The organism is Streptomyces finlayi, from assembly GCF_014216315.1.
Classification (GTDB): domain Bacteria; phylum Actinomycetota; class Actinomycetes; order Streptomycetales; family Streptomycetaceae; genus Streptomyces; species Streptomyces finlayi_A.
Genome location: NZ_CP045702.1, coordinates 5,544,394 through 5,602,064 on the forward strand (window position 1 = coordinate 5,544,394; position 57,671 = coordinate 5,602,064).

The following is a 57,671-nucleotide window of genomic DNA, read 5'->3' on the forward strand; positions in this document are numbered from 1 at the left end:
GCACGACCCGGGCGAACTTCCCGAGCGTGTACGCCTTCTCGTTGGTCAGCCCGCCCCCGCCGAACACACCGACGGCGTCGGCCCCGTGCGCCGCCCGGGTCCCGCGCAGCCCTTCGGCGATCCGCTCCAGCGCCTCGTCCCAGCCGGCCGGCTCCAGTTCGCCGCTCGCGGCGTTCCGTACGAGCGGCCCGGTCAGCCGTACCGCCGGGGAGAGCACGGCGGGCGCGGTCCGGCCCTTGCCGCACAGCGCTCCCCGGTTGACGGGGAAATCGGTACGCTCCACGACCTCGACCACCGCGCCATCGGTGACCGGTCGCAGATTCATCCCGCACTGCAGGGCGCAGTACGGGCAGTGGGTGGAAGTCTCGGTGCGGGCCATACGCCCAGCGTGTGAGCCGGGTATTACGAGGACCGCTGCTTCCGGTTACGCACCGGGTACACCCACCTCAGCCCGCCCGGGACCCGGCGGTGAGGTCGGGCCCGGGAGGGAGGTGGACGGTCATGATCAGGTGGCAGGTGCCGGTGCCGCGGTAGGCGTGGGGGCGTCGCCGTCGCACGCGGCGGTCTGGCCGGCCTCGGCCGCGTACTCGTCGCCGTCGACGACCAGGGTCATCCGCCCGGCGGTGACACCGACGGTTTCCACCACGCCGGCCTGGTGGGGGCGGCTGGGATACTCCTCGCCCGGTTCCGCTTCCGGTTTCCAGCGCCGGACCTCCGTGGCCGCCGGGCCCGCGGTCGTCAGCAGCGGCCGGGCCTCGCTCCCGCGTTCCCCCTTCCACAGCGGCATGACGGCATCGGCGGTCACGACACGGACGCGTTCGTCCGGGCGCCCTTCCATCAGGGCGGACACCGAGACGCGGCCTGCCCGGCCAGCCTCCCGTCGTCGTCCCCACCCACTTGACGCCGCACGCCGCCCGCGACGGCCATCACCTGGAGACCGCCGCACACGAACTCCGGAGCCTGCTCGCCACGCACGCCGACCGGACCACCGTCCACCACCTGGGCCGGGAACGCTGAGCACCCGGGACCGGGGGTGCGGGGGTGCGGGACGAGGGGGCCGGTCCGGATACGTCCCCGCACCCCCTTCAGTCCGCCGCCAGCGCCTCCGTGACGCCCTGCTCCCGGGGGCCCAGGAACTGAGGATCAGGCCGGAACACGACGTCCAGCGCCGCCTTCGCCGAGGCGAACAGCTCCCGCGTCCCGCCGTAGTACCAGGTCGCGTCGTGTACGGCGTCGACCCCGACCCCGTACGCGTCGATCCCGGCGGTGCGGCACAGCGCGATCGCCCGCCGGATGTGGAAGCCCTGGCTCACCAGGACCGCCCGGTCGACCCCGAAGATCTTCTTGGCCCGCACGCAGGAGTCCCAGGTGTCGAAGCCCGCGTAGTCGCTGACGATCCGCCCGTCCGGCACCCCGCGCCCGGTGAGATACGTCCGCATCGCGTCCGGCTCGTCGTACTCCACCCGGCTGTTGTCCCCGGTGACCAGCACGACCTTCACCCTGCCCGTCCGGTACAGCTCGGCGGCGGCGTCGAGCCGGTGGGCGAGATACGCCGACGGCCTCCCTCGCCACAGCCCGGCCCCGAAGACCACGGCGACCTGCTGCGCGGGCGCGTCGGCCGTCGTGCGCACCCGCGCGTCGGCCGTGGCGTGCATCCAGGTGGCGGGTGCGAGGCCCACCACACAGGCCACCATGAGCCCCTGCACGGCCAGCCGCCGGCCACGGCGGCCCCGCGGCAGCGACGGCCTCAGCCGTCCCGGCCACCGAAGCTGCCTCAGCCGTCCCACCCACCCGGGCATGCCCGGCCGTCTCCATCGTCCCTTGGGCACCCATGCCCCCCTGTCCCGTTGTCGTCATCGCGTCAGCGCTGCCCCCTATGACGGGACGAACGGCAGGCCGAAACAGTTCACTCGGCCGGGACATCGCTCGTGAGCCCACGGCAAACACCCGTCACCCTCACGCAACGGCACGGCAACGTCCGCGCGGCACCATCGGTTCATGACGGCGCCGGCACCGGAACATCCCCGTGAGCTCCTGCCCCTCGACAGCACCGCGCGACTCCTGACCCGCATCACCGACCAACTCGGAACCCAGCTCAGCCTCGTCTCCCTGAACGGAACCCGCAGGCCTATGCACCGCACCCGGCAGCACGCCCGACCGGCCCCCGTGGCCGGCGGCACACCCGCCCCCACGCTGGTCGCCGTCGCGCACGGCAGCCGGGACCCCCGGGCCCTGCGCACCGTCCTGGAACTCCTCGACCAGGTCAGAGAGCTCCGCCCCGGCCTCGACGTCCGCCTCGGCCACATCGAGCTGAACCAGCCCCTCCTGCCCGCGACCCTGGCCGCCGCGGGCGACGGCGACGCCGTCCTCGTACCGCTGCTCCTGAGCCGCGGCCACCACGTCAAACACGACCTGCCCGCCGCGGCCGCCGCCGCACCCGCCCTGCGGAGCCGGATCGCCGCACCGCTCGGCCCGCACCCCCTGCTCGTCGAGGCACTGCACGGGCGCCTCCTCGAAACCGGCTGGGACCCGGAGGGCGGGACGAGCCGCAGCACCGCGGTCGTCCTCGCCGCCGCCGGTTCGCGCGACCCCGACGCCGCCACCGACACCCGCCGCACCGCCCGGATGCTCAGCGACCGGCTCGGCGGCATACCCGTAGTGCCCGCCTACGCCTCGGCCGCCGCGCCCACCGTCCCGGCCGCCGTACGCGGCCTCGCCGCCCGGGGCCGCCACCGGATCGCCATCGCCTCGTACTTCACCGCACCCGGCCGCTTCGCCACCGCGGCGGCCGCCGTCGCACCGGGAGCCGCGGCCGCCCCGCTCGGCGCGCACCCGGCGATGGCACGGCTGCTCCTGCACCGGTACGACCAGGCGGCCGGACACGGATCCCCGGTGACCGAGCGGCTCCTCGCGTCCGCCTGACCCCGGTTCGCCGGCGCCGCCGATTACTGTCGGAACCATGGACGGTACGCACGGCAGCCACGACACACACACAGCCGGATACGGGACCCGGGACACCGAGCGCTGGGACACCGAGCCCGACAAACGGCCCGGACGCACCGCGTTCCAGCGCGACCGCGCCCGCGTGCTCCACTCGGCGGCCCTGCGCAGGCTCGCCGGCAAGACCCAGGTGGTCACCCCCGGCACCCGGAGCCGCGCCTGGGACGCCAGCCCCCGGACCCGGCTCACGCACTCCCTGGAGTGCGCCCAGGTCGGCCGGGAACTGGGCGCCGCGCTGGGCTGCGACCCCGATCTGGTGGAGACGGCGTGCCTCTCCCACGACATGGGCCACCCCCCGTTCGGACACAACGGGGAGCAGGCACTCAACGACTTCGCGTCGGACTGCGGCGGCTTCGAGGGCAACGCCCAGTCGCTGCGCCTGCTGACCCGCCTCGAACCCAAGCGCTTCGTACGCGACCCCCGCAGCGGCGAACTCGTCAGCGTCGGGCTCAATCTGACCCGTGCCGCCCTGGACGCCGCCACGAAGTACCCGTGGCCGCGCGGCGGCCACCCCACCGACCCCGGCTCCCCGAAATTCGGGGTGTACGAGGACGACCTCCCGGTCTTCCAGTGGGTCCGCGAGGACGCCCCGCGCGACCGGATCTGCTTCGAGGCCCAGGTCATGGACTGGGCCGACGACGTCGCCTACTCGGTGCACGACTTCGAGGACGGGCTGCACGCCGGACACATCGACCCGAACTGTCTCTTCGCCGAGCCGGAGCGCCGCGAGATCTGGGCCGTCGCCATCGGCCGGTACGTACCGGCCGACACCGACCCCCAAGAGCTCGCCGAGGCGCTCGACCGACTCGTCGACCAGGAGTGGTGGCCGCACGGCTACGACGGCTCGGCCGTCGCGCAGGCCCGGCTGAAGGACACGACGAGCCAGCTCATCGGCCGGTTCTGCCAGGCCGCCGAGACCGCCACGTTCGCGCACCACGGCCCCGGGCGGCTCAGCCGGTACGCGGCGGAGCTCGTCGTCCCCCGCGAGGCGCGCAACGAGTGCGCGGTGCTCAAGGCCGTCGCCGACCGTTATGTGATGCAGCGCGCCGAGCAGGAGGTCATCCGCGCCGAACAGCGCATCGTCATCGCGGAGCTGGCCGCCGCGCTCACCGCCCGAGCGCCGGAAGGACTCGAACCCCAGTTCCGCGCGCAGTACGAGACCGCGCCGGACGACCGCGCGCGCAAGAGGGTCCTGGTGGACCAGATCGCCGCCCTCACCGACGCCTCCGCCCTGTCCCTGCACATGACCCTGACCCCGCACCCGTCCTGACCCCGCACCACTCCTGAGGTCCGCGGGGCGCGGCGACGGCGGTCGGCCGGGCGGCGAATGGTGTGCTGGGGGCACATCACCGCCGCCGCGGACCCTGCTCCGCGCGCTGCCGGCCCCGGTCGGCAGACTTACCCCGTGACCACTGGGTGTGACCTGATCGGGACACACCCTCTTTCGTCATCACGCTGCGTGCGGGACGCTCGCAGCTGGCGGCGGAGCACAGCACCAGCACCGAGGAGGCACAAGTGGTCGACGCACATCGCACGTTCGTCATCGTCGGCGGAGGACTGGCCGGAGCGAAGGCAGCGGAAACGCTCCGTGCCGAGGGCTTCAGCGGCCGGGTGATCCTGGTCGGCGATGAGCGGGACCATCCGTACGAACGGCCTCCGCTCTCCAAGGGCTATCTGGCCGGCAAGAAGGAACGGGACAGCGCCTTCGTCCACGAGACGGCCTGGTACGCCGGGGCCGACGTCGAACTCCACCTCGGCCAGCCCGTCACGGCCATCGACCGTGCCGCCCGCTCCGTACAGCTCGGTGACAACACCGTCATCCACTACGACAAGCTGCTGCTCGCCACCGGCGCCGAACCCCGCAGGCTCGACATCCCCGGTACGGACCTCGTCGGCGTCCACCACCTGCGCCGCCTCGCCCACGCCGACCGGCTGCGCAACGTCCTGGCCGCCCTCGGCCGGGACAACGGCCACCTGGTCATCGCCGGAGCCGGCTGGATCGGCCTGGAGGTCGCCTCCGCGGCCCGCGGCTACGGCGCCGAGGTCACGGTCGTCGAGGCCGAGCAGACCCCGCTGCACCAGGTCATCGGCCCCGAGCTCGGCCAGCTCTTCACCGACCTGCACAGCGCGCACGGCGTCCGCTTCCACTTCGGCGCCCGCCTCACCGAGATCACCGGCCAGGACGGCCTCGTCCTCGCGGCGCGCACCGACGACGGCGAGGAGCACCCCGCCCACGACATCCTCGCCGCGATCGGCGCCGCACCGCGCTCCGCGCTCGCCGAGGCGGCCGGGCTCGCCATGGCGGACCGGGCCCACGGCGGCGGCATCGCCGTCGACGCGTCGCTGCGCACCTCGGACCCGCACATCTTCGCCGCGGGCGACGTGGCCGCCGTGCAGCACCCGCTGCTCGGCACCCGGCTGCGGGTGGAGCACTGGGCGAACGCCCTGAACGCAGGCCCGGCAGCGGCCCGCGCGATGCTGGGCCAGGAGGTCTCCTACGACCGGGTGCCGTACTTCTTCTCCGACCAGTACGACCTCGGCCTGGAGTACTCGGGCTGGGCGCCGCCGGGCAGCTACGACCAGGTCGTCATCCGGGGCGACACGGGCAAGCGCGAGTTCATCGCCTTCTGGCTGAAGGACCGCAAGGTCCTGGCCGGGATGAACGTCAACGTCTGGGACGTGACCGAGACCGTCCAGCAGCTGATCAGGACCGGCGCGCAGATCGACCCCGACGCGCTCGCCGATCCGTCGGTGCCGCTGGAGTCCCTGCTCTGACCCCGAGGGCGGCCGGCAGGAGTCTCCCGGCCGCCCCGCCCGTTCCACGGATCACACCGCCGTGCGGTCCGGGTGTCCTGGCCCACCCGTAGACTTCACGCGTGGCAGGCAGGATCAATGACGACGACGTGAAGGCGGTCCGGGACGCGGTCCCGATCGACGCCGTCGTTTCCGAGTACCTCCAGCTGCGCAACGCGGGCGGCGGAAACCTCAAAGGACTCTGCCCCTTCCACGACGAGAAGTCCCCCTCCTTCCAGGTCAGCCCCAGCAAGGGGCTCTTCCACTGCTTCGGCTGCCAGGAGGGCGGCGACACGATCGCCTTCGTGATGAAGATCGATCACCTCACGTTCTCCGAGACGGTCGAGCGCCTCGCCGCGAAGGCGGGCATCACCCTGCGGTACGAGGAGGGCGGCTACAACCCCTCCCACCAGCGCGGCGAACGCATCCGGCTGGTCGAGGCGCACAAGGCCGCCGCCCAGTTCTACACGGAGCAGCTCGACAGCCCCGAGGCCGAGATCGGCCGGAAGTTCCTCGCGGGACGCGGCTTCGACCAGGCGGCCGCCGCGCACTTCGGTGTCGGCTACAGCCCCGTCGGCTGGGACCACCTCACCCGCTATCTGCGCGGCCAGGGGTTCAGCGACAAGGAGCTGATCGCCTCCGGCCTCTCCCAGGACGGCCGCCGCGGCCCCATCGACCGCTTCCGCGGCCGCCTGATGTGGCCGATCAGCGACACCTCCGGAGAGATCGTCGGCTTCGGTGCGCGCAAGCTGCGCGACGACGACAACGGACCGAAGTACCTCAACACCCCGGAAACGTCGATCTACAAGAAGTCCCAGGTGCTGTACGGGATCGACCTGGCCAAGAAGGACATCGCCAAGGCCAGCCGCGCCGTCGTCGTCGAGGGCTACACCGACGTCATGGCCTGCCACCTCGCCGGGATCACCACCGCCATCGCCACCTGCGGCACGGCCTTCGGCAACGACCACATCAAGATCCTGCGCCGTCTCCTGATGGACAACGGCAGCGCCCGCGTGATCTTCACCTTCGACGGTGACGCGGCGGGCCAGAAGGCCGCGCTGCGTGCCTTCGAGGACGATCAGAAGTTCGCCGCCGAGACCTATATCGCGATCGCCCCGGACAACATGGATCCGTGCGATCTGCGCCTGGCCAAGGGTGACGACGCCGTCCGTGACCTGGTCGAACCCCGTACCCCGCTCTTCGAGTTCGCTTTGCGGCAGATCGTCGCCCGCTACGACCTGGAGACCCCGGCGGGCCGCGCCGCCGCGCTCGACGAGGCGGCGCAGGTCGTGGCGAAGATCAAGACGAGCAGTGTGCAGCGGGAGGTCGCCGTCCAGCTCGCGGGCTTCATCGGCATCCTCGACCAGGAGTTCGTGGTCCGCCGCGTCGCCCGGCTCGCCCAGTGGGCCCGCAACCGGGGCGACCGGGGTCCCGACCGGGGCCCGTCCCGGAACGGCGCCGAGCGCTCCGGGACGACCTCCGCCGCCCCGGCCGGCATCTCGGGTCCCGCGCTCAACCTCCGCAGCCCCGCCCACCGCACCGAGCGCGAACTGCTCAAGCTCGCCCTCCAGAAGCCCGCCCTGGTGTCCCCGGCCTTCGACGCCTACGGGGCCGACGAGTTCACCGCCCCGCCGTACGCGGCGGTGCGCCAGTGCATCGCGGAGGCGGGCGGAGCCGAGCAGGGCATGGCCGAGACCCGCGAATACCTGGTCAACGTGCTGGGCGCGGCCCCGGACGACACCGTGCGCAACCTCGTCACCGAGCTTGCCGTCGAGGTCTTCCACGGCAAGTCGATCGACGAGACGTACGCGGGCATGCAGCTCGTCCAGGTCCGGGTGCGCGCCGTCGACCGCCGTATCGACGATGTGCAGGGCAGTCTCGCCCGCCTCGGCAGCAATGTGGCCCCCGAGCACCTCGCGGCCGCGCAGAACGAGGTCTGGGTCCTCCAGCAGTACGCACAGTCCCTCCGCAGCAAGGGCGCCGACGCGCTCTGACGCGCCCGCCCGACACCGTGCGGCTGTGCGCTCCACCCCCGGGACCGTAACCCTCCGGTCACGCCCCGGACTCAGAAAGTCACCGCACGCCCCTCGTGGCGGCGATGTGTCATACCCCACACTGGGTGGCGGTGCCTGAGTCATCGGAGCGCGGTCGGTTCACCGAGGGCGGACCCACACCCGCCGCGGTCCGGCAGCGCGATCACCTGGAGGTCGCCCCCGTGCAGACCCGGACCGTGACGAGCCCGACCGAGCATGTCCCGGCGATCCCCGCGCAGAACCTGGCCGTGCGCCATCCGGAGGCCACAGCGGCCCCACCCGGGGAGGCGACGGACGCGGTGATGGAAGAAGAGCCGGAGCTGCCCGAGCCCCCGGAACGGCGGAGCCGCCCGGACACCGGCGGCACCTCGTCCGACCTCTTCCGCCAGTACCTGCGGGAGATCGGCAGGGTTCCGCTGCTCACCGCCGCCGAGGAGGTGGACCTCGCCCGCCGCGTCGAAGCGGGGCTCTTCGCGGAGGAACGGCTCGCCCGCACCCCCGACCCGGACTCCCGGCTCGCCGTCGACCTGGACCGGCTCGTGGTCATGGGGCGGATGGCGAAGCGCCGGCTCATCGAGGCCAACCTCCGCCTGGTCGTCTCCGTCGCCAAGCGGTACGTGGGCCGGGGGCTGACGATGCTCGATCTCGTCCAGGAGGGGAACCTCGGACTGATCAGGGCCGTCGAGAAGTTCGACTACGCCCGGGGCTACAAGTTCTCCACGTACGCGACCTGGTGGATACGCCAGGCCATGTCACGCGCGCTGGCCGACCAGGCCCGGACCATACGGGTCCCGGTCCACGTCGTCGAACTGATCAACCGGGTCGTACGGGTCCAGCGCCGCCTGCTCCAGGAGCGGGGCTACGAGCCGACGTTCGAAGAGGTCGCCGCCCAGCTCGACCTGACACCGGAACGGGTCGGCGAGGTACTGCGCCTCGCCCAGGAACCCGTCTCGCTGCACGCCCCCGTCGGCGAGGAGGACGACGTCTCCTTCGGCGACCTCATCGAGGACGGCGACGCCGCGTCCCCCGTGGAGTCCGCCGCGTTCCTGCTGCTGCGCGAACACCTGGAGGCGGTGCTCTCCACGCTCGGGGAGCGGGAGCGCAAGGTGGTCCAATTGCGTTACGGGCTGGCCGACGGGCGGCCCCGCACGCTCGAAGAGATAGGAAAGATCTTCGGCGTGACGCGCGAACGCATCCGCCAGATCGAGTCCAAGACCCTCAGCAAGCTGCGGGACCACGTCTTCGCGGACCAGCTGCGCGGCTATCTGGACTGAAGGCCGCCCGCCGCCAGGGCCTTTCGTTTGGATCATGCCGGGCTCGCGGAGGCCGGCACCCGCATCTGCGGCGTTGTCGTCAATCACCAACGCTCCGCGTTGCCTCAACCCTCCGCCTTGCAGCTGCACGCACCGGCCCCCGCTCCCTGATCTGGCCTGATCCGGCCTGATCCAAACGAAAGTCCCTAGTCGACCTCGGCGAGCGCCTGGGCGAACTGTGCCGCGTACAACCGGGCGTAGGCGCCCTTGGCCGCCAGCAGCCCGTCGTGGGTGCCCTGTTCCACGATCGAGCCGTCCTCCATCACCAGGATCACATCGGCGTCCCGGATCGTGGAGAGCCGGTGTGCGATCACGAAGCTGGTCCTGCCGTGCGCCAGGCGCGCCATCGCCTTCTGGATCAGCACCTCGGTACGGGTGTCCACCGAGCTGGTCGCCTCGTCGAGCACCAGGATCACCGGATCGGACAGGAACGCCCGCGCGATGGTGATGAGCTGCTTCTCGCCGGCGCTGACTCCGGAGCCCTCGTCGTCGATCACCGTGTCGTAACCGTCCGGCAGGGTGCGGACGAAGCGGTCGGCGTGGGCCGCCTTGGCCGCCTCCTCGATCTCTGCCCGGCTGACCTCGCGCGAAGCGCCGTACGCGATGTTGTCCGCGATCGATCCGCCGAACAGCCAGGTGTCCTGGAGGACCATGCCTATCTGGGACCGCAGTTCGTCCCGGGACATCGTCGACACGTCGGTGCCGTCCAGGACGATCCGGCCGCCCGTCACCTCGTAGAACCGCATCAGGAGGTTGACCAGCGTCGTCTTGCCTGCCCCGGTCGGGCCGACGATCGCGACGGTGTGGCCCGGCTCCACGCTCAGCGACAGGTCTTCGATGAGCGGCTTGTCGGGGTCGTAGCGGAAGGAGACCTTCTCCAGCGAGACACTGCCCAGCGGCTTGCCGGGACGCTCCCGCACCTCGGGGTCCGGGTCCGGGGCCTGCTCGTCGGCGTCCAGCAGCTCGAAGACCCGCTCGGCGGACGCGACACCCGACTGCACCAGGTTCGCCATCGAGGCGACCTGGGTCAGCGGCATCGAGAACTGCCGCGAGTACTGGATGAACGCCTGCACATCACCGATGGACAGCGCGCCCGATGCGACCCTCAGTCCACCCACGACCGCGACCAGCACGTAGTTCAGGTTCGACACGAACATCATCAGCGGCTGCATGATCCCGCTGTTGAACTGGGCCTTGAAGCCGGCCTCGTACAGCGCGTCGTTCTGCTCGGCGAAGTCCCGCGCGGACTCCTCCTGCCGGCCGAAGACCTTCACCAGGTTGTGGCCGGTGTACATCTCCTCGATGTGGGCGTTGAGCCGGCCCGTCACCTTCCACTGCTGCACGAACTGCGGCTGCGAACGCTTGCCCACCCGCGCGGCGACGAACACCGACACCGGGATCGTCACCAGGGCGACCAGCGCCAGCAGCGGCGAGATCCAGAACATCATGATCAGTACGCCGATGATGGTCAGCAGGGAGTTGATGAGCTGCCCCATCGTCTGCTGCATCGTCTGCGAGATGTTGTCGATGTCGTTCGTCGCACGGCTCAGGACCTCGCCGCGCTTCTGCCGGTCGAAGTACGACAGCGGCAGCCGGGCGAGCTTCGTCTGAAGGTCCTCGCGCAGCTGGAAGACGATCCGGTTGATCACCCGGATCGACAGCCGCGTGGACACGAGCATCAGCAGTCCGGCGACCAGATAGACGACCAGCGCCACGAGCAGGACGTTGCCCACCGCGCCGAAGTCGATGCCCTCACCAGGGGTGAAGTCCACGATGGAGAGCATGTCGGCGAGACCGCCGCTGCCCTTCTCCCGCAGGTCCTCGATGGCCTGCGCCTTCGTGGTCCCCTCCGGCATCTCCCGGCCGACGACCCCCGCGAAGATCAGGTCGGTCGCCTTGCCCAGGATCTTCGGGCCGACCACCGAGAGACCCACGCTCAGCGCCACCGCGACGAGCATCGCGTACAGCGAGGACTTCTCCTGGCTGAATCTCTTGAGCAGCCGCTTCCCCGACCCCTTGAAGTCCATGGACCGCTCGGTCGGAGCGCCGCCCGCCATCATGCGTCCGCCAGGCCCGGCCATTACGCGGCCTCCGCTTCCGTCAGCTGGGAGAGCACGATCTCCCGGTACGTTTCATTGCCGTCCATCAGCTCGTGATGGGTGCCGGTCCCGACGACCCGGCCCTCGTCCAGCACGAGAATCCGGTCGGCGTCACGGATGGTCGACACCCGCTGCGCCACGATCAGCACCGTCGCCCCGGCCGTCTCCCGCGCGAGAGCCCCGCGCAGCGCGGCGTCCGTCGCGTAGTCCAGTGCCGAGAACGAGTCGTCGAAGAGATAGATCTCCGGCCGCTGCACGAGCGTCCTGGCGATCGACAGACGCTGCCGCTGGCCACCGGAGACGTTCGTGCCGCCCTGCGCGATCGGCGCGTTCAGCCCGTTCTCCAGCCCCTCCACGAACTGTCTGGCCTGCGCGACCTCCAGCGCGTGCCACAGTTCCTCGTCGGTCGCGTCCGGGTTCCCGTACCGCAGGTTCGTCGCGACCGTCCCGGAGAACAGATACGGCTTCTGCGGCACCAGGCTCACGGTCTTCGCCAGCAGGACCGGGTCCAGCGTCCGTACGTCCACGCCGTCGACCAGCACCTCGCCGCCCGTCGCGTCGAACAGCCGCGGCACGAGACCGAGCAGCGTCGACTTCCCGCTGCCCGTCGAACCGATGATCGCGGTCGTCTCACCGGGCCGCGCCACCAGATCCACCGCCCGCAGTACGGGCTCCTCGGCGCCCGGGTAGCGGAACTCCGCCCCACGCACCTCCAGATGGCCGTGGCGGCTCAGCTCGGTGACCGGGGCGAGCGGCGGCACCACGCTCGAGTCGGTCTCCAGGACCTCCTGGATGCGCTCGGCGCAGACCTCGGCGCGCGGCACCATCATGAACATGAAGGTGGCCATCATCACCGCCATCACGATCTGCATCAGATACGCGAGGAACGCGGTCAGCGCGCCGATCTGCATCCCACCGCTGTCGATGCGGTGCGCACCGAACCAGACGACGGCGATGGACGACACGTTCACCACGGTCATCACGGTCGGGAACATCAGCGCCATCAGCCGGCCCGTGGACAGGGACACGTCCGTGAGGTCGGTGTTGGCCCCGCGGAAACGCTCCTCCTCGTACGCGTCCCGGACGAAGGCGCGGATGACCCGGTTGCCGGTGATCTGCTCGCGCAGCACCCGGTTCACCGTGTCGAGCCGCTCCTGCATCGTGCGGAACAGCGGGCGCATCTTCTTCACGATGAGGCTCACCGAGATCCCGAGGACCGGGACCACGGCAAGCAGCACGGCGGAGAGCGGCACGTCCTGCCCGAGCGCCATGATGATGCCGCCGATACACATGATCGGCGCCGAGACCATCAGGGTGAAGGCCATGAGGACCAGCATCTGGACCTGCTGCACGTCATTGGTCGTACGGGTGATCAGGGAGGGCGCGCCGAAGCGGCCGAGTTCACGCGCGGAGAAGGACTGCACCCGGTCGAAGACCGAGGCCCGGACATCGCGGCCGAGTGCGGACGCGGTCCGCGCCCCGTAGTAGACCGCCCCGATGTTGCACACCACCTGGATGACGCTCACGGCGATCATGAGGCCGCCGAACTCCAGGATGTAGCCCGTGTCCCCCTTCACGACACCGTTGTCAATGATGTCCGCGTTGAGGCTGGGCAGATAGAGGCTGGCGCAGGTCTGCAGCAGCTGGAGGAAGACCAGCAGCGCGATGGGTTTCCGGTACGGACCGAGATAGGTCCGCAGAATTTTTATGAGCACGCGTGTCTCTCGGAGTCGGCGTTGGGCAGAGGCCGACCCATTTTCCGGTACTCCACCCCGCGACCGCGAACGCTTTTCCTCAAGCCCCGGTCAAATCCCGGAAAGCGTTGAGGACTTGGCTCCTTCTCAGGCGGGACCGCCGAAGGCTCCGGGGTGGATCTGGTCCCGTGTGGCCTCGTACTGCTGGCGCACGGCCCGCCCGACGGACAGTTCCTCGCCCGGCTCCAGCACCTGGGCCGAGGCTCCCTGCCAGGCCGGGGGGGTACGCGGGTCGAGCGTGCCCTGCGAGACCCCGAGCGCCCAGGCCGCCTGCCGGGCCGCACCCAGCGCCGCGTACTCGGCGGGCTGCGGCACGACGACCTGTGTACCGAAGACCGCGGGCGCCAGCGCCTGCACCGCGGGCAGCTCGGCGGCGGCCCCCAGCAGGAACACCCGTCGAACCTCGACCCCGCGGCGGCGCAGCACGTCGAGCGCGTCGGCCAGCGAGCAGAGCATCCCCTCGAACGCCGCCCGCGCCAGGTGCTCCGGCTTCATCGACTCACGGCGCAGCCCGCACAGGGTGCCCGCGGTGTGCGGCAGCTGCGGCGTGCGCTCGCCCTCCAGATACGGCAGGAGTACGAGCCCGGAGGCGCCCGGCGTCGACTTCAGCGCCAGTTCGGACAGCTCTTCGAGCCCCTCGACCCCCAGCATCTCGGCGGTGCCGCGCAGGGCACGCACGGCGTTGGAGGTGTGGACGACCGGCAGGTGCATCCCGGTGGCGTCGGCGAACGAGGTGATCATCCCGGTCGGATCGGCCAGTGCCTCGTGGTGCACGGCCATCACGGAACCGGAGGCCCCCAGCGACACCACGGCGTCGCCGACGCAGACCCCGAGTCCGAAGGCGGCGGCCATCGTCTCGCCCGTACCCGCGGAGATCAGCAGCCCCTCGGGCGTGGTTCCGGCGGACTCGGAGGGGCCGAGCACCTCGGGCAGCGAGGCCTGGCGGCCGAGCGCGAGCTCGACGAGATCGGGACGGTAGGAGCCGGAACCCGCGGACCAGTACCCCGTACCGGAGGCGGCGCCCCGGTCGGTGGTGCGCCGGGCGGGCCGGCCGAGCAGCTGCCACACCAGCCAGTCGTGCGGCTGCATGACGGCGGCGACGCGCTGGGCGTTCTCCGGCTCGGTCCGCGCCAGCCAGCGCAGCTTCGCCACCGGCTGCGCGGCCTGCGGCACGGCACCGACCGCCTCGGCCCACGGCTGACGCCCGCCGAGGCCGTCGATCAGATCGGCGGCGGAGACCTGCGCCCGCCGGTCGTTGCCGAGCAGCGCGGGGCGTACGAGATTGCCCTGGTGGTCCAGGGGGAGGAGGCCGTGCTGCTGGGCGGAGACCCCGATGGCCTGCACGCCTTCGAGCAGCCCGCCGGAGGCCGCCTCGCCGAGCGAGAGCAGCCATACCTGCGGATCGACCTCGGTGGCCTTCGCCTCGACGGGGTGTGCGGCGTATCCCTGCCGCAGCACCGCGCCCGTGTCCGTGTCACAGACGACGATGTGAGTGAAGGCGGAAGAACTGTCCAAGCCGGCGACTATGCCCATACACAGGATTCTGCCGCACCGGCGGAGGTTTCCCGCACCGGACGTCCTCGGACGCCCGGCGCGGGCACCGTCGGTCGCCCTAGGTGTTGGTCGTACCCCAGTCGTCGCCGCCGTTGTGCGCGCTGCGGTCCCGCAGCGAGCGCATCCGGTCGGCCACCGAAGCGGGGACCCGGTCGCCGACGGTGTCGCCGACCTTTTCGCTCACCGAGTGATACGCCTTGCCGGCGAACTCCCGGCCGCCCTGGGCTGCCGACTCCGCGGCGTTCCGGACGGCGGGATTCCGGGCAAGCTGCTGCGCGGACCTCTTCAGTTGCTCGTACCGCTCGCGCCCGGCCCGCGTGCCGAGCACGTAACCGAGGGCCAGTCCGGCGATGAATGTGAGCCGGTACCGCATGGCTGCCACCCTTCCTTCACTCCGTGCGACGTGTGCTTGCCCGCCTACCCGTGGGCACCGAGATCACCCCGGGCGCAACCGATTGGCGGAGCACCCCCCTGCTTGCGCTAATGTATGTGTCGCAGCGAACGCGCGCCGCCCGGCAGCCGCCAGGCAGGTACGATTTCGAGGCAACGCCACAATCCCCTGTAGCTCAATTGGCAGAGCAGCCGGCTGTTAACCGGCAGGTTACTGGTTCGAGTCCAGTCGGGGGAGCGCGATCCTCTGTAGCTCAATTGGCAGAGCAGCCGGCTGTTAACCGGCAGGTTACTGGTTCGAGTCCAGTCGGAGGAGCAAACAGGAAGAGGACCCCTCGGGGTCCTTTTTCATGTGCCCGGCCCGTCCGCCCGCACCTCTCCGCAGACTCCGGCGGTGACTCATTCGTGGGTACTTCGCGGCGGCCGGAACCGGGCAGGCGGCAGCGCGGTCCTCATGGTCATGCGAAGCGGGGCATCCGAAGCGAGAGATCGTATGACCGGCTATGCTGCGGCAGACGGCGCGCACACGTGTACGCGCCACGCCGAAACGGGGCGGTAGCTCAGCCGGTTAGAGCAGCGGACTCATAATCCGTCGGCCGTGGGTTCGAGTCCCACCCGCCCCACCTAGGAAAAACGTTCTGACCTGCGGAAACGTGGTTCGGGCGGCGGAGGGCACCTCGAATCGGTGTGGCGAACGTGCGCCGTCCCGTGTCCCCCGTGATTCCACAGAGGGCCTTGACCTGGGGTTTTTTAGCCGGTTCCTCGGTGGGGTGGGTGGTGGGGCGTCCCACTCACCCTTCCTTTGAGGGCTGGGGGCGGACTGTCGCCCTGCGCCTCGTGACGTTGCTCCGAAGTGCACCGGTTCCGCGTCGGCCGCTGTCGCGGGGGAGTGACTGCAAGTAGTGCCCCGGCGGAAGATTTCAAGTCCAGTGAGACGGTCGTATCGCTATGGGGTTTGTGGTGCGGGTTCGCGGCGCTTGGCCGGGTCGTTGATCCAGGCCGTTTGGGGTATCTGGGGTGGTCGGGGGCGGCGGCCGAAGCGTTCGGGGTGGCGGGCGTATGCCTCGGCGAGGGTGACCGCGCGCTGGTCGCGGACTTCCTCGGCGGTCCCGAAGTGGACGGATGCGGGGGTGTGCCAGCCGATGCCGGAATGCCGGTGCTCGTGGTTGTAGTACGCGATGAAGGCGTCGAACCACTCGCGGGCGTGGGTCAGCGAGTCGAACCGTTCGGGGTAGTCGGACATGTACTTCGTGGTCTTGAAGTGGGCCTCGCTGTAAGGATTGTCGTTGGAGACCTTCGGCCGCGAGTGCGACCGCGTCACCCCCAGGTCGATCAGCAGCTGGGAGACCTTCTTGCTGGTCATCGAGGTGCCGCGGTCCGCGTGCACCGTCTCGGGCACGATGCCGTTGCGGGTGATGGTCTCGCGGATCAGTTCCTCGGCCCGTGTCGCTGATTCGGCCGCTTCGACGGTGTGGCCGACGATGTACCGGCTGAAGATGTCGATGATCACGTAGGCGTGATACCAGACGCCCTTGACCGGTCCGGCCGCCTTGGTGATGTCCCAGGTGAACACCTGCGAGGGCCCGGTGGCGACCAGCTCGGGCACCGTCCTGGCGGGATGGGTGGCCTGCCGTCGGCGCTCGCCGCTCTGCCCCTGTTCGCGCAGGATCCGGTACATCGTCGAGACCGAGCAGTGATAGCGCCCCGCGTCCAGCTCGCGGGCCCAGATCTGCGCGGGCGCAAGCTCGGCGTACTCCTCGCCGTTCATCAACTCCAGCACCACGGCACGCTCTTCGTCCGACAGGGCCGACGGCTGCACCTGCGGGGCACGTTCTTCGCGTGGTGGCGGGGGCCGGAGCCGGCGGTAATGGGTGGCCCTGGACCGACCGGTCAGCCGACAGGCGGCCGTGATGCCCAGCTGGGCCTCGACGCCGGTGAACGCCTCGTCCACGACAGGGCCGGCGGCAGGATTCAGTCCGCGCTCTCGGAGATCATTTCCAAGAGCGCGGAAGCTTTTCCCATGACTTCCAGTGCGGCCTTGTTCCGGGCCAGTTCCTTCTCCAGCCGTTCCACCTGGCGGCGCAGTTTCTCGTTCTCCGTCTCGGCGGCCGGCTTCTTCGGCCTCGCCGGGCTGGTGCGCTTGTCGACCAGCTTTTCCAGGGCCCCGGCATCCCGCGCGGCCCGCCACTCGGTGACGTGCGAGTGGTACAGGCGCTCGCGGCGCAGGACCGCGCCCTTCTCGTTCTTGGGCGCGGCGTCGTACTCGGCGACGATCCGCAGCTTGTACTCCGGACTGAACGAACGGCGCTTCGGCCTGGGGGCCGGGTCGGATCCCGTGGGATTGGTACTGGTCATGAGGGGATAGTTCTCCTGTCAGTGCCCTCTCAGGCTAACCCGCCGAAGCGAGACGTCTCACCCAAGGCTGACAGAGAGGGCGGTGGCCTGCCCAGGAACAGGACGGCGAGCCTGCTTTTCACAGTGCTTCCAACGACTGCGGCTGTTGGCCGTACGCGTGCGCGTACGGCCAACAGCCGGCCCAGCAGTGCTCAGGGATTGGCGACCGACGGATTCACGGCGTCGAACACCATGACCCCAGCCTTGGGATCAAGGAAGAACGTCGCTTCGAACGCTCCTCCCGTCACCTGGGCGGTGAATCCCCCACTCACCTCCCAGGCCACTCCCTTGGGCACCCTGGGGGAGATCCCCTCCAGCGTGGCCGGGGCTTCCTCGGCCGGTACCCAGTCGTGCTCCTGCTGGAGCCGTTCGGTATCGGCCTTCGCCAGCTGAGCCACGCCCGAGACACGGAAGTCCGTGGGGCCCGCCATCTCCGACGGCCTCCCGAACTCTCTCGTGACCCATTCGACGGCGGTGATGTCCCCGAACTCCGGGAACCGCTCGAGAACCGGATCCTTGTCCCGCTCGATCGTCTGCTCTGGCTCCGCCGTCTCCGGCGAGCGGGCCGAAGACCCCGCGGGACTCCGGACACTCGCGGTGTCGGCCTCACCGCTGCCGCAGCCGGTGATCAGTGTCAGTGCCGCGACCAGCATGACTCCCCTGCGCGTCCGACGGACGTCACCGCGGGCCATTGGTCACCACCGTGCTGCTTCCCACGTCTCCCCTGTTCCATGTGACGACTCGGGTGAGCGATCCGCTCACCATGAACGGTTTCGCCCAGCCGAGCGTAGCGAAACGGCCGTTCTCGGCGTCCGACGCACCCGATGCCTTGTCCGTCATGCCCTGGTTGAAGTCGTAGCGGTCCATGGCGTGGACCGTGACCGTCATCGTAAACTTGTCACCCTGTGACGTGACTTCGGCGCTGCCCCAGATCTTGTGATCACCCAGGGTCTTGTCCCAGTTCTCGGTCTTCGTGTACAGACCGGAGCCCGTCATGCTCCGCGCCCCGCCCGTCATGTCGAAGGTGGACTTCCCGGTCTTCCCACTGAGGATTTCCGCGGCGTTCTGTGCCCGGGAGATCTCGCTGTCGACGAAGGCTCCGATGGCCTCGTCCTCGTGGTACCCCTCGTTGTAGTTCACCTCGAAGTCCGCCCCGGTGTTCTCCCTGTAGCGGGCGTAGGCGGGCACGGCGTCGTCGAGGGCGCCGTCACCGTAGAAGCCGAGCGAGGCGAGCAGGCCGCCACCGATCATCTGGGCCTTCCACTTGTTCCAGCTCACATAGTCGCCCGCGGTCGGCTTGGAGTTGGGGTCGTAGGGGAAATCGTCGTCGTACGTGACCTTGGGCTCACTGGGCGAGCCGTCCGTGTAGCCGCCACCGCTGGCCGGCTTGGAGGGTGCCAGGAAGAGGCTGGTCATCGTGCTGCCGCCACCGCACACGTCCTTGATGCCCTCGGCGCACGGCAGGTGCCCGTCCAGCTCGATGAAGCTGGTGGGGTTGCCGCCGGTGAAGGCGTAGCGGTTGCTGGTGTACGGATCGGAGCCGAGGCCCATGTCCGCGAGGGCACCGTTGTACATGTCCCGGGTGGTGAAGCGGTTGAGGCCCGGGTTGTAGTTACGGAATCCCATGTCGTAAGTGCCGGACTGGGCGTCCCAGCGCTTGGCGTTGTACCGGTAGGGGTTGTAGCTCTCCTCGGTCGGGTCGCCCGCCTCCGGCTTGTCGATCCCGGTGAACTCGGACTCGTCGTCGTTCCCGTAGGCCGTGTACCCGTAGGTGGCCTTGGTGTCTCCGTCCTTGGTGGTCAGCGTCTCGACGTCGGTGTGGCTGTTGTAGCCGTAGAAGCCGTCCTCGCTCGTCCCGTCGGTGTTGTGCTTGACCTGGGACAGGCGCTCGCCCCACGGGCTGTACTGGTACGACTTGGTCAGCTCGCCGGCCACCTTCTCGTCCAGCACCTCGCCGGAAAGGCCGAGGTAGTCGAAGTCGGTGGTCTTGGCGTCCACGGTCTTGGTCGCCGTGCGGTCCAGCGGATCGTAGGTGTACTTGGTGGTCTTCTCGGCCCCGGCGTCATCGAGGCTCGTGCTCTCGGTGACGTGATCGAAGCCGTCGTAGACGGTGCGCTCAACGACCTTGCCCCCGCTGGTCACCGACTGCTGGCGGCCGAACGGGTCGTAGTCGTACGTGGCCGTGGCCCCCGCGGTGGTCGCGGACAGCAGTCGGTTGCGGTCGTAGTCGTACGTGGTCGTGTCGCCCTTGACGGTCTGGGACACGACATTGGCGTTGTCGTCGTGGGTGTACGTGTCGGTGCCCGCGCCGGTTCCGGTCTTGACCGACTTGGAGAGCCGGTCGGCCGGGTCGTAGGTGTAGGCGGTGGTGGAGGCGAGGTACGCCGTGTTGTTGTCGGCGTTCATCTTCTTCGCCACGTCCTGCGACTTGTTGCCGTTCGGGTCGTAGGTGTAGGTGTGCGACGACACCAGGGTGCCGTTGGCCTTCTTCTCGGCCTGGGTCCTGACGACACCGTCGAGGTAGTAGGTGAGATCGACTGTGTTGCCGTTGGCCTTGGTCTCCTTGAGCCGCTGCCCGCGGTCGGTGTACGCGTACGACGTGACCTTGGGCGCCGTGTCGGTTGCGGTCTTGCCGACCGACACCGTCTTCACGAGGTCCCGGAGGTCGTAGGTGTAGGTGGAGTATTGGTCGGGATGGACCACCGTCTCCGGCTTGCCGTTGGCGTCGTAGGTGTAGGAGGTGGACTCCTTCTCCTGGCCCGCCAGCGCCTCGGTCGCCCGGTTGGCCCAGCGCGGACGCCGGCTGTCCCACTCGGCCCGCAGGTGATCACCGAAGCGAACCACAGCCGCGTACGGAAGGTCCCCGCATCGGCCTGTGCCCCGGTCGCCGATGCGCACTGCGGGATCCGCGACGGTGCCTGGGCGGTGAATGCGTACGGGGCGCTCGATGTGCGTCGACCGGCCAGTAGTCCGGAGCAGCCTCGCGACCTCGCTGTTTGCCGTAGGAGTAAAACTATTTCCCCCGAGCGAATGCTTCGTATAGGGAAACTCTTGTCGATGCCGTCCGTGCGAGGCTGCCTCGCTCCTTGAACTACAAAGCAACTTCCTTGAGGGCCTCGCTGCCCGCGCATAGCCTCCACTCGCAGAAGCCGATAAGGCCGTACTGCCCAGTCGTGGTCGCGTACTTCCTCCGTCTCCGCCGTCAGTCTTTCGTGCGACTCGGGAAACGGGCGCAAATCGATTCGAGCTGCGACTGCGTGACCGCACAAGGAAACGATGTGGAGATTGAGTAATGCTACCCAATGCGTTGGAAAAAGCGATGTACGGCGTGTATGCGACCACCGCGGTGCATTTGGCGGGCAAGCACGGTGTTTTCGGTCTCCTCATAGCCGAGGAGGCGTCCACCGGCAAGATCGCCAGTGAACTCGGGCTCGACGAGGAGACCCTTGACCGGCTGCTGATCCTCCTCGACTCCTTCGGCGTCATCGAGCAGAACGAGCACGGTGCGTACCGCATCTCCGCGGAGATGGCGCCCTTCCTCGACCCTGGGAGTTCACGCTCGGTCGGCGGCTTCCTCAACCATGTGATGAACAGCACCCTCGGCCGGCTGCCGCAGCTGGACAGCTACCTGACGGCCGGGAAGTCGGCCGTGGACGCCGCCCTGCCTGCCCCGTTCGACGTCATGTACAGGACTCCGAAACTCACCGAGGAGTTCCTGGAGGCCATGTGGCAGCTCACCTACGACGTCTCCCGCGAACTGGTACCCATGGCCGGGCTGGCCGAGGTCCGGCATCTGGTGGACATCGGCGGCGCGAGCGGGCCGTTCTGCGTGGCCGCGCTGGAGGCGACCCCCGGCCTGAGCGCCACGGTGTTCGAGCTGCCCGAGGTCGGCCCTCATGTGGCTGACACCGTCGAGCGGTACGGCCTGCACGGCAGGCTGGACTTCGCCGCCGGTGACTTCCACCAGGACGAGTTCCCGCCGACCGAGTGTGTCGCGTTCGGCTACATCCTCTCCGGCTGGACCGACGAGATCGGCCTGGAGCTGCTGCGCAAGGCGCATCGCGCGTGCGTCGACGGCGGCCGGGTCCTGATCATGGACCGCCTGTTCGACGACGACCGCCGCGGGCCGCTGCCCACCGCCGTGATGAACCTGTCGATGCACGTCGAGGCGAAGGGCCGGCACAGGACCGCGGCCGAGTACGTCGGCCTGCTGGAGAGCGCGGGGTTCGTCGACTGCGAGGTGCATCGGACCTCGCAGGACAAGCAGTTGGTCATCGGTCACAAGAGATGAGACGTCATGCCGCGGCTCGATGACGGCCCGTGGCTCCGAGCGCAGCCCTGGAGGACAGATGGAGACCGGACTGGCGTCCTTGCAATTCCCGGGACGGTGCGACGAGGTCATACAGCTTCAACAGAGGGCGGGCCGAGGTGCGCTGACCGGGGATGAGCGCGCCCTGCTGGCCAAGCTCTACGAAGAGACGTACACGGACCGCAGGGCCGGGAACGAGGTGATGCGGCTGTTGACCCGGACGTTCAGCCGGGAACCCATCCCCGAGTACTACCGCTATTCCAACCTGCACGTCTACTCGTGGTTCCTCGACCTGCATCCGACCGAACCCGTAGCCGGTGCCGTGCTGGCGCTGGAGGCGACGCTGGCCGATCTGGACGCGGTCGAGCGGCGCGCGGCTCCCCAGCTGACGGAGGCCGATCACACCGAGGAGCGGTTACGCCGGCTGGACGCGCTGCGCGAGCAGATCGGGCGGCTGCGCGTGGAGACCGACGGTGACACGACGGCAGCCGAGCTGATCGACCGGGCGCGTGACGACGGGCTGGCGCGCTGGCAGGCGCTCGTGCTGACCCGTTGCTCCGGCTTCCTCGCCTCGGGCGACCACCACGAGAACATCTTCCTGCGCTCGGTGCAGGCGTGCGAACTGGCCTTCTACTTGATCCGCTACTTCGCCGTGAGGGCGCGGACGTCGATCGGGCGCGGTGACGGCCAGGCGCACGCGCTGATGGCGCAGCTGGCCCACTACGTGGAGTTGCCCAGCCACATATTCCACATGCTGCAGACGCTGACGCCGGACCTGTTCCTGAACTTCCGTGACGCCACCGGTGAGGCCAGCGCCGTCCAGTCGCTGAACTACCACATGATGGAACTGACGGTGTACGGCTACGACGTGCGCAAGATCGAGGCGTACTCGAAGTTCGATCACCTGCGTGAGCTGACCCTGCCGCCGCTGCGCTCGGTGCGTCCGTTGCGCGAAGTGGTGCTCAGGTCGGGCGATCCGGAGCTGACCGAGGCACTTGCCGGGGTCGAACGCAGGTTGCTGACCTGGCGCGGCAGACACTACGGATTCGGCCGTCGCTACCTGCCCGGGGTCAAGGGATCCGGCGGAACCGAAGGTGCCGGTTACCTGAAGCGGTTCGTCCACAAGGACAACTTGATCCCCGAACCCATCACCACCGCACCCGGGCTCGATCTTCTGGGGTTCGCGTTCCGTTGACCGACTGAATCGGACGTCGAAGCTGCCGCGCCTGGCGGTTGTTCCGTTCTCCCTCGACCTGCCTCACGTGCCACGGCGAGTCCTGTCAGGCCCCGCTGTCGAAAGAGGCATTCCTTGATGGAAAGGGCAATATCTTGCTGAACCGACGAATGAGAAGCGTGCTTGCCGCGGCGACGCTCACAGCGGCACTCGGGCTCGTGCCGGTCGGCACGAGTCAGGCGGCGGCCTGTCAATGGCAGAAGACCGTGTGGGAACTGCCGCCCACCACCAATCTCGGCACGCTGTACGCGAGCGACGGCGGCCGGTACGGAGTCGGCGTCACCGGCACGCGGTCCAGCACCTGGCCGTACGGCTACAAGGAGAAGCAGGGGACGCTGTGGGACAACGGAAAGGTCGTGCTGTGGCTGCCCTCGATCACGCCGGTGGACGTCAACGCGGCGGGCCTCATCGCGGGCAACGACCTCTTCGACGGCACGTTCAAAGGCGTGACGGTGACCCGCACCGGGGCGAGTGCTGTGCTGCCGTTCGATCCGTCCTGGGACCACTCGACGGCCGACGCGATCAACGACGCCGGTGACATTGCCGGAACCGCCGCGGTCGGGTCGAAGCGCATCCTGGTGGTGTGGCCGGCGAGCGCCCCGGGAACCTACCGCGAACTGGCTGTCCCCGATACCGGGAGTCTCACGGCCACCGACATCGACGAGCAAGGCAGGATCGTCGGGTACACCGACACGGAGGGATTCGTCACGGACACCAGCGGCCAGTGGCACACGCTCGCGGCGCAAGGCCCCAACGGCATGGGCACTCCGTGGGCGATCCGGGACGGGCGCGCTGCCGGCAGCATGGACAACGACACGAGTTACGCCGCGGCCGAATGGAATGATCAGGGTTCGCTCGTCCGGACCATCAAGAATGGCGCCATCTCGGCAAAGGCGATCGGTGGTGCGGGAACCGTGGGCGGCCTGGGGTTCGTCAACTCGACTCCACGGGCCGTCCTGTGGCGAAACGGCGTGGTTGCCGACCCGTTGTCCGGGGTCTCGGACTACTTCACACTCACGGCGATCAGCACCGACGAAAAGACTCTCATCGGGAGCGATGCCTCCACGCCCGCGCAGTACAACTGCGTCTGACACCCGACGCCGGCGGCTCCTCGCCGAGGAGGGCTGCCGGTTCTCCGCCCGAAGACGTCGGCAGGACCGATTATCCACGATTCCGGGGTTCGGAAGGCGGTTCGAATAGTGGCCTGTCTCCGGATGTCCTTCGAACTCTCATGAGATTCGTGTGGGGCTTCCGCGATCCCTGAATTGCCGATGTCTTGTTCTGGCGGTTTCGACTGCCCCATGACGGGGGAGGGTGGCAGGTGGCGGCGCGGCCTGGGTAGGCTCCTGCCATGTTTCGAACTGCGCGCAGCGCCAACCCAGTTGACTGGTCGATTCGATTAGATTCGGTATCCAAAGTGTATGGCTCGGCAAAGAGCCCGGTGCAGGCCCTGGATGCCGTGAGCATCGAACTGCGGCGCGGCACCTTCACCGCCGTAATGGGACCGTCCGGTTCGGGTAAGAGCACATTTCTCAATTGCGCGGCAGGCTTGGACCGGCCAACTTCTGGGTCTGTTTGGCTGGGTGACGTCGAGTTGTCGAACCTCGACGAGATCCAGCTCACCGAGGTGCGACGGGAGCGGATCGGCTTCATCTTCCAGGCCTACAATTTGCTGGGATCACTGACCGTCGAGGAGAACGTCTCACTTCCGCTGCGCCTCGCGGACCGGAAGACCGACCGTGCGTTCCTGCGCGAGGTGCTCACCGCGGTCGGCCTCGGTGAGCACCTCAAGCGGCGGCCGAGCGAGCTCTCCGGCGGTCAGCAGCAGCGAGTCGCGGTCGCCCGCGCGCTGATCACCCGGCCCGACGCCGTGGTCGCGGACGAGCCGACCGGAGCGCTGGACTCCCGGTCCAGCAGACAGGTCCTGGAACTGTTGCGACACGTCGTGGACAACATGGGGCAGACGGTGCTGATGGTCACCCACGACCCGGTCGCGGCCTCGTACGCCGACTCGGTGGTGTTCCTGGCCGACGGCAGGCTCGCGGGCGAGATGCACAGCCCCACCTCGGAGCAGGTCGCGTCGCGCATGACGCACCTGGGCGAGTGGTGATCCGCCTCATTCGGCGACTGGTCCGCCTCGTGGTGCCGTACCGCAAGGACCTGTCGCTTGCGTGGAGCACGATCAAGGGGCGCAAAGGGGGGTTCATCGGTTCCTTCGTCGCGATCGCCGCGGGCTCGGCGGTGATCACCGCCTGCGGGATCCTGCTGATGTCCGGGCTCAACACCGGTGTGGTGCCTGAGCGGTACTCGGGCACGGCGGTAGCCATCGGCGGGGAGCAGTCGTACTGGCTGGACGAGAGCGCAGAGGTCCGCTACAGCGAGCGTGTCACGCTCCCCGCCGAGAAGGTCGACGCCGTGGCCGCCGTGCCCGGGGTCAAGTCCGCTGTCGGCGACGTCGACATCGACGTCAGCGTGCTGAACCAGGACGGCGAGGAGACGGGCGGCCCGGACGGTTTCCCGGTGTTCGGGCACGGCTGGTCCGGCGCGTCGCTCGGGCCTTTCTCGGTACGTGAGGGCAGTGCGCCCTCCGCGTCCGACGAAGCCGTGCTCGACGTGGACCTTGCCCGGCGCGCGGACCTGTCGGTCGGCTCGAAGGTAAGGATCGTGGTCGGCTCGATCCCCTCGACCTACCGTGTGGTGGGCCTCGCCGGCCCGCCGAAGGGCGGGCTGGACCGGCAGTCCGCAGTGTTCTTCACCGATGCCCGGGCGACCGAGCTGTCGGGCCGTCCGGGCCGGGTGGACGCCATCGGTGTGCGCGCCGAACCCGGCGTCACCCCGGAGGCGCTGGCGGATCGGATCACGGCCGCAGTACCCCATGTGGTGGCACGCACCGGCACCGAACGCGGCGACGTGGAGTTCCTGGACGTGGGCGATGCCCGCAGCATGGTGGTCGAGTCGTCGGCGTCGTTCGGCGGCACCATGGTGCTGATCGTGGTGTTCGTGGTGGCGACCACTCTCGGGCTGTCGGTGCAGCAGCGCAGGCGTGAACTGGCGCTGCTGCGCGCCATCGGCGCGACGCCCAAGCAGATCCACTGGATGATCGGCGCCGAGATGACCCTGGTGTCGTTGGCGGGTGCCCTGGTCGGTGCGATCCCCGGCATCCTGCTCGCCTTCGTGATGCGCGGCGTGTTCATCTTCGCCGACGCGATGCCGCCGGACTTCCGGATGGAAGTCGGGTGGCTGCCCTTCCTCGCCTCGCTGGTGCTCTGTATGGTCAGTGCCCGCCTCGGCGGGTGGCTGGTCGCGCGCCGGGTGGCCAGGACCAGCCCGGTCGAGGCGCTCGGGGACGCCGCCATCGAGCCCAAGAAGCTCGGCTGGGTCCGGTTGACCATCGGGTTCCTGCTCATCCCGCTCGGCCTGCTGCTGACCGTGAGCGATGTCGCGGTCTCGGGCGACTCGGTGGCCGACACCGCGGCGGCCGCGGTCCTGTTGTTCGTCGTGGCGCTCGGGTGCGTCGGGCCCTTGCTGCTCAGAGGCGCCATCCTGCTGTTCGGCTCGGTCCTGAACCGGCAGTCCAAGGCGCACGGTTTCCTCGCCCATGCCAACGCGCGGGCGAGCGTACGGCGGCTCAGTACGGCCGCCACGCCGCTGGCCATGGGAGTGACGCTGGCCGCCGTGCAGGTGTTCGGAGCTTCCACGACGATCGCGGCGTCGCAGGAGCAGTTCGAGGACGGCCTCCGGGCCGACCGCGTGCTGACCGCGTCGTCCGGCGCCGGAGTGTCCCCGCAGGCCGTGGACGCCGTGCGCGGCACGCCCGGGGTCGCCGTGGTGACGCCGGTCGCGCGGATGCGGGTGCTGCTGACGTTTCCGTCCGAGGACAGCACCGCGACCAAGGTCTTCGCCGCCCAGGGTGTCGCGCCCGAACGGCTCTCCGACACCATGGACCTCGAGGTGATCGAGGGTGACATCGCGAAGCTGAACGACGGGACGGTGGCGCTGAGCAGGGTTGTCGCGGAGACCGTCCGGGCGCACCGCGGGGAGACGGTCGACCTGCGGCTCGGCGACGGCACGGTGATCGAGCCACGGGTGGTGGCGATCTACGAGAGGGGCCTGGGCTTCGGGGACGTCACCCTCCCCAACGATCTCGTCGTCGCGCACACGACATCGCAGGTCAACAGCGCGGTGCTGATCAGGGCCGAGGACGGAACCGATGCGAAGTCGCTCGAGAGCGCGCTGCGGAACACCGTCGAGCGCTATCCGACGGTCGAGGTGGGCGACCGGGAGGCATTCCAGAACGCGCCCGGGTCCGGCAGTTCGGGCGACTGGGCGCTCAACCTCCTGTTCCAGACCCTGCTTCTCGGCTACATCGCCATCGCCGTCGTGAACACACTGGTGATGGCGACGGCGGCGCGGGTGCGTGAGTTCGCCATGCTGCAACTCATCGGCGCCGGCCGTCAGCAGGTCCGCGCGATGATGAACGGCGAGGCCAGGATCGTGATCTTCTCGGCGCTGCTGTTCGGTCTGCTGGCGACGATCCCGCCGCTCGTCGGCATCAGCAACTCGCTGGCGAAGTCGCCCGTTCCCAGCATTTCCCCCTTCGGCCTCATCGCGATCGTGGCGCTCACCGTCGCGCTCTCCTGGGGTTCGATCGCGATGGCCACCAAGTACGCCATGAGGCCCGCTCCGGTCGACGCGATCGGCGGGCGCGAGTGATCCGACCGATGGGCCGCTGATACCGCGGGAGCAAGCGATGGCGCCGCCGGGCATCCGGCGGCGCCGTCGGATCTCCGGGACCGGGCCTCGACAGGGTCCGGGCTGGTCCCGGCATGATCGGCGCTGCTCCGTGCGGGCGGCAGCGGTCCCCGGACTCACCTTGCCTGCTGACCGCCCTGTTTCGCCCTTCGCTCAAGTGCGTAGCTGGGGCGTGCCCCGTTGGAAAGACTTGGCGGCCGGCACGGCTTCCGCTGTGGAAGTGACGCCCAGACCGTAGAGGAAGGCCACGTGACACACGAGGGGATTCCGGGAACAGGACCGGCAGTCGACCAGGCGTTGACCCGCTTTCCCACGGACCGTCCACGGGCGGTGGCGCTCGCCGAGGCCACGTCGACGCACCGGTTCACGCTCGACAGCGCGCTCACGTCGGGTCTGCGGCGACTCGCGGAAGCAGCCGGCGGCACGCTGTTCGGTGCGCTGGTCGCCGCCGGCCAGGTGCTGTCCGCGGTCTACGCGGGTCAGGACGAGGTGACCGCGACCGTCCGCGGGCGGTCCACCGAGGACGACGGCGCGCCGGTCGTACTGCACGCGACCGTCGACGGCAGGCTCCCGATCAAGAGCCTCTTCGGCGGGGTCCGTGACGCGGTGGGTGCTGCGACGCTGCCCGGTGAGTTCGCCGTCGCCGACGTGGTGCTCCGGTTCGCCGAAGTGGACGGCGGCCTCGAGGTGTGCGTCGACCACGACCCCGCCGCGTTCGACGCGGCGACCGTCGAGCGGATGGCCGAGGCGTTCCGCACTCTGGTGGAGGACGTGGTCGACAGACCGGGGCGGCCGCTGTCCGAGATGCGGCTGGTGCCCGGCGACGAGCTGCGCCGCATGCTCATCGACTGGAACGAGACCGGACACGAGTTCCCGGCACACCGCAGCCTGCCGGACATCTTCGCCGAGCAGGTGCGGCTCTCCCCGGACAGGACGGCCGTGCTGTGCGGCGATGAGCGGCTCACCTACGCCGAGCTGAACGAGCGGGCCAACCGGCTCGCCCACCGCCTGCTCGCCGAGGGCGTCGCCACGGAGTCACGGGTCGCGCTCCTGCTGGACCGGTCGTTGCACGCGGTCGTGTCCATCCTGGCCGTGCTGAAGGCCGGCGGCGTCTACGTCCCGCTGCACGCCTCCTACCCCGGGGACCGGATTCGCTTCGTGCTGGCCGATGTCGACGCCGCGCTGGTGCTGACGGACCGGGGCATGGCGGCCAAGGCCGCCGCGGCCGACGTCCCGGTGCTGGTGGTGGACGACGCGGCCACGACCGCGGGTCAGCCCGCCCACGACCCCGAGCGGATTCCGGACGCTCGTCATTTGGCGTACATCATGTTCACCTCGGGTTCCACCGGGACCCCGAAGGGCGTCGCGGTCACCCACGCCGATGTGGTCGCCCTGGCGTGGGACCACCGCTGGCGCGACGCGGCGCACCAGCGCGTCCTGTTCCACTCGTCGCACGCCTTCGACGCCTCGACCTACGAGCTGTGGGTACCGCTGCTGACCGGCGGTGAGATGGTCGTCGCGACGCAGGAGCCGACGCCCGCACTCATACGCGAGCTGATCGCCGAGCACGGCGTGACGGCGATATTCCTCACCTCCGCACTGCTCCGCCTGTTCGCCGAGGAGGCGCCCGACTGTTTCGCCGGCGCGGCCACGGTGATCACAGGCGGCGAGGCGCCCTCGGCGGAGGCGCTGGAGCGGGTGATGACGCAGTGCCCCGGCACCCTGGTCGTCAACGCCTACGGACCGACCGAGGCCACCACCTACGCGCTGCTCCAGGAACTGTCCCTGGAGCAGGTGCGTTCCGGCGCGGTGCCGATCGGCCGGCCGACCGACAACACCCGGTTGTACGTGCTCGACGCGTGGCTGCGCCCGGTGCCTGTCGGCTCGGCGGGCGAGATGTACATCGCGGGCGACGGCCTGGCCCGCTGCTACTTCGGCCGGGCCGCACTGACCGCCGAGCGGTTCGTGGCCGACCCCTTCCGGGCGGGCGAGCGGCTCTACCGCACCGGCGACGTCGTCCGGTGGCGCGCCGACGGGACGATGGACTACCTGCGCCGGGCCGACAACCAGGTCAAGATCCGTGGCCTTCGTATCGAGATCGGCGAGATCGAGAGCGCGCTCACCGCGCTCGGCGGTGTCACCGACGCCGCGGTCGTCGTGCACGAGATTCGTGGCGCCCGGCACCTGGTCGGCTACGTCGTGCCGGAACACGGCCACGAGGCCGATGTCGAGGCATGGCGCGACGGCCTGTCCGCGCGACTGCCGAGCTACGAGATTCCGTCCTGGTTCGTCCCCATGGACGTACTGCCCCTGTCCAACACCGGAAAGGTCGACCGCCGCGCGCTGCCGGCGCCGCAGGCCGACCTGCTCTCCACGGCGGACCACGTCGAGCCGCGGACAGACACCGAGCGACTGCTGGCCCAGGTGTGGGCCGAGGTCTTCGGCGTCGAGCGCGTGAGCGTGACCGACAACTTCTTCGCGGTCGGCGGCGACTCCATCCTGGCCATCAAGGTCGTCTCCCGGGTACGGCTCCACGGCATTCGGCTGACCTCCAAGGACTTCTTCCTCACCCCGACCATCGAGGAACTGGCCGAGGCCGCCACCCGTGCGGACGGAGGCCCCTCCGACGCCCCGGCAAAGGGCCCGCTCGTCCACCTCACCGCCGCCGAGACCGAGCGCCTCGCCGAGGGCGGGACCGTCGAGGACGTCTACCCGCTGACCCCGATGCAGAGCGGGATGCTCTTCGACGCGCTGATGACCGGGGACACCGGTCTGCACCTGATCCAGTTCGATCTGGTGCTCGACCACGTCGACGAACCGGATCTTCTCCGCCGGGCCTGGCAGCGGGTGGCGGAGCGGCTTCCCGTTCTGCGCACCGCGGTCGTCTGGGCCGACGTCAGCAGCCCGGTGCAGGTGGTGCGCGCCGACGCCACCCTGCCCGTGGCCCAGTACGACTGGCGCGAGCTGCCGGACTCCCAACGGCGGGAGCGGTGGGACACACTGCGCGCCGCGGACCGGGCAGCGGGGACGGACCTCGCCGCCGCACCACTGGCCAGGGTCGTGATCACCCGGCTCACCGACTCCAGCGTCCGCGTGCTGTGGTCCGTCCACCACATCGTGATGGACGGGTGGAGCGGTGCCGAACTGCTCGCCCAGGTGGCCGCCGACTACGCGCGGCTGCGCGACGGCGAGGGAGCGGCACCGCTGCCCCGGGTGCCGTTCCGGGACTACGTGCGGTGGCAGGGCGAGCAGGACCAGTCCGCGGTGGAGACGTATTGGCGTGGCGTGCTCGGCGACTTCACCGTGCCGACCCGGCTGCCCTACGACCGCCCGGCCGCGCCGGACTACCGGCCGCGTGCGACCGAGTGGGTGGAGGTGGACATCGCCCCCGAGCTCTCCGCACGGCTCGGGGAGGTGGCCAAGCGGACGAAGCTGACCATGAGCACATTGCTGCAGGGCGCGTGGGCGCTGGTGCTCTCGCGCTACAGCGGAGGCCAGGACGTCTGCTTCGGCGGCACGGTGTCCGGCCGGACACCGGACCTCGCGGGCATCGACTCCATCGTCGGCATGCTGGTCAACACGCTGCCGGTCCGCACGAGGGTGGACAGCGGGCACAACCTGGTGTCCTGGCTGGCCGGGCTCCAGGAGGAGCAGGCCGGCGCCCGGGACTTCGAGGCCGTGTCGCTGACCCAGGCGCAGTCGTGGAGCGGACTCTCCTCCGGGGACAGCCTGTTCGACAGCATCATCGTCTTCGAGAACTATCCGTTCGACGAGCGGGCGTTCACCGCGCACGGTCTGGAACTCAGCCACTTCGACACCGAGGTCGGTGCAGGCGCCGCGCTCGGCGTCGTCGTACTCCCCGGTGACCGGCTCACCATGCGGCTGCACTACGACCCGGAGCTGTTCGAGGCGGACAGCGTGCGCCGCATGGCGGAATACCTGCGGACGCTGCTGGAGGCGTTCGCCGACGAACCCGGGCGGACCCTCGGCGAGCTGCCGGCCCTCTCGCCCGCCGAGCACCGGGTGGTCATGGGCGAGGTGGCGGACACGGCCGCCGGTCACTCCATCGAGCACCACATACACGAGTTGTTCGCCGAGCAGGCGCGGCTGCGCCCGGACGCGGTCGCGGTGGAACTCGACGACCAGCGACTGACCTACGCCGCGCTGGACGCACGGGCCAATCAGCTGGCCCACTACCTCATCGAGCGGGGCGTCGGGAGCGACGTGCTGGTGGGCATCGCGATCGAGCGGAGCCTTGACCTGTTCGTCGCCATCCTCGGCATCCTCAAGGCGGGCGGCGCATACGTGCCGCTGGACCCGGACTACCCGGCGGACCGGCTGGCTGTCACGCTGGCCGAGACCCGCCCGCCCGTGGTGCTGGCCCATGAGCGCGGCATCGACCGGTTCCCCCGAACCGATGCGGACCTGATGTTCCTGGACCGCGACCGGCCGGTCATCACCACCTACCCGGTCACCGGCCCCGAGCCCCGGGGCAGCGCCCGCGACCTCGCCTACGTCGTCTACACCTCGGGCTCGACCGGCCGGCCCAAGGGCGTCATGGTCGAACACCGCTCGCTCTACAACACCGTGACCGCGGTGGTCGGGCCCTACGGGCTCACACCGAGCAGCCGGGTGTTTCAGCTGTGCTCCATGAGCTTCGACACCGGCGTACAGGACCTGTTCACCACCTGGGCCGCCGGCGGCACCATGGTCGTGCCGCGCCCCGACGTCGCGCGCAACGGTGCCTACCTGGTCGAGCACATGCTCGCGGGCGAGGTCACCACGGCATCCATCCCCGTCACCGTCCTGTCGTCGCTCGACGCGGGTTCCCTGCCCGGGATGGACACCATCCGGGTCGGCGGCGACGTGGTCGTGCCCGAGCTGGCCGAAGCCTGGGCGCGCGACCACCGAGTGATCAACAACTACGGGCCGACCGAGGCAGGTGTGACGGTGAGCCTTTTCGAGGTCGAGCCGGGCGCGGGCCACCAGAGCGTGCCGCTGGGCAAGCCGCTCGCCAACACCCGGGCCTATGTGCTCGACGACCGGCTGTCCCCGGTACCGATCGGGGTGCCGGGCGAGCTGTACGTCGGCGGCGTGGGCATTGCACGGGGTTACATCGACAACCGGGCCAAGACCGCCGAGCGGTTCGTCGCCGACCCGTTCGGCCCTCCCGGGGCGCGGCTGTACCGGACCGGCGACGTCGTGCGATGGCGCCCGGACGGCATGCTGGACTTTGTCGGGCGAGCCGACGACCAGGTCAAGATCCGCGGGTTCCGGGTGGAGCCCGGCGAGATCGAGAACGTACTGCTGCGCCATGACGGGGTGGCCGAGGCCGCGGTGTCCGTGTGGCCGGACGACAAGGGCGACAAGCGACTCGTCGCCTACGTCGTGGGCCGGCCCACGACGCAGGCGACGACCGCGGAGGAGCTGCGCCGCCACCTCGGCGCCTCACTGCCCGACTACATGATCCCGTCCGCGATCGTCCTGCTGGAGCACATGCCGCTCAACCACAACGGCAAGCTCGACAGATCGGCGCTGCCCGCGCCGACCCGTCAGGACGGCGCGGGTGCCGAGTACGTCGCCCCGAGGGACCCGACCGAGGAGGCGCTGGCCCGGATCTGGTCGGAAGTGCTGGGCATCGAAAGGGTCGGCGCAGCGGACAACTTCTTCGCCCTCGGCGGGAACTCGATCAACAGCCTTCGCACCACCGCCAGGATGCGTACCGCCTTCGGCGTCGAGATCACCCCCCGGGACGTCTTCGAGCAGCCAACGGTCGCCGCCCTGGCCGCCACCATCCACGACCGGATCCTGGCCCGGGTGCTGGAGACGGCCGCAGTCCAGACCTGACCGCGCCGGACCCGCACCTCTGAATGGGAGAGAACAGCATGGAACTGCCATCCGCCGCGAAGGACCGGTTGTCGGAGCTTCCCGACCACGTGCGGGAGCTCGTCATGCGGCAGCTCGCCGGCGAGGCCGAGCCCGCCGCCGATGAGCTCTCGATCACCCCGGCACCCCGGGATGGTGCGCTGCCGTTGTCGGCCGGCCAGAAAGGGCTGTGGTTCCTGGCCGAACTGAACCCCGGCAGCGTCGAGTACAACGCGCCGCGGGTGCTGAGGCTGACCGGCGAACTCCACGTCCCGGCGCTGCGCGCGGCCCTCGACGGCGTGGTCGCGCGGCACGAGGCGCTGCGCACCACCATCGGCGATGTCGAAGGCCACGGCTTCCAGGTGGTGCACGAGCCCGGTCGGGTTCCGGTCGAGATCATCGACCTGTCCGGGCTGCCGGAGCCCGGGCGTGCGGCCGGACTCGGACACTGCCTGGAGCGCGAGGGGGTCACGCCGTTCGATCTGCGGCGCGGTCCGCTGTTCCGGGTGACGCTGGTGCGCCTCGCCGCAGACGAGCACGTGCTGGTGCTGGGCCTGCACCACATCGTTGGCGACGGCTGGTCCATCGGCATCCTGGTCGACGAGCTCTGCACCCGGTACACGGCGCAGGTGCGCGGCGAGAGGGTCGTGCTGCCGGACCTGCCGGTGCAGTTCGCCGACTTCGCCGTCTGGCAGCAGGAACGGCTGGCCGGCCCCGACGTGGCGGACCAGGTCGACTACTGGCGGCGGCAGCTCGCCGCGCTGCCGCCGGTGGAACTGCCGACGGACCGCCCGCGACCGCCGGTTTTCAGCACCGCGGGCGAGGTGCACGAGATCACCGTGCCCGAACCGCTGACCCGGCGGCTGACGGAACTCGGCGCGCGCAACGGCTCCACACTGTTCATGACACTGGTGGCCGCCAGTCAGCTGCTGTTCGCCCGGTATTCGGGACAGGGCGACATCGCGGTGGGCTCCGTGACCGCAGGCCGCGGCCGGCCCGAACTGGACGATCTCATAGGCTACTTCAGCGACACCGTCATCCTGCGGTCTCAGGTGGACGAGTCACGGTCCTTCACCGACTTCCTCGGCGACGTCCGCTCCACTGTGCTCGACGCGTTCGCCAACGATGAAGTTCCCTTCCAGCTGCTGGTCGACACCCTGCGGCCGGAGCGCGACCCGAGTCGGTCCCCCCTGGTACAGGTGATGGTCAGCCTCCAGAACGCGCTGGACGGAAAGGCCGAACTGCCGGGCCTGCGGGTCACGGAGATCGCCCCGCCGATACACGTCTCCAAGTTCGACGTCTCCTTCGACTTCTACGAGCAGGACGGTGAACTCACCGGCCACGTCGAGTACAACACCGACCTGTTCGACCAGGCGACGATCGAGCGAATGGGCGGGCACCTGCTGACCCTGCTCGAAGGTCTCGCCGCGCGGCCGGACGGGCCGATGCGTGACCTGCCCATGATCACCGAGACGGAACTGCACAGGCTGACCGTCGAGTGGAACGGTCCCACGGTGGAGTTCGGCCCGCCCCGGTGCGTGCACGAGCTGTACGACGAGCAGGCCGCGCTCACCCCCGGCGAGGTGGCGGTGAGCTGCGCGGGCGAGAAACTGACCTTCGCCGCGCTGGCCTCCCGAAGCAATCAGCTGGCGCACCATCTGAAGGGCCTGGGCGCGGAGCCGGGAACGCGGGTCGGCGTGTGCGTCGAGCGCGGCGTGGACGCGATGGTCGCGCTGCTCGGTGTGATGAAGTCGGGCGCGACGTTCGTACCGCTCGACCCGGACTATCCGGCGGAGCGGCTGAGCATGATGCTGGCCGACGCAGCCGCGCCGGTGGTGGTCACCGATACCGCCGTGGCGGACCGGGTCGCCGGACATGACGCGGCCGTGGTGTACCTCGACCGCGACCGGCCGCTGATCGACACCATGCCGGACGGGCCGCCACGGACCGGGGCCGGCGTGGACGACCTCGTCTACGTGATCTACACGTCGGGTACGACCGGCAGGCCCAAGGGTGTGCAGATCAGCCACCGCAACGTGCACCACATCCTGCGGTCCTGGAACGCCAGGTACGGGCTGGACGAGATCCGCGGCCGGGCCTTGTGCGTGGCCAGCTTCGGCGTCGACCTGTTCCTCGGCGACTTCCTGTTCTCCGCGCTCTTCGGCGGCGAGATGGTGGTGTGCCCCGCGGAGGTGGTCACCGACCCGCCCGCGCTGGCGGACCTGATCACCGAGGTCCAGCCGCAGATCCTGGCCACGACGCCGTCGCTGGCCAGGGCGATCAGCACCGAGCTGGCCTGGCGGGGCGGTGGCGGCCTGGAGTCGGTGCGGCTGCTCTCCCTGGGTGCCGAGGGCTGGCTGGCGGAGGACTGCGCCAGCCTGCTCGAACACGTCGGCCCCGACACGCTGACCGTCAACGCCTACGGTGCGACCGAGACGACGATCGACGCCACGATCTTCGCGCTGGGTGGCGACCCGGTCGAGCCCTCGCCGATCGTCCCGATCGGCAGGCCGATGGTGAACACCAGCGTGTACGTGGTGGACGAGCTGGGCCGCCCGGTGCCGATCGGGGTGCCCGGTGAGCTCTTCATCGGCGGCGGGGGCATCGCCCAGGGTTACTGGAACCGGCCCGAGCTGACCGCCGAGCGGTTCCCGCATGATGTCCTCGGGCCGGGAACCGGCAGGTTCTACCGCACCGGGGACGTGGTGCGCTGGCGCGGCGACGGCAACCTGGAGTACCTCGGCCGGGCCGACGACCAGGTCAAGATCCGCGGCTTCCGGGTGGAGCTCGGCGAGGTGGAGACCGCGCTGACCCGCCACCCCGAGGTCGCCACCGCGGCGGCGGTTGCGCGCCGGTCCGATTCCGGCCACAACCGGTTGTTCGCCTACGTGGTGCCCGCCGGTACGCGGGCGCCCGACCCCGCCGAACTCCGGACGTTCCTCGCCGCCAACCTCCCGAGCCAGGCGGTGCCTTCGGCGATCGTGGTGCTCGACGAGCTGCCGATGACCCCGAACGGGACCCTGGACCGGCGTGCACTGGCGGTGGTGGATGAGCCCGAGGCCGGCCTGTCCCGCCGGGTAGCGCCGCGCACCCCGGTCGAAGCCGTGCTCGTCGACGTCTGGGCGAAGGCGCTGGGCGTGGCGCCCGACCGCATCGGCGTCGAGGACAACTTCTTCAACCTCGGCGGTGACTCGATCCTCAGCCTCCAGGTGGTGTCGCTCGCCCGGCGATCGAACCTTCGGCTGACCACCAAGCAGATATTCCTGCGCCAGACCATCGCCGAGCTGGCGGGCGAGGTCGTCACGGTGACCTCGCCCGACGTCGAGCAGGGACCGGTCACCGGGCCGGTGCCGCTGACGCCCGTACAGCACTGGTACTTCGAGCAGTTCCCCGACACACCGGGCCACTTCAACCAGTCCCTGTACCTCGAACTGGACGCCGAGGTCGACGCCGACGCGCTGGGCGCGGCGTTCGCCGCCGTGCTCGACCACCACGACGGTCTGCGCCTCCGGGTCGAGCATCTCGACGGGGTGTGGAGGCAGCACAACGAGGCCGCGGCCGACGGCACCGTGTTCGAGGCCGTCGACCTGTCCGCGCTCGACGAAGCCGCGCAGGACCAGGCGATGCGCGCGGCGATCACCGAGGCGCAGACCGGGTTCGACATCCGAGACCTTCCGCTGCTCCGGGGCCTGCTGTTCACCCTCGGCGGCGGCCGGGCTCCCCGCCTGTTCCTCTGCGCGCACCACTACGTCGTGGACGCGGTCTCATGGCGGGTCATCCTGGCCGATCTGGAGACGGGACACCAGCAGGCGGCGAGCGGGCGGAAGGTGCACCTGGACGCGAAGTCCACATCGCTGCGGGACTGGGCGAACCGCCTCACCGGCCTGGTGGCCGAAGGCGGGTTCGACTCGGAGCTGGGGTACTGGACCGGGGTCGAGAGGGCCACCGCGGAAGCGGTCACGCTGCCGGTGGACCTCCAGGGACACAACACCGTCGGCTCCGCACGCACCCTCACCCGGCGGCTGAGCGCGGACCTCACCGACGCGCTGCTGCGCAAGGTGCCCGAGGCGTACCGGACGCAGGTCAACGACGTGCTGCTCAGCGCCCTCGCCCGGGTACTGCGGGAGTGGGCCGGCGGGACCGTGCCTGTCGAGCTGGAGGGCCACGGGCGCGAGGACCTGTTCGACGGCGTCGACCTCTCGCGTACCGTCGGCTGGTTCACCACGGTGTTTCCCGTGGCGCTGGAGCTCCCCGACGGTGAGGAATGGGGAGCCACCCTGAAGGCGGTCAAGGAACAGTTGCGCGCCGTGCCGTCCCGCGGCCTGGGCTACGGTGCCCTGCGGTACCTCGGCGCGCCGGGCCCACTGGGCCAAGGGCGCCAGTGCCAGGTCGGGTTCAACTACCACGGCCGCTTCGACGCCGACACCGGCGACGGCGGGCTCTTCCACGGCTGGTGCGAGAACCCGGTGCCCGACCGGAGCCCCGACCAGGCCCGGCAGTGCCTGATAGACATCACCGGCATGGTCCGTGACGGCCGGCTGGAGTTCGGCTGGGAGTACTCCGGCAACGTCCATCGCGAGGAGACGGTCGCACAGCTGGCCGAGGGCTTCCTCGCGGCACTGGAACAGATCGTCGAGCACTGCGCCCGGCCGGGCAGCGGCGGCTGCACCCCGTCGGACTTCCCGCTGGCCGGCCTCGACCAGGCGGCAGTGGACCGGATCGTCGGCGACGGCCGCGCGGTGGAGGACATCTACCCTCTGACCCCGATGCAGAGCGGCATGCTCTTCCACTCGCTCGACGGCGGGGACAGCGATGTGTACCTCACCCACTTCGCCGCGGTGCTGGAGGGGGTCGAGGACGCGCACCGGCTCGCCGAAGCGTTCCAGCGCGTGGTGGACCGCACCCCGATTCTGCGCACCGCCGTGTTCGGATCCGATCTGGACGTTCCTCTCCAGATCGTCCGTCGTGGCGTACGACTGCCCGTGACACACCTGGACTGGAGCGACCTGTCCGAGGAGGAGGGCCGGGCGCGCTCGCAATCGCTGTGGGAGAGCCTGCCCACGGGGGAACTCGACCTGGCCGAGGCGCCGCTCATGCGGCTCACCCTGGCCCGGCTGTCGGCGGACAGCGTCCAGGTGTTCTGGTCCTCGCACCACCTGCTGCTGGACGGCTGGAGCTTCGCCGACGTGCTGGCGCAGGTCTTCGAGGAACACGCCGCGCTCGGTGGCACGGCCCTCTCCGAGCAGAAGCCGCGCCCTCCGTTCCGGGACTACGTGCAGTGGCTGGCCGAGCAGGATGACGCCGCCGCCGAGGCGCACTGGCGCCGTGCGATGGCGGGCTTCACGGCGGCCACGCCGCTGCCGTTCGACCGGGCGCCACTGGTCGCTCACGGTTCCCGGTCCTCGCGCGATGTGAACCTGCGGCTGCCCGCCGAGCGCTCACGCCGACTCTACGAGTTCGCCAAGAGCGCCCGGCTGACGGTGAACACCGTGGTGCAGGGTGCGTGGGCCCTGCTGCTCGCACGGCACAGCGGTGAGCACGAGGTGTGCTTCGGCGCGACGGCGTCCGGCCGGCCCGCGGAACTGGCGGGCGCGGACGAGATCGTCGGTCTGTTCATCAACACGCTGCCCGTACGGACGCGCCTGGACAGCGGTCTCGACCTCGCGTCGTGGCTGCGGCGGATGCAGGACGAGCAGGTCGCGACCCGGCAGTTCGAGCATGTGTCGCTGGGGCAGGTGCGCACATGGAGCGAGGTGCCGCGGGGCTCGAGTCTGTTCGACAGCATCGTCATCTTCGAGAGCTTCCCCTACGACCGGGACGCGGCCTCCCGGCACGGGCTCGTGGTCCGCGAGAGCAAGGGCGCGGAGGACACCAACTACGCGCTCACGCTCACCGCCTACACCACCGACGAACTGCACCTGCGCGTCGGCTACGACCCGCGCCTGTTCTCCCAGGACACGGTGGAGCGGATGGCCGAACGTCTGGCGACCCTGCTGGACGCCTTCGCCCATCACGCCGAGGAGGCGATCGCCCGGCTGCCCATGCTGCCGGCCGCCGAGCGCTCCGTCGTGCTGCACGAGTGGAACGCCACCTCCCGGCAGACCGGACAGACCACCACCGTCGGGCTGTTCGAGCAGCAGGCCGCTGCCACCCCGGCGGGCATCGCGCTGGTGCACGGGGACGCCGCGCTGAGTTACGCCGAGCTGGACGCCCGCGCGAACCGGCTCGCGCGCCACCTCGTGGCGCGCGGGCTCGGCCCCGAGCAGATCGTCGCCCTGGCCTACCCGCGGACGCCCGACCTGCTGGTGGCCATGCTGGCGGTGCTGAAGACGGGCGCCGCCTACCTGCCACTGGACCTGGACCACCCGCGCGAACGCCTCTCGTTCATGCTGCGGGACGCGGCCCCGGCCCTGGTCCTGACCGGCGATGCGACCGTACTCGACCTGCCGGAGGGCACACCGTCCCTCTCGCTCACCGACCCCGACGTGACCGCCGCACTGGCGGGTCACCTCGCGACCGAGCCGGACCTGCCCGTGCCGCCGAGGCCGGACAACGCCGCCTACATGCTCTACACCTCCGGCTCCACCGGCCGTCCCAAGGGTGTGGTGGTCACCCGGGGCAACCTGCGCAACTTCGTGCAGGACATGCGGGAGCGGACCGGGATGACCTGCGACGACCGGCTGCTGGCCGTGACGACCGTCGGTTTCGACATCGCGCACCTGGAGCTGTTCGTTCCGCTGATCAGCGGTGCGACCGTGGTGCTCGCGGACAAGGAAGTGGTCCACGACCCGCAGGAACTGCGCCGGGTGGTTCACGGCCATGACGTGACAGTGGTGCAGGCGACACCGAGCCTGTGGCGCGGGGTGGTCGAGGGCGCCGCGGACGTGCTCCCCCGGATCCGGGTGCTCGTCGGCGGCGAAGCGTTGCCCGCGGAACTGGCCGAGGCCCTGACCGCCGGATCGCCGTCGGTGACGAACGTGTACGGGCCGACCGAGACCACGATCTGGTCGACCGCGGCGAAGCTGGCGCGCGGCGCGACGGGTGCGCCGCCGATCGGTAGGCCGATTGCCAACACCCGGATCTACGTGCTCGACGCCGGTCTCCAGCCGGTTCCTCCCGGCGTACCGGGTGAGCTGTACATCGCCGGTGCGGGGGTGGCGCGGGGCTACGCGAACCGCGCGGGCCTGACCGCGAGCCGGTTCGTGGCCGATCCGTTCGGACCGCCCGCCGAGCGGATGTACCGCACCGGCGACGTGGCCAGATGGAGGGCCGACGGGGATCTGGAGTTCATCGGCCGGGTCGACGACCAGGTCAAGATCAGGGGATTCCGGATCGAGCTCGGCGAGATCGAGACGCTGCTGGACACGCACGCGCAGGTGAGTTCGGCCGTCGTGGTGGCGCGCGGGGACGGGCCGGCCGGCAAGCAGCTGGTGGCGTACGTCGTGCCGGCCGGGGACGTGCCACCCACGGCCGCGGAGCTGAAGGCGTACGCCGGACAGTCCCTGCCGCAGTACATGGTGCCCGCCTTCTTCGTGGCGATGGACACCTTCCCGCTGACGCCCAGCGGAAAGGTCGACCGGCGGCGGCTGCCGGCTCCGGACGCGGTGGCCGACAGTGGCGCCCCGCGGATCGCTCCGCGCGATGCGACGGAGGCCGCGCTCGCCGACGTCTGGGCGGACGTGCTCGGACTCCCTGTCGACGAGATCGATGTGACCGGTGACTTCTTCGAGCTGGGCGGGGACTCGGTGCTCTGTGTCCAAGTGGCCTACCGCGCCCGGCGTGCCGGGTGGTACGTCGTGCCGAGGGACCTGTTCTCGCACCCGACCATCGAACGTCTGGCGGTGGTGGCCGTGCGTGCCGAGGCCCCCACGGACCCGCCCGCGGGCGGGCGGCCGCAGGGGGTCGAGCCGGCTGTGCGCCAGCGGAGCGCGCCCGAGGCGGTCGCCTCCGGGAACGCGGCGGCGACCGGCACCACGGGCCCGGCCATCGGCGAAGACTTCCTGACCGCCCGGCTGGCCGAGCTGGCGTGCACGCACCGGGTGCCGGGCGCGCAGCTCGCCGTGCGTCACGCGGGGCGGACGACCGTCGTCGAGACGGGTGAGCGGGTGGCCGGGAGCGGCCTGCCGGTCACTGCGGACACTGTGTTCCCCATCGCCTCCTTGACCAAGCCGGTGACCGCGCTGGCCGTGCAACTGCTGGCGGCCGACGGGCGCCTCGACCTCGATGCCCCGATCGGCGCGTATCTGCCCGAGCTCTCCGTCACGAGCCCGGTGGGCCGGCTGACCGCGCGGCAGGCCCTCTCCCATACCGGAGGGCTGGTCGCCGCGATCGATGAACGGGTGCCGAGCACGGACCGGCGCCAGTGGGTTGAACGGCACTGCGGCGAGGCCGCCGTGATGCACCCGCCGGGCACCGCCTTCTCCTACTCCGATGTCGGCTACGTACTCGCGGGACGGCTGGTCGAAGTGCTGACCGGCGAGGACTGGCGGACCGTCGTGGAGTCGATGCTGCTGCACCCCCTCGACATCACGGCGGCGTACAACGGGCAGCCGGGCAAGAGGCCCGTGGCACAGGGCCATGTGGTGAGTGACCGCGTGCTCCCCGTGCCCGAGCAGTACTTCACCCCGGTCGAGGAGCCGGCCGCGGCGCTGGCGGCCAACGCGGCCGACCTGGTGAGGCTGGCCGGTGTGCACGACCGGACCGCTTCCCGGGCCGTGCTCGGCCCTGTGGCTGCCGACGCGATGCTCGACGACCTGACCGGCGACATCGCCGTCGGACCGTTCGGCCTCGCCGACGGCTGGGGGCTCGGCTGGTCCGTGTACCGCGGTGCGGACGGGGACTGGAGCGGGCACGACGGCAGCGGCGACGGCACCTGGTCCCACCTGCGCTTCGACGCCGCCACCGGAACGGCGGTGGCACTCGTCACGAACGCGAGCACCGGCTCCGGGCTGTGGGAGGACCTCGTCGCCGAACTCGGCGCGGTGGGACTCGACGTGGCCAACCACTCCCTGCGGACACTGTCCGATCCGGGAGCGCCTGTCGCGGGCTCGGCCGACTGCGCAGGACGCTACGCCAACGGCGACTGGGAGTGCGTGGTCGAGGAGCGCTCCGAAGGGTTCACCCTGTTCGTGGGGGGCGGGCCGCGCTCAGGGCTGACCTGCTACGCGGACCTGCGGTTCACCACCGAGGGCTGCGGGGTGCCGGACACCGGCCGGTTCGTTCGCGACCCGGACACGGGCCGGGTCGAGATGCTTCAGCTCGCGGGGCGGCTGCTCCACCGGACCGGGGCAGCGGTGGAATGACGACCGAAGCAGACGTTGCGGTCCCGCCACCGCTGTCGCGCAACCGCAACTACCACATGCTGTGGGGCAGCCAGCTGGTGTCCGAACTGGTCGGCCAGCTGTGCCTCATCGCGTTCCCGTTGATGGTGATGGCGACGACCGGCTCAGCGCCCTGGATGGGAGGCGTCGCCGCCGTCATCGGGGCGGCGGGCATGGTGGCCAACGTCCCGGCGGGCGTACTGGTGGACCGCTTCGACCGTAAGCGGGTCATGCTGGTGTGCCAGTGCGTCCGCGCGGTGGCGATGGGGAGCCTCGCGATCGCCCTGCTCGCGGACCACTTCTCCCTGTCGCACGTGTTCGTGGTCGCGGTGGTGGAGGGGCTGCTGGGCGCCGCCTTCGACCCGGCCGAGCACGCGGCGCTGCCGCAGGTCGTCCACGAGTCGCAGCTGTCGACGGCGGTAGCACGCAACACCACGCGCCGTTACATCGCTACGCTGCTGGGACCGGCCGGTGCGGGCTTCCTGTTCGCCTTCGACCCGATGGCCCCGTTCGCGGTCGCCGCCGTCCTGCTCGTGGCGTCCTGCGTCGTGCTCTCCTTCCTGCGCCTTCCCCGGCCCGGACCCGGGGGAGAGTCCGACAGGGCGGGAATGCTCGTCGAAGGGTTCCGGTGGGTGCTGGGGCACCGGGTGATCAGGCCGACGATCGTCTGGCTGATGTGCTGCGAGCTGTTCGTCTCCGCCCTGATCACCATCGTGCTGGCGCTGTCCGGCGAGGACGACATGGCCCCCGGCGCGTTGGGCATGATGATGACCGGGTTCGGTATCGGAGGTCTGCTGGGCGCCGCGGTCGCGGGCCGGCTGCATGCCGTACTGCCCGCGCCCGCGATCATCCTGGGATTCCCCTGGTGCGCGGCGGCGTTGACGCTGGTGATGGCGCTGGTGCCCACCGGGGTGGCGACCGGCGTCGTGCTCGGCGGAATCGCGTTCTTGATCCCCACTGCGTTCACGACGGTCATGACCTACCAACTCGCGGTCGCGCCATCCGCGTTGCGCGGCAGGCTGAGCGGCATCGTCGGGCTCTTCGCGGGCGGTGCCGGTGCGATCGGGTCGCTGGTGGGCGGTCTGCTGATGGCGGACGGAGACAGCCGTGGCACCTTGCTGATCTGGTCCGTCTGTCTGGTCGCCGTAGCCGTGGGCACCACTCTCAGCCCCGCCCTGCGCCGGTTTCCCACGCTGAAGTGACGTGGCCGCGCATGCGATCGCATGCGCGGCCACGTGCCGTGACGGCCCCTTTCCGGGCCCGACGCTCACGTCAGCGAGCAGCCCTTCTCACTCTTGGCCGTAATGGCTTCGGCCGTGTAGGGGCATGCGAAGCCGATCCAGGTGAGTTTGGGCCACAGCTGTGACCATGGTTCAAGGGGACCGCGGCACACCAGGAACTCGGTGTCCTGGTCGGCGACGGGCAAGTCGGTCTTGAACGTGCCGCTGGGCTCACAACTCGTGAACAGGGCCCCGAATGTCTTGCGGTTCACGCCGACCGCGATGACCACGTCGGTGTCGTCGGCGGGCCTGCCGAAGTCGGCGTAGGAATTCTGGCCACTGTAGACGTGCGGCAGACCGTGCTCCGGTCCGTATCGGTCCAGGGCACCCGCCAGCCCGTAGTGGTTGGCGTAGATGACGGCGTGCGCACGGTCCGGCGGGGACAGCGACCGGTTGACGGCGCCGACCTGCTCGGCCAGTTGGGGCCAGGCCGCCTGGTCCATCTGGAAGACCCCCAGCCCCTTCAGTACCGGGTTCGACCCGTACAACGCGACCGGCAGCACCGGCAGCATGAGCACGGCCGACATCACCACGTTGCCCACCAGGGCGGTACCGGCCAGCGCCCGGCGGCCGGTGGTGTTCGCCCACTCCACCACCACGACCGAGCCCGCCGCCAGCAGCACCAGCTGGAGACCGCCGGTGTACTCGGGCTTTCCGCCGATGGCGATCAGCAGCGCCGCCATGAACAGGTAGGCAAGGCCGACCGACCGGAACGCCCGCCACTGCGCACGGCGCAGCAGGGCCACCACTCCGGCGATCCACACCGGAGTGAGGAACAAGCCGATCATCAGCACCTGGAACGGAACGAAGGCAACCCGGGAGTCTTCTCCAAGGGCTGTCTTCAACGCGGCGCTCATCTCCATCGCGGGCCAGCCGTGCGTCACCTGCCACAACACCGCCGGCGCCGAGATCAGCATGCCGAGCGCGGCGCCCGTCCACAGGCGCCGACTGCGCAGGACGGCTCGCGGCCCCATGGCCAGCACGCCCACGAGCAGGGCGAGGAGCAGTAACACGATGAGGTTCTTGGCGAGCAAGCCCACACCGGTGACCGCGCCGACGGCGATCCAGAGCCGGGTGTCCTGGGTGCGCAGCAGACGGATCACCAGCCAGCCCACCGTCACCCAGGTGACGAGGTCGGGGATGTTGGTGGTCAGTACGTGCCCGGCGTTGAGCGTGACGACCGAGGCGCTCGCCGCGGCGGCGGCGAAGAGCTGGGCGCCGCCACGGCCGCCGAGTTCGCGCGCGATGAGGGCAGCCACCCAAACCACCACGCATGCCAGCAGCGCCGGCACCACGCGCAACGCGGCCAGGGTGTCGCCGAGCACGGTGATCTCCACCCTGGCTATCAGCGAGACCAGCGGGGGTTGGTCGACGTACCCCCACGCAAGGTGCTCTCTGGTGGCCCGGTTGTACAGTTCGTCGACGTGATATCCGTGCCGCCCCGACAAGGCCAGCAGCACCACACCCACCCCGACGCAGATGGCGAGGAGCGGCCGTCGGTTCAGTAGGGGAATCGCCGCTGGCGGGCTCTGGGCAGATCCCGGCACAATTCGGGTCGTCGTCGCCACGTGTCCACACTCTCTTCTGGTAGTGGGTTCGGCCGTTCGGATTGTCTCGGACGCATTGCGGGCGGGCGACCATGTTGAATTCTGGGAAAAGCTGTCTGGGTCACCAGGAGGGCAACGAGAGCGCCGCAGCGCACGTCGCGCAGACAAGCACCGTGCTGCGCACTCTTTTGGTGGGCGCGGCCGAAAGATCATCAGCGATGACCTGTTTTTCGACGTTTCGGGGCACAGGCCGCCGCCATTACTGAGGGTGAAGGGTCGGTATCTCAGTTCAGGCGGTGATGAGCTGGATGGGTGTTCCTCTCGCGCTGGAAAGGTGTGCTTTTCCGTGCAGGCTGAGCCTGCAGATGCGCCCAGGTGGATTCGCTTCAGATGCTCGCGCCACGGCCGCCTTGTTGCGGTGCGGTACGTACCGCACCGCATTGCCGTTGCCGGGGATCGAGGCCGATGCAGCGGGATCCAGCAGGATGCTAATGTCCGTCTCTGTCGTGTTTCCGCAGGTGAGACGCATCACCCGTTTGGGTTCGAGTCCCACCCGCCCCACCTAGTATCCCCAGGCAGAATCGTTCTGACCTGGGGAAACACGCTTTTCGGGGGCGGTTTTGCGTGCAGCGTTCGCTGCACGTAGGTGCAGCGAACGTGAGGCTTCGGTCCTTCAAGGTAGATCTTGCATGGCTGTGAGCTGGTCTTTTGTGGCCCTGGCGTGTGTGGGACCGTTAAGAACGCTCCCACGGCCGTTGGGGGCGTCGCGTTCCACTCAACGTGTGTCGATCTTGTACTCGCGCCCGAGCGCCGTCATCGGGAAGCTTTGTATGGCTGGCTCTGGGCGGAAGCCTGATGCCCGAGGCGCTGCCTCAACCGGCGGGAGCTGGGGAGGTAGTCGCGTGTGAAGACTTCGTCCTCACTCCGGCACCTGGCTGGCCGCCCTGGCGGGCAGACCGAGCCGGGTGGTGAGAGCTTTCCAGTTTCTGGGCGTCGCGCACGCCCGCGCGGCGAGCCTCTCGCGCAGCGGGCCCAGGCCTGCGTACAAGCGCCGTCTCGCTCGTGGGGCCGCGACACCGCGCCCGCGCCGACGACGGGGGAGCGGCGACGGGGCGGCGAGGGCGGGTACCGAGTGCAATGAGCGCGCCGAGCACGTGCGACGGCGGCGGGCCAGCCGGCTGGCAGCAGCGTGCCGTGAGGTCTCCTACTCGGGCGGTGTTCCCATCACGACTCATCCGCAGGACGCGCAGCCGATCTGCGGGGAGATGCCTGCCCCGTCAGCGCAGCCACCAATCACGTCGCGCCTGTCAGGCGGCAATGGGCTTCTTCCTGGCGCTCTTGTTCGGTGTTTTGGGTGCGAGTTGGGCGATGCGCTGGTGTGTGACGCCGAGCATGCGTCCTGCTTCGGCCTGCGTCAGTCCGAGGCCGACGAGTGTCTTTGCTGCTCGCGTCATCGCTACGCGTCGGCGCCTCTCCGCCTCTTGTGCGGCAGCATCGGCTTCTTCGGCTTCCCTGATGACCCTGAACATCGCCGGGTCGGCCGGGATGAGGTCGACGGTGTAGGCAGCCGGATCGTCCTCGATGTCCAGAACGAGGCTGACCAGATCACGCGCGTTGTCGTGGGCCTCGGTCCAGGTGAGGCCCTGCGTGACGTTCTGCTCTCCTTTTGGAAGGCCGTCGATGCTCACGACCCAGAAGCGTCCCTGACGCTCTGCTGTTGCCTTGTGCGTGGTCATTCAGTGCGCCCCTTTTTTTGCTCAGTTCGATGATGTGCGGACGGTTGGCCCGGAGGCCGAGGGGGCTCACGCCCCCTCGGCCGTCCGGATGATCGATGCGGCGGTGCCCTCCGCGATCTCGGAGTGCCGGGGGACATGGACTTTGACGGCGCCGATCTTGTACGTCTCGTGCCGACCCCGTCCGCTGCCTTCCGGCCCCGTGAAGTCAACCTCCTTCTCAGCTGCTATCTGCTTCAGCCGTTTCATGAGGTCTCTTCGCTTCACGCCAGTGATTCTAGTCTCGATTGAGTGCAGACTCAAGCAAGACTAGAACTCTAAGGGGGTGTATCTGTCAGGAAGCCTCCGACCTGCAGCGGAGTGCTGCAGTCGTCGCCGTGAATCGCGGCCCATGCCCCTCCCGTCATGGGTAGCCGACCTCAGTAAGGGCCACGCCCGTAGCCGTCGCGCAGATCGTGGAGAAGCCCATTCGAGCCCTCGGCGGCACCTGGGACACCCGGCGCGCCGTGACCGCGCTCCGCGACGCCGGTCACGGTGACGGCGACCAGCGGCAGCAAGAGAAGCGAACCTGCAGAGCCCTCCGCGATCTTGCCGCAACAGGCGTCATCGCGACCGGCGTCGCGGACAGCGACATCTGCCGACTTGCCGAGCGGTGAGCGCCCACGGACCGGAAGGCGCCGTGCTTGTGGCAGGCGCGGTCGAACTATCGAGAAGCGTATTCCCTGGTCCGCAAATGGTGCGTGGTCGTGGCGCCCCATGACTGCGTCGCTATCGCGATCGGTTGGAAATGGTCATGTGAGTCCGAGGGGCGCCGGCGGCCGGGTCAGATCCCGTCCGTGATTGCGTAGGCCCTCGGTGATGTTGTTCCGCCCTGCCAGGCGGAGCACACCGACGGCGAGGTGATGCAGGGAGGGCGCCGCCCGCGACGCACTGCTGGTCCGCACCTGCGCGGCATTCTTCCGAACGTCGCACCCCTGCGACATCACGACCCAATGGCTTGGCCGTCGGCCCATCCGCTACGGAACGTAGCGGCGCCCTGGGTTGGTAGCGGTGTCAGGGGGCTCATGAAAGCTCGCCGCAGACCGGGGTGGTGCGTTGTCCTCTCGAATATGGCTCTGCCTACGCCTCGAGGGCCGTGGTCGCGTTGAAGTGAAGAAGGGCTGGTGCAGCGAACGCTGCACGGTCCCCCGTTCCAGCCGGATCGAGGAGGATGCAGCCAGATGGAAACGGGTGGCTATGTCCGTTGTTTTGGCATCGTCGCAGGTGAGAGGCGTCACGCTTTTGGGTTCGAGTCCCACCCGCCCCACCAAGATCCCCAGGCAGAAACGTTCTGACCTGGGGAAACGTGTCTTTCGGGGGCGTTTTGCGTGCAGCGGACGCCGCACGTAGGTGCGGCGAACGTGGGTCCTCGCACACCGAAGGCGAGCCCTGCATGGCTTTGACCTGGCCTTTTGTGGCGACGCCTCCGTGGGAGCGTCGTTGAAAGATCCCACGGCCGATTGAGGAAGGCTCCGCACCCCACTCAGCCCGCCCCGTATGGATGCGACATCGGCCCATTCGTGGGTGGCCTGTGGCTGCCGACTCGAGGCTCTGACGGGTGTCGCTGTAGTCGCCCTGACCCTCGAACTCTCCGGACCGGCCGGGCAGGTGACCGGCTCCGTCCGTTCACCCGGGGTGTTCCGTGAGTTCGGCGGGAGTGAGCCCACCGCTTTCCTGTAGCCGGCGGGTGTGTTCGACGTCACTCAGGTCTCTTCGTGACGCGTGTGAAACCTGGAGCGATGTCCTGATTTACGCGGGTGGACTTACGGCTCTCCCATACCTACCGTCACATCGCTCTCGCAATATGTGAGGGCATGGCGGGGGTTGGGGAGGGGCTGGGGGATGTTGTGTTGTGCCCGTTTGCGCAGAACGGTCGGTAGAGCCGCGGCGGTGAGTCTGGTCTGTGCTCTGGCCGCCGGTCTGTCCGGTGGCTCGGGAGCGCCCACGGCCTCGGCCCGCGTGCCAGCGACGGTGTTCAGCCGACCGCGCAGCAGGCTCCTGCGGGTGTCCCGGAAGGGTCGTCCGAGACGGATGCCCTGAACGAGGCGAAGCGCACGGGCGAGCGCGTGGAAGTGATGTCGCTGCGCGGTGAGTCCAGTGAAGTCTTCGCTACACCTGAAGGTCTGCTGCAGGCGCGGGAGCATCTGCGGCCGGTGTGGGCACGCAAGGACGGGACGTGGAAGGCGGTTGACACGTCGCTGGTCGCGTCCGGTGGCGCGGTGGCTCCCAGGGCGTCCACGGCCGAGCTCTCGTTCTCCAACGGAGGCGAGCGGCCGCTGGTGCGTCTCGCGCGTGCCGGTCGGACACTTGAGCTGTCCTGGCCTGGTGTCGTGCCGGCGCCGGCTCTCGCTGGCGACACGGCGACGTACACCGACATCCTTCCTGGCGTGGACCTGCGGCTCACGGCCACGCCGGACGGTTTCACTCAACTGTTGGTCGTCAAGTCGGCCGAAGCCGCAGGCAGCCCCCGTCTCGCCGAGCTGCGGTTGCGGCTTGCCACGAGCGGCATGGCCGTGAGGGAGACGCCCGAAGGCGGGATTGAGGCGGTCGACCGGGGAGCGGGCGGTGTGGTGTTCGAAGCGCCCACTCCCGTCATGTGGGACTCCAGCCCGGGGGAGGCCGCCGTTGCCTCGCACTCGGCCACCTCGGTGATTTCCGCGCCGCAGGCCGGGTCCGGAGAGTCCGAGGAGCCCGGTGCCGGAGAGTCGGGGCAGCTCGCGCCGGTTGGGGTGGACGTGCCGGCCGGGGGTGACGAGTTGGTCCTCACTCCGGACCGGGATGTTCTGATGGGTCAGGACACGGTCTATCCGGTGTTCATCGATCCGCAGTGGTATTCGCCCAAGGCGTCGGCCTGGACGATGGTCTCGAAGTACTGGGCGGGTTCGCCGCAGTGGAAGTTCAACGGGGACTCCGATGCGGGGCTCGGGTACTGCGGGTGGGTGTACTGCAAGCCGTACGACACCAAGCGGCTCTTCTATCAGATTCCGACATCCCGGTTCGCGGGGAAGTCGATCCTGTCGGCAGAGTTCGTGGTGCGTGAGACGCATGCCGCTTCCTGTGACAAGCGGGAGGTCCAGTTGTGGCGGACGAAGGGGATCAACTCCTCGACCACCTGGAACTCGCAGAGCGCGTCCGGGTTCTGGGTGGACCACATCGAGAACCGGAGTTTCGCCTACGGCGCCGATGGCTGTGCGTCCGCCGACGCCGAGTTCAACGTGAAGAGCGTGGTTGCGCAGGCGGCAGCCGGGAAGTGGCCGACTCTGACCTTCGGTATGCGGGCCACGAGTGAGTCGGATCCGTATACCTGGAAGCGGTTCTCGGATGACGCGTTCCTGCGGGTGCAGTACAACCGTCCGCCCGCACAGATCAAGGCCTCGCAGCTGACGCAGAACCCGGGTGGCGCGTGTGGCAAGCCGGGCGCGGCCAAGCGGGTGCGGATCCTGCCGACGCTGCGGGCCAATGACGTGACCGACCCGGACAAGGACCGGGTCCGGGTGCAGTTCGAAGCCTCGTGGGACTCCGGGGACGGCAAGGGATTCATCAGCCGCTGGACCTCGGCCGTCTCCACCTACAAGGCATCGGGTTCCGACTTCTCCCTGTCGCTGCCCAGCAGTATCCCGAAGAACAGGACGATCGGCTGGTCGGCCCGCTCGAACGACGGGGCGCAGTGGTCGCCCTGGTCATGGGTCGGCTCCGCGACCGCCTGCAACATGGTCTACGACACCTCCGTGCCGGCCGGCCCCTCCATCGTCTCCGGCCAGTACCCACCCTCCGACCCCGAGGATCCAGAGGACCCTTGGCTCGATGGCGTGGGCCGGTACGGCACCTTCACGGTCGACTCCTCCTCCACCGACGTGTCGAAGTACTGGTTCGGTGTCAACGGTGACCCGAGCAGCAAGCACACACTGACCACGTCGGGCGGCGGTGCGAAGACCATGAAGTTCATGCCGACCAGGACCGGCGTCAACTTCGTCACCGCGCAAGCCTTCGACACGGCGGGCAACGGCAGCGAGATCCGCACCTACCAGTTCCGGGTGAGGGCCGGGCAGCCGGACCGGCTGACCTGGGACCTCGATGAACCCGCCGGGGCGGCTGCGGCCAGGGGCCAGGGCGGCACCTGGCCGGCGGAACTGTTCGGCGGTGCACTGCCGGGGTCGGACGGTGTGACCGGCAATGGCCTCCACCTGGACGGCGTGGACGACCACGCGGCCACACTCTCGCCGGTTCTGAACACCGGGAAGAGTTTCTCGGTGTCGTTGTGGGCGAGGCTTCCCGCCGACAAACCGGACGCCGCCACGGTGGCGGTATCCCAGGCGGGCCACAACACCAGTGGGTTCGAGATCTACCACTCCTCGGCGCTAGGTGGCTGGGCCTTCCTGCGGCACACCGCGGACGCGTCGGGGACCACGACGGTGCGCGCGGTGCAGCCCGCGTGCCCGGCGGGTGACACCGGGTGCGTGAGTGGCCGGCTTGGGGTCTGGACCCATCTGGTGGGGGTATTCGACAACCCGGGCCAGCAGTTGAAGCTGTATGTCGACGGGAAGCTCGTCGGGACGGCTCCCTTCACGGGGCCGTGGGACGCGCGGGGCAGGACGATCCTGGGAGCGGCCTCGCACTACGGCACGACGGAGAACTTCTTCGGTGGTGATCTGGACGACGTGCAACTGTTCGACTATCAGTTGGTCGACGGCCAGGTGGCACGGTTGCACGCGAAGCAGCCGGTGGACACCAATCGCCCGGCCAAGCTCGTATGGCCGCTGGACGAGGACAGCGCGGCGACGACGCTGACGGGTCGTGCCCAGCAGGCGGATGCGGTGCTGCAGGGCGGTGCGAAGAGCGGGGCGGGAGGGGTGGCCGGTACCGGTTTGGAACTGGACGGTACTGATGACCGCGCCACCACCGGCCGTCCTGTGATGGACACCTATCAGAGCTTCGCTGTCTCCGCTTGGGCACGGGTGCCCAAGGACAAACCCAACCGGGCGATGGTGGTGGCCCATCAGAACGGCATCGCCAACCGGGGCTTCGAGCTGTACCACTCCACCACGGGGTGGGTCTTCCAGCGGGCCATCGCCGACACGGCCGACGCCCCTCTTGTACGCGCGGTGGAGACCGCGATCAGTGACCCGAACTGCCCCCTGGCCGCCTCGGGTGAATGGGCTCACGCGGTGGGTGTCTACGACATCGACGCCCAGCAGATCCGCCTCTACGTCAACGGCTGCCTCAAAGCCACCCAGCCCTTCACCACGCCCTGGCTCGCCTCCGGATCCGTCACCCTGGGGGCGTCCGGCTACAGCAGCGGGTTCAGTAACTTCTTCCAGGGCAACCTCGACGACGTACAACTGTACGACCGCACCATCTCCGACGACGAGGTGCGGCAGCTGTTCAAGCAGCGCCCGCTGGTCAAGAGCCGCTGGCTGCTGGAGAGCAACCCCGCCGCGCCTGCCGCCTCCCCGAACGCGGTCGTCGGCGCCTACCCGCTGACGCTGAACGGCAATGCCGCGATCGGCTCCGGCTGGGTGGACAACGGCGCTCTCGTCCTGGACGGCGTCGACGACTACGCGGCCACCACCGGCGTTCCGCTGGACACGGGCGCCAGCTACACGGTCACCGCATGGGCCCAGGCAGCGGCCGTCCCCGACGGGCCGGCCACCGTGATCAGCGCCGCAGGGGCCACCACGAGTGCCTTCGCCGTCCGCTACGTTCCCGATGCGCAGGGCATCGGGCGGTGGCAGATCGAAGTGGCCGGCACGGACTCCGCCACCGCAGTCGCGGTCAGGGTGGAGAACCAGTCCTTCTACAGCGCCACCGACTGGAACCACCTGGCGCTCGTGTACGACGGCTTCGCCGATCAGGCACGCCTCTACGTCAACGGCCAGCTGGAGCAGGTGACCTGCCCGGACACCGACGAGGACGGTACGTCGGACGACCCGTCCTGCACGGACCGGGTGTCGTGGGCGGCCAACACGGCGGCCTTCCCGGCCACGAAGTCCCTGCAAGTGGGCCGCGTCCTGGACGGTTCCACCGCCGGTGAGTACTGGCCGGGCGGCATCGACGACATCTGGGCCTTCCAGGGAGCACTGGACGAGACGCAGATCAGCATGCTGGCGCAGGGCTGGCCCGGCCTGCCCACACGAGTGCCAGCCGAGAACTGACCACGCCCGTGGCCCGCCCGCAGGGCGGGCCACGGCCCATCGCAACCACGCGCAGACTTCACCACCCACGCGAGCCAGTGGGCAGGCATGCCCGGGGCCGGATCCAGTGAGGGACGACGAATGAACGGCAGAGCCGGATCGCGCAGATGGGCCGTGCTACGCAGGCGAGTCGCCCTGAGTGTGTCGGCCGTCCTGGTCGGCACGCTTCTCCAGGGCGTCAGTGCCCCGGCGATCGCCGACGACGGCAAGGAACTCCCCGGACTGCCGAGCTCCGAGGAGCCACTTACCGGGCACACAGCCAAGGCCCGGCCCCGCACCGGCGACGGCGTACCGACCGCGCCGGAGGCCGAGCCCCGGGCGGACTGGGCCCGTGCGGGCACGGCAACGGTGAAGGTACCCGGCACGGGGCAGGCCCCCCGCAAGGCCGGGGCCCTGCCCGTCGCCCTGACCGCGCCGTCGCCGAGGACGGCCCGGCAGAAGAACGCACCCCCGCCCGCGGAGTCGGCTGCCGTGCGGGTGCTCGACCGGGCGCGAACGGCGAAGGCGGGCGTCGAGGGACTGCTGTTCACCCTCACGCCCGCGGCTCCCACCGGTGAGCGGCAGGCCGGGACGGTCGGCGTCGGTGTACAGGTCGACTACGCCGCCTTCGCCCAGGCCCACGGTGGCGCCTACGCCTCACGGCTGCGGCTGGTGCAGCTGCCCGCCTGCTCCCTCACAACCCCGGACAACCCGAACTGTCGTACGGGCAAGCCGGTCACCACCACCAACGACACAGAGAAGCACCGGCTCACCGCCACGGGCCTCGCCCTGCAGGCAGGCACTGCGACCGTACTGGCCGCCGAGGCCGGTGCCTCCAGCGAGGCCGGGGACTACACGGCCACCCCGCTCTCGCCCTCCGCGGCGTGGCACACCAACGTCAACACCGGTGACTTCACCTGGTCCTACGACATACCCGTACCGGACGTTCCCGGCGGCATGCGTCCCATCCTCGGGATGAGCTATTCCTCCGGCAGCATCGACGGCCGTACGGGCACGACCAACAACCAGTCCAGCTGGGTGGGTGACGGTTTCGACCTGTGGCCCGGTTCCATCGAACGCCGCTACAAACCGTGTGCGGACGACGACATCAAGAACGCCGACGGCCACACACCCGGCGACCTGTGCTGGGGCTACGACAACGCCTTTATCTCCTTCAACGGCAAGGCGGGAGAACTGGTCCCCACCGGCAACGACACCTTCAAGCTCCAGAACGACGACGGCACGAAGGTAAGAAGACTGACCGAGGCCACCCGCGGCAACGGCGACAACGACAACGAGTACTGGGAACTGACCACCCCGGAAGGAACCCGCTACTACTTCGGCTACCACCGACTGCCCGGCTGGGCCACCGGCAAGGAGACCACCGACTCCACGTGGACCGCCCCTGTCTACGGCGACGACAGCGGCGATCAGTGCCACGGCACGACGTTCGCCGACTCCTGGTGCCAGCAGGCCTGGCGGTGGAACCTCGACTACGCCGTCGACCTCCACGGCAACGCCGTCGCGTACTACTACGACAAGGAGACCAACTCCTACGGCCGCAACCTGAAGGACGCCGACGACACGCCGTACGTCCGCGGCGGATCCCTCGACCGTATCGAGTACGGCCTCAAGGCGACCGACCTGTACGCGGACAAGGCCCTGGCCAAGGTAGATTTCGACAACGCCGAACGCTGTCTCCCCGAAACCGGGGTGACCTGTGCTGCAGACACCATCGGCGACAAGTCCTTCTACTGGTACGACACCCCGTGGGACATGAACTGCCCCGCGGCGACCACCTGCGACCAGGGCCGGCTCTCACCCACCTTCTGGACCCGCAAACGCCTGGCCTCCCTCACCACCCAGGTCCTCGGGAGCGACGGCACCTACTCCGCTGTCGACTCATGGAAGCTCGGCCACCGTTGGGGCATGGCCGACGTCGACTACCAGCTGCTCCTCGAATCGATCCAGCACACCGGCCACACCGCGACCCCGGCCGTCACCCTGCCGAAAACCACGCTCGGCTACTCCCAGGCAGCCAACCGGCTGGACAGGACCGGCGACGGCAAGGCCCCTTTCATCAAGGAACGCCTGTCGGACATCTCAGACGAGTACGGCGGCCAAATCAGCGTCGACTACTCCGCCCCCGCCTGCGACTGGAACGCGCTTCCCGTCCCACAGACCAACACCACACGCTGCTTCCCCCAGTACATCGGGGGCAGCACCAGCGACGACCCGACCCTGCAGTGGTTCAACAAGTACGTCGTCGACGCTGTCACCCTCACCGACCGCACAGGGACTGCACCGGACCAGGTCACCCGCTACACCTACGTCGGCTATGCCGCCTGGCACTTCGACGACGACGACGGACTGACCAAGGAGAAGTTCAAAACCTGGTCCCAGTGGCGCGGCTACGGTCACGTCCGTGTCCAGACCGGTGGCGTCGGTGCCATGAAGTCTCAGGAGGAGCACTACTTCCTGCGCGGGATGCACGGCGACCGGAAAGCCCCTTCAGGCGGCACGAAGGACGTGTCCGTCTCCCTGGGGGCAGGGGAGGGTGAGCCGATCACCGACCACGAAGCCGCAGGAGGATTCGAGTACAAGTCCGCCGTGTACTCCGCGCCGGGTGGCAAGGTCCTGAAAAAGACCGTCAGCAGGCCGTGGCACCACGAGACGGCCAGGCGGACCCGCTCCTGGGGCGCGATCACGGCGAACTTCACGGGCGCGTCGAACACCCGCGTCTTCACCTCCCTCGACAACGGCACGGGCGCCAGCTGGCGCGAGACCGCCACCTCCACCACGTACGACACCGTGGCGGGCCGGGCCGTCGAGGTGAACGACCTCGCCGACACCTCCCTCACGACCGACGACCAGTGCACCCGCTCCACGTTCGCCACCAGCACCGCCAAGAACATCCTGACGCTGCCCTCCCGCGTAGAGACGGTGGCCGCCGCCTGCACGGCGACGGTCGTCGACCGCAGCAAGGACGTCATTTCCCCCACCCGCACCGCCTACGACAACGGCACGTACGGAGCGGCACCGGCCAAGGGCGACCCCACTCAGTCAGCCACACTCAAGGAGCACACCGGCAGCCGGGCCACGTACCTGGAGAACAACACCACGTACGACGCCTACGGCCGTCCCCTGAAGGCCACCGACCTGGCCGCCACAGTCGTCTTCGACACCTCGGGTACGCAGGTGTCGAAGACAGCACGCGCCGACGGACGCACGACCACAACGGCCTACACGCCCGCGTCCGGCCGGGCCGCACAGGTCACCGTGACCACCCCGCCGGCCAGAACCGCAGACGCCGCCTCCGCACAGACCAGCACCACCACACTCGACCCGCTGCGCGGCCTGCCCACCACGAAACTGGACACCAACAACCTCCGCACGGACCTCACCTACGACGCCCTCGGGCGCTCCCTGAAGGTCTGGCTGCCGAACCGCTCCAAAGCGAGCAACCACACCCCGAACCACGAGTTCACCTACACGGTCAGCGAGAGCCGGCCGGTCGCCATCGGCTCGAAGACCCTCGGCAAGAACGCCCTCCAGCTGACCACGTACACCCTGTACGACGGCTTCCTGCGCCCCCGTCAGGCACAGATCCCAGGACCGGAGGGCGGCCGGCTGGTCACCGACACCTTCTACGACGACCGGGGCCTGGCCACGAAGGCATTCGCCCCGTACTACACGACGGGCGCACCGCAGACCGGGCTGTTCACGTTGGACAACGCCCTGAGCGTCGAGACCCAGGCGTGGAACACCTACGACGGCCTGGGCCGCCTCACCGAAACCACCCAAGGAGCGGGCAACGGAGACGGACTGACGCCCCTCGGCACCACCCGCACCGTGTACGGCGGCGACCGGACGACCGTGATCCCGCCCGTCGGCGGCACCGCCACCACCAGCCTGACCGACGCCCGCGGCAAACCGTCCGAGCTACGCCAGCACCACTCGCGCAACGTCGCAGCACCCTACGACGCCACCCGCTACGAGCACACCCCCGCAGGGCAACTCGCCAAGGTCACCGACCCGGCCGGCAACACCTGGACCTACGGCTACGACCAACTGGGCCACAATGTCACCAGC

29 protein-coding genes, 3 tRNA genes and 2 pseudogenes (2 of these 34 only partly in view) are annotated in these 57,671 nt (G+C 69.6%); 19 read left to right on the forward strand and 15 right to left on the reverse strand.

Annotated features, from left to right (window positions below; genetic code table 11):
• The 3 genes and pseudogenes from F0344_RS25445 to F0344_RS25455 form a co-directional block, all read right to left on the reverse strand.
• A protein-coding gene (locus F0344_RS25445) for a molybdopterin oxidoreductase family protein (protein WP_185300988.1) crosses the window boundary here: on the reverse strand, nt 1–379 show its 5' end (the start). The gene continues 1,700 nt to the left of window position 1, outside the view; only the first 379 of its 2,079 coding nucleotides appear in the window; it begins with the start codon at nt 377–379; the stop codon falls past the left edge of the window.
• Between the two features lie 67 nt (nt 380–446).
• A pseudogene (locus F0344_RS25450) lies at nt 447–856 on the reverse strand (cupin domain-containing protein); the annotation flags it as partial.
• 229 nt (nt 857–1,085) lie between these two features.
• Nucleotides 1,086–1,799 carry a SanA/YdcF family protein gene (locus F0344_RS25455; RefSeq protein ID WP_185300989.1) on the reverse strand — a complete coding sequence of 238 codons (714 nt, stop codon included), beginning with the start codon at nt 1,797–1,799 and terminating at the stop codon, nt 1,086–1,088.
• Nucleotides 1,800–1,998: 199 nt separating this feature from the next.
• On the opposite strand from F0344_RS25455, the gene F0344_RS25460 reads away from it, so the two are divergent.
• The 5 genes from F0344_RS25460 to F0344_RS25480 all read left to right on the forward strand — a co-directional run bounded on the left by F0344_RS25460 (nt 1,999) and on the right by F0344_RS25480 (nt 9,100).
• Entirely contained in the window at nt 1,999–2,922 is a 924-nt protein-coding gene (locus F0344_RS25460; RefSeq protein WP_185300990.1) for a sirohydrochlorin chelatase, read from the forward strand.
• Nucleotides 2,923–2,959: 37 nt separating this feature from the next.
• A complete protein-coding gene (locus F0344_RS25465; RefSeq protein ID WP_185300991.1) occupies nt 2,960–4,270 on the forward strand; it encodes a deoxyguanosinetriphosphate triphosphohydrolase in 1,311 nt (436 codons plus the stop codon).
• 245 nt (nt 4,271–4,515) lie between these two features.
• On the forward strand, nt 4,516–5,775 hold the full coding sequence (locus tag F0344_RS25470; protein WP_185300992.1) for an NAD(P)/FAD-dependent oxidoreductase: 1,260 nt from the start codon (nt 4,516–4,518) through the stop codon (nt 5,773–5,775).
• A gap of 101 nt (nt 5,776–5,876) precedes the next feature.
• Nucleotides 5,877–7,787, forward strand: coding sequence for a DNA primase (gene dnaG, locus F0344_RS25475; RefSeq protein ID WP_185300993.1), 1,911 nt, complete (start codon nt 5,877–5,879; stop codon nt 7,785–7,787).
• Nucleotides 7,788–8,008: 221 nt separating this feature from the next.
• Entirely contained in the window at nt 8,009–9,100 is a 1,092-nt protein-coding gene (locus F0344_RS25480) for an RNA polymerase sigma factor (RefSeq protein WP_185302885.1), read from the forward strand.
• A 185-nt stretch (nt 9,101–9,285) separates the two neighbouring features.
• Here the strand turns inward: F0344_RS25480 and F0344_RS25485 are convergent, their stop codons facing one another.
• From F0344_RS25485 to F0344_RS25500, 4 genes are all read right to left on the reverse strand, one after another.
• A complete protein-coding gene (locus F0344_RS25485) occupies nt 9,286–11,220 on the reverse strand; it encodes an ABC transporter ATP-binding protein (protein WP_185300994.1) in 1,935 nt (644 codons plus the stop codon).
• A complete protein-coding gene (locus F0344_RS25490) occupies nt 11,220–12,953 on the reverse strand; it encodes an ABC transporter ATP-binding protein (RefSeq protein WP_185300995.1) in 1,734 nt (577 codons plus the stop codon). The genes F0344_RS25485 and F0344_RS25490 overlap by 1 nt, the downstream gene beginning before the upstream one ends.
• A 126-nt stretch (nt 12,954–13,079) precedes the next feature.
• Nucleotides 13,080–14,525 (reverse strand): FGGY family carbohydrate kinase, encoded by a 1,446-nt coding sequence (locus tag F0344_RS25495; protein WP_185300996.1) that lies wholly within the window; start codon nt 14,523–14,525, stop codon nt 13,080–13,082.
• Between the two features lie 79 nt (nt 14,526–14,604).
• Nucleotides 14,605–14,919: a YtxH domain-containing protein gene (locus F0344_RS25500; RefSeq protein ID WP_185302886.1), complete on the reverse strand. Its 315-nt coding sequence runs from the start codon at nt 14,917–14,919 to the stop codon at nt 14,605–14,607.
• A gap of 182 nt (nt 14,920–15,101) precedes the next feature.
• Here F0344_RS25500 and F0344_RS25505 point away from each other — a divergent pair.
• The 3 genes from F0344_RS25505 to F0344_RS25515 all read left to right on the forward strand — a co-directional run bounded on the left by F0344_RS25505 (nt 15,102) and on the right by F0344_RS25515 (nt 15,559).
• Nucleotides 15,102–15,174: transfer RNA gene (locus F0344_RS25505), tRNA-Asn, on the forward strand.
• Nucleotides 15,175–15,179: 5 nt separating this feature from the next.
• Nucleotides 15,180–15,252 (forward strand) — tRNA-Asn (locus F0344_RS25510).
• Between the two features lie 233 nt (nt 15,253–15,485).
• Nucleotides 15,486–15,559, forward strand: a tRNA-Ile gene (locus F0344_RS25515).
• Between the two features lie 323 nt (nt 15,560–15,882).
• Here the strand turns inward: F0344_RS25515 and F0344_RS25520 are convergent.
• The 4 genes and pseudogenes from F0344_RS25520 to F0344_RS36120 form a co-directional block, all read right to left on the reverse strand.
• Complete coding sequence (locus tag F0344_RS25520) at nt 15,883–16,887, reverse strand: IS3 family transposase (RefSeq protein WP_185300337.1); 1,005 nt, start codon at nt 16,885–16,887, stop codon at nt 15,883–15,885.
• A gap of 20 nt (nt 16,888–16,907) precedes the next feature.
• Nucleotides 16,908–17,291: a transposase gene (locus F0344_RS25525; RefSeq protein ID WP_185300336.1), complete on the reverse strand. Its 384-nt coding sequence runs from the start codon at nt 17,289–17,291 to the stop codon at nt 16,908–16,910.
• Between the two features lie 191 nt (nt 17,292–17,482).
• Nucleotides 17,483–17,983 carry a hypothetical protein gene (locus tag F0344_RS25530; RefSeq protein ID WP_185300997.1) on the reverse strand — a complete coding sequence of 167 codons (501 nt, stop codon included), beginning with the start codon at nt 17,981–17,983 and terminating at the stop codon, nt 17,483–17,485.
• A 769-nt stretch (nt 17,984–18,752) separates the two neighbouring features.
• Nucleotides 18,753–20,111 (reverse strand): annotated as a pseudogene (locus F0344_RS36120) (RHS repeat-associated core domain-containing protein); the annotation flags it as partial.
• A gap of 538 nt (nt 20,112–20,649) precedes the next feature.
• Between F0344_RS36120 and F0344_RS25540 the strand changes: the two are divergent.
• From F0344_RS25540 to F0344_RS25575, 8 genes are all read left to right on the forward strand, one after another.
• The gene (locus tag F0344_RS25540) at nt 20,650–21,621 is read left to right on the forward strand and encodes a methyltransferase (protein WP_258050107.1); all 972 of its coding nucleotides are present in this window, start codon (nt 20,650–20,652) and stop codon (nt 21,619–21,621) included.
• A 58-nt stretch (nt 21,622–21,679) separates the two neighbouring features.
• Entirely contained in the window at nt 21,680–22,834 is a 1,155-nt protein-coding gene (locus tag F0344_RS25545) for a hypothetical protein (RefSeq protein ID WP_185300999.1), read from the forward strand.
• 149 nt (nt 22,835–22,983) lie between these two features.
• Nucleotides 22,984–23,964: a hypothetical protein gene (locus tag F0344_RS25550; RefSeq protein WP_185301000.1), complete on the forward strand. Its 981-nt coding sequence runs from the start codon at nt 22,984–22,986 to the stop codon at nt 23,962–23,964.
• A 260-nt stretch (nt 23,965–24,224) separates the two neighbouring features.
• On the forward strand, nt 24,225–24,983 hold the full coding sequence (locus F0344_RS25555) for an ABC transporter ATP-binding protein (RefSeq protein WP_219732152.1): 759 nt from the start codon (nt 24,225–24,227) through the stop codon (nt 24,981–24,983).
• Nucleotides 24,980–27,586, forward strand: coding sequence for an ABC transporter permease (locus F0344_RS25560; RefSeq protein WP_219732153.1), 2,607 nt, complete (start codon nt 24,980–24,982; stop codon nt 27,584–27,586). The genes F0344_RS25555 and F0344_RS25560 overlap by 4 nt, the downstream gene beginning before the upstream one ends.
• A gap of 288 nt (nt 27,587–27,874) precedes the next feature.
• On the forward strand, nt 27,875–33,472 hold the full coding sequence (locus F0344_RS25565; protein WP_185301002.1) for a non-ribosomal peptide synthetase: 5,598 nt from the start codon (nt 27,875–27,877) through the stop codon (nt 33,470–33,472).
• A gap of 38 nt (nt 33,473–33,510) precedes the next feature.
• A complete protein-coding gene (locus F0344_RS25570; RefSeq protein WP_185301003.1) occupies nt 33,511–42,792 on the forward strand; it encodes a non-ribosomal peptide synthetase in 9,282 nt (3,093 codons plus the stop codon).
• Nucleotides 42,789–44,012 carry an MFS transporter gene (locus F0344_RS25575; RefSeq protein ID WP_185301004.1) on the forward strand — a complete coding sequence of 408 codons (1,224 nt, stop codon included), beginning with the start codon at nt 42,789–42,791 and terminating at the stop codon, nt 44,010–44,012. The genes F0344_RS25570 and F0344_RS25575 overlap by 4 nt, the downstream gene beginning before the upstream one ends.
• 65 nt (nt 44,013–44,077) lie before the next feature.
• On the opposite strand, the gene F0344_RS25580 is transcribed toward F0344_RS25575, so the two are convergent.
• The 4 genes from F0344_RS25580 to F0344_RS25595 all read right to left on the reverse strand — a co-directional run bounded on the left by F0344_RS25580 (nt 44,078) and on the right by F0344_RS25595 (nt 47,637).
• The gene (locus tag F0344_RS25580; RefSeq protein ID WP_185301005.1) at nt 44,078–45,550 is read right to left on the reverse strand and encodes an ArnT family glycosyltransferase; all 1,473 of its coding nucleotides are present in this window, start codon (nt 45,548–45,550) and stop codon (nt 44,078–44,080) included.
• Between the two features lie 376 nt (nt 45,551–45,926).
• The gene (locus F0344_RS25585; RefSeq protein ID WP_185301006.1) at nt 45,927–46,190 is read right to left on the reverse strand and encodes a hypothetical protein; all 264 of its coding nucleotides are present in this window, start codon (nt 46,188–46,190) and stop codon (nt 45,927–45,929) included.
• A 754-nt stretch (nt 46,191–46,944) separates the two neighbouring features.
• The gene (locus F0344_RS25590; protein WP_185301007.1) at nt 46,945–47,373 is read right to left on the reverse strand and encodes a type II toxin-antitoxin system HicB family antitoxin; all 429 of its coding nucleotides are present in this window, start codon (nt 47,371–47,373) and stop codon (nt 46,945–46,947) included.
• A 66-nt stretch (nt 47,374–47,439) separates the two neighbouring features.
• Nucleotides 47,440–47,637, reverse strand: a complete 198-nt coding sequence (locus F0344_RS25595; RefSeq protein WP_185301008.1) for a type II toxin-antitoxin system HicA family toxin — start codon at nt 47,635–47,637, stop codon at nt 47,440–47,442.
• 188 nt (nt 47,638–47,825) lie between these two features.
• Between F0344_RS25595 and F0344_RS25600 the strand changes: the two genes are divergently transcribed.
• The 3 genes from F0344_RS25600 to F0344_RS25610 form a co-directional block, all read left to right on the forward strand.
• Complete coding sequence (locus tag F0344_RS25600) at nt 47,826–48,026, forward strand: hypothetical protein (protein ID WP_258050108.1); 201 nt, start codon at nt 47,826–47,828, stop codon at nt 48,024–48,026.
• Nucleotides 48,027–49,484: 1,458 nt separating this feature from the next.
• Nucleotides 49,485–53,561, forward strand: a complete 4,077-nt coding sequence (locus F0344_RS25605; RefSeq protein WP_185302890.1) for a LamG domain-containing protein — start codon at nt 49,485–49,487, stop codon at nt 53,559–53,561.
• Nucleotides 53,562–53,681: 120 nt separating this feature from the next.
• Nucleotides 53,682–57,671: the 5' portion of a polymorphic toxin-type HINT domain-containing protein gene (locus F0344_RS25610; protein ID WP_185301009.1), read on the forward strand. The gene runs 2,928 nt beyond the window's last position; only the first 3,990 of its 6,918 coding nucleotides appear in the window; its start codon is at nt 53,682–53,684; its stop codon lies off the right edge, out of view.

Coding starts and splice junctions, on each gene's coding strand:
- F0344_RS25455 (WP_185300989.1), bottom strand. CDS start 1,799: ATGCCCGGGTGGGTGGGACGGCTGAGGCAGCTTCGGTGGCCGGGACGG.
- F0344_RS25460 (WP_185300990.1), top strand. CDS start 1,999: ATGACGGCGCCGGCACCGGAACATCCCCGTGAGCTCCTGCCCCTCGAC.
- F0344_RS25465 (WP_185300991.1), top strand. CDS start 2,960: ATGGACGGTACGCACGGCAGCCACGACACACACACAGCCGGATACGGG.
- F0344_RS25485 (WP_185300994.1), bottom strand. CDS start 11,220: ATGGCCGGGCCTGGCGGACGCATGATGGCGGGCGGCGCTCCGACCGAG.
- F0344_RS25495 (WP_185300996.1), bottom strand. CDS start 14,525: ATGGGCATAGTCGCCGGCTTGGACAGTTCTTCCGCCTTCACTCACATC.
- F0344_RS25500 (WP_185302886.1), bottom strand. CDS start 14,919: ATGCGGTACCGGCTCACATTCATCGCCGGACTGGCCCTCGGTTACGTG.
- F0344_RS25525 (WP_185300336.1), bottom strand. CDS start 17,291: ATGACCAGTACCAATCCCACGGGATCCGACCCGGCCCCCAGGCCGAAG.
- F0344_RS25530 (WP_185300997.1), bottom strand. CDS start 17,983: ATGCTGGTCGCGGCACTGACACTGATCACCGGCTGCGGCAGCGGTGAG.
- F0344_RS25540 (WP_258050107.1), top strand. CDS start 20,650: ATGTACGGCGTGTATGCGACCACCGCGGTGCATTTGGCGGGCAAGCAC.
- F0344_RS25545 (WP_185300999.1), top strand. CDS start 21,680: ATGGAGACCGGACTGGCGTCCTTGCAATTCCCGGGACGGTGCGACGAG.
- F0344_RS25550 (WP_185301000.1), top strand. CDS start 22,984: ATGAGAAGCGTGCTTGCCGCGGCGACGCTCACAGCGGCACTCGGGCTC.
- F0344_RS25555 (WP_219732152.1), top strand. CDS start 24,225: ATGTTTCGAACTGCGCGCAGCGCCAACCCAGTTGACTGGTCGATTCGA.
- F0344_RS25570 (WP_185301003.1), top strand. CDS start 33,511: ATGGAACTGCCATCCGCCGCGAAGGACCGGTTGTCGGAGCTTCCCGAC.
- F0344_RS25575 (WP_185301004.1), top strand. CDS start 42,789: ATGACGACCGAAGCAGACGTTGCGGTCCCGCCACCGCTGTCGCGCAAC.
- F0344_RS25590 (WP_185301007.1), bottom strand. CDS start 47,373: ATGACCACGCACAAGGCAACAGCAGAGCGTCAGGGACGCTTCTGGGTC.
- F0344_RS25605 (WP_185302890.1), top strand. CDS start 49,485: ATGTCGCTGCGCGGTGAGTCCAGTGAAGTCTTCGCTACACCTGAAGGT.